Origin of the sequence: Photorhabdus sp. RM96S (genome assembly GCF_042879335.1) — a bacterium.
Classification (GTDB): Bacteria; Pseudomonadota; Gammaproteobacteria; order Enterobacterales; family Enterobacteriaceae; genus Photorhabdus; species Photorhabdus kayaii.
Genome location: NZ_JBHFKT010000026.1, coordinates 1 through 57,671, shown reverse-complemented (window position 1 = coordinate 57,671; position 57,671 = coordinate 1). Strand labels below are relative to the sequence as shown.

Sequence of the window (57,671 nt, the reverse complement as noted above, 5' to 3'; positions counted from 1 at the left end):
CGATGTTATATTCAGATGAGTTTTATTTATCCGAGTTCGATAGGAAACATAGCTCCACTTTTGCCAATAACGTTCTAGCCGCAACGATGGGGATTGCTGTTATCGAGCATCTGACTAAAGATGATGGTAAGGCGTTAACCCATATTCAAGAAGTCAGCCGTTATGTTGATGAATGCCTTGAACAATTGTCTGCTAAATATCCAGAACAATTTTACTGGCACGGGGCTGGGTTGATGCGTGGTCTTGAAATACAGGACAGCAAAGCGGCTTCCAACATATTTATCAATTTCAGTCAAAGAAGCGGTGGCCTGGCTTATATCATTTGTAGTTTCTTATTGAAACATTATGGTCTTTTCACCATGCCGTTAATGTCTCGCCCTTGTTCTGTACGTTTTGAGCCACCGCTTAACGTTTCCAAAGAGGATATTAAGACGTTTTTCACCGCTTTTGATGAGGTATGCCAACTCGTTGAGAATGGACGATATGACATTCTTTTTTCACACTTGATAGATATACCTATTGCGGATCTCCCACCCGCTTCGGTGAGTTATCCGATTTCAAAAAATAACAACTTGGCCCAGATTAAAGCGCCTATTCCTGGATTGATTGAGGGTAAGAAATTTGCTTTCTTGATTCATACCACTTCGGTTAATGAGCTCGCTCATTCTTATTGCTTGTCAATAAAGGAGAATTACACGCTGGAGCAGCAGAAACAGCTCGGTAATTGGATCACACAGGTTTCCTCGATCGATTTTAATCCTGATGTCGCTATTGAGTTTGGTGTCGAAAGTTCAACGGCCTATGCTAATGGTATGCTCATTTTTTCACCCATTAGTCCCGAAGATATGATGGCATTGTCAGCGAAAGAACGGGCGGTATTGATGAGGGAATATCTTGATGTGGCAGAGAAAAATGGCGCTGAAATCGTTGGCTTAGGTGCTTATACCTCGGTTATTACTAATGGTGGTAATAGCCTGGTGAATAATCGGCAGGGTCGGATATTGACTAATGGCAACTCTCTGACAGCGGTGGCGGTGATTGAGGGGATACGCTCAATGTTGATTGAGAATGCATCCCGGCAAACATTGGCGGTAGTGGGTGCCAGAGGCTCCGTAGGCAGGCTTTCAGTCATCGGCTTAGCTCATAATTTTGGCCGGATTATCTTGGTTAGCCGCCCCAATAAAGCACGCATATTGCTCTCTGAACTGACCAAGGCGCTTCTTTCCGCAGTGTTAAGGACTCATGATGTTATCCAGCCAGATTCGGTCATGGATAAGATGAGAAAATGGCTTTTTAAACAAAATCCGGGGGTGACAGATGCACAAATATTACATCAGCAAGTTCTTGAAGTCGTTGGTACCTTTGGTTTGGAAGCGATAGATAGTTATGAACATTCTTTGAGTCAGGCTGATTTTATTGTTTCGGCAACAAGTGAAGGTAAGCCTTTCTTGAATACACATTATTTGAAAGATTCTGCCATCGTTTTTGATGCGGCCAGACCTTTCGATTTCATTCGTGATGGCAACCATCAAATTTACGAGGGGGGATTGGTCTATCAGCCTGAGAAAGTGGTTTATAGCGATTGTAACGTGATCGATGTACCTGCGGGGGTCAATCTCGCCTGTTTATCAGAAACTATCGCTGTGGCGCTTGAAGGGGTGAGTGTTCATCAAAGCATCGGTAAATCTATTGATTATAATGATGCATTGGCGATTCGGGATATTGCCAGGAAGCATGGGTTCATCCCTGTCCAGTATTCCCGAAATAATCAAGGTGAGCGTTATGAGCATGTTGCTTGATGCTCCCCAGATTATTGCCACTGGGAACGCTCAAGATGTTCTTGGCAACAGCCATCTCAGAAAAGTGCTTTGCTATGCAAAGCACCCGTTGAGTAGCCTGTTGTTCAATAGTGAAACATATTGGTTTACTAATCAAAAGGGGGCTATTGGTTTCTTTCAGGACAAAAATCTGCATATGTGTGTAGGCGGTATTTTGGCTCCTGGCGAAGAACGAGCTGCACTTTTACACTCTTTTCTCAACTTCACCAGAGAAAAGCGGGCTTTCCCGGTTTTTCTGCACGGTGATGAGAGTGATTTTGTGTTGTTGAAAAATAATGGCTTTTCTGTGAACCAGCTTGGAGCGAGTTATTCATTGAGCCTTGATGGATATGATATGAAAGGCAAACGGTTTCAGCAGCTTAGAAATAAAATCAGTAAATCCAGAAGAGCGGGGATTTCCGTTCGAGAGATCTGCTCGCAAGAGGAATATTATCGATTTAAACCACAACTAGAACATATTAATCAGCTTTGGCTGAAAGAAAAACACGCTAAGGCCCTGAAAAAATTGGTGATTGATTTCAATACGGTGGAAGTGAGTTCAGGCCAGCACAGAGTCTATATTGCAACTCAGGGAGAACAAATTCAGGCATATATTGTTTATAGCTACACTTGGGGGGAGACATCGGGATGGTTTCATAATCTATCTCGAAAAAAACCGGATATACCCGACGGCACGATGCAATTTATTAATGAAACGGCGATTAATGACTTCCTGAAAGAGGGTGTAGTTTCCTACCTTCATTTGGGCTTCACCCCCTTGGTGGAGTTCGGCGAGGAGGAATATTTCAATGACTCGGCAATCTTTTATAAAGTTGCTAAATGGTTGTCATCAAAAGGCGGTATTGTTTATCCTGCTGCTTCGCAACGTCAATATAAAATGAGCTGGCGGCCGTCGTTAATTGAACCAGAATATATTGCTTTCCCCAGAGGAAAGGCCATGAAGGCATTATGGTCAACATTGCGAACGACCAACAGTATTTAATGTTATAAAAAGCCTTTTTTTAATATTAGGTAACAGGTGATCAGTCTGGGGTGAAAATACTGGGCTGATCACCTGTCATAGGGTATGTTTTCTATGGTGAACCTATTTTCACTGAGCATATACCTTATGGATTTCAAGATGCATCGCGACGGCAAGGGAACGAATCCCCGGGAGCATAGATAACTATGTGACCGGGGTGAGTGAGCGCAGCCAACAAAGAGGCAACTTGAAAGATGACGGGTATATATATTTAAAATTATTTCTTTCTTTATAGGTTGTTTATACCTTATTTTCCTTCCTGTTTTCGGATTTTTGTTAATTATTTTATAATTTCACATTCATTATTGTTATATCTTGACAGTAAAGATTTTGTATCGACTTTACTGTTATTGGTGACTGGAAAGTTATCAATATTGATAAATTCACTGGGTATCATATAGGAGGGTAAATTCTTTTTAAGAAGGTTAACTAAATTTTCCTTATCAATAATGGTTTTGAATTTACAGAAAGCAACCAGGCGAACAATAGAACCATCTTCTTTTTTTAATGGCAAAACAACAGCACTATCAACAATGGGAAGATTCATCAGCCTTTCTTCAATTTCATGTAGCTCAATGCGATAGCCATTTAGTTTTATTTGGTTATCTTTCCTGCCAAAGCAATACCAGATATTGTCAATTAATTTGCCGATATCTCCGGTTCGAAAATTTCTTATTCCATGTTGATTAATGGTCAATCTATTATTATCTTCCGTTTTAGCGCCAATATATTTTCTCATAACATGAGCGCCAGAGATGACAATCTCGTCATTTTCTAATGTTAGAGTCGAGCCTGATCTTGACTCTCCAATTGGCAATAATTCCATATCCGAATGGAGATGTTGATCGCTAATTTCAATTATTGTTGTTGCCACGGTAGCTTCTGTGGGACCGTAAGTATTATAGATAATGGCAGATGGAAATCTTTTCCTTAAATACTTAACGAGATTTTTACTTAGAATTTCGCCACAAAATAGGAAATGTTTTAGATTTTTTAAAAAGGAATAATTAAAATTTTGCGATAGCAATTGCTTATAAGAAAAAGAAGGTGTGGAAACCCATACTGTTGGTTGATAATGATTTAAAACTTGATAGAATTTTTCAGAATCAGTCGTTGTTTCTTGAGAAATGCAAATACATGTGCCACCGTATACCAATGTGCCAAATGTTTCATACATGGATAAATCAAAATTAAATAGCGCTTGATTCATGAAAACAGGTTTTTCACCAAGTTTGAAATCATTGTACATCCATCGCATAAGATCATAAACGCTTTCACGTCCAATGACTACGCCTTTAGGTTTTCCTGTGCTACCGGATGTGAACATGATATAGGCAACATGATCTTCATCAAATTCAATATAATCAACGTTTGTTGTTTTGAATTGATTGTTAATCACATCGTAGTAATAAGGCGTGTTGGATAGTGATGCAATTTCTAACAAGCGTTGTGTTGGATAAATTATATCGATTGGAATAAATGGGATTTTATAGGTTATACATGCATAAATTGAAACTAAAAAATTAGCTTCTTTGTGTCCGTATAAGATCAAAGGCGTGTTGCGGTTTAAATTTAATTCTAAATATTTAGAATGCCACTTTTTAATTTCATCATATAAATCACGCCAATAAATGACTTGATCTGAACCCACGATGACGGGGGTGTCTGGATGAGAAGGCGCTATGATTCTATCGTTAATGAATAAATCAAAGTTTGATTCACTATATTCGTTGAGATATTTCATTTTATAAAACTGTATCCACTAAATATATATAAAGAAAAACAAATTAAAGTTAACGTTATCAGTCTGCCAAAGAAAGAGACGATCTTTTTATTTAGGATATTAGCGATATTTTCTTTATCTCTGGTGTAATTAATTAAACAGTTATGCATTACTGAGTAAGAACCAAATAAAGCACCACTTATAATGTAATTAAGTTCTAGTCCATTCCAAATACCCATACAAAATAATGTGATGAAAATACTGATATTCTGGGCAAAAAGTCTATGATTTTTGAAAAATTCTTTCTCCATTAGCATCTTATATAATGGCATAAAGATGACGTCTCTTAACCATTCAGATAAACTAATATGAAATCTACGCCAAAAGTCCTGTGGATTTTTGGCTAAAATTGGATAATGAAAATTAATAGGTAAGTTTATTCCAAATAGCTTGCCGGCGCCACAAGCCATATTAGTATAACCTGCAAAGTCAAAATATAAGTAAAAACTATAACTTATAGCAACTACTAAGTATGATTCAATCGTGTCTTTATTAATATAGTCAGATAAAAATACGTTATAGATAATGGCGGCGAATAAAAATTTCTGAACTACACCATATAATATTTGTCCAGCACCGGCAAACCATTTTTCTAAAGAGACTGGCACTGGTAATTCAAGTAAATCACGTTTGAAGCTGTTCCATCTATACATAGGGCCAGCCAGCCAAACTAATGGTAGGAATAAATAGGCAAAATATTCATAAATTACTATTTTCTGTTGCTTGCTAGAGAATAAAATGACATCTATAGCTCTGAATGTAAAAAAGGATAAACCGATAACACTAAGTAGATGACTAAATTCCAAATTTAATTTAACTAAAAATAAAGGTGAAATTATTAGCAGAGAAGATACTAATTTATTAATTATGTTCTTTTTGAAAATTAAAGTTATTAAATAGAAATAAACAGATAATGCTATAGGTATATAAATTTTATATCTAAAAATAATACACCAGCAAATAATAGAAAGTACACTTAATGCAATTTTAGAGTTTATTTTTTTATTAAAAAATAGAAAAAATAAAGAAAAAACAAATGAGGCTGAAAATAGATAAATGAAAAAGTTAAAATTTGCAAACATGTTTTTTTATGCCTTTTTTATTCTAAAATTGCTGATATTCATATTTTACTTTAACTTCACTGCTACCATTGACGATAGAATCAGAATGATAAAATAAGGTAAGCATTAGAAAAAGATATAATAAAAAAGCCTTTATAAAATATTTCATTTCGCAAAATGTTCCACAATAGCTTTATCAGTTAATAACCAACCATATTCCCCCATATGCATAATATCAGTTAATACTCCTGGCTGATATTGCTCTTCAATAAGATTTAAATATCCCATGCCGTGAGATTTTATTTTCTCTGATATAATATTTTCAACGGGATTAAAGTTATTTGTATCTGTGTATACATAAGGGTTTAATGGCTGCATAATAAATAGAGCATCTACATTATATTTCGATAATAAATCTAATAAGTTGTCAAGAGCATGCATTTCTTTGCTGTAATTGATGCCATTAGGAAAAGCTTTTTTACTTTTTTTATCCTTTACATACTTTTCATAGTATTTTTTATTTACCCATTGCGTCTCTTTGCTCATATTGTTAAGTTCAATATTTTTAGCATCATTAGCTAAATCTAGCCATTGAACTTCGGTATTGACAATTTTAAATTGTTTTTTCATTAAAGGATCTTTATGAAGGACATAAATATTGTCAGCTTTAATTGCATGATTGTCGGTTATTATGTTTTTGATATTTATTCTTGCCTCTGCTATATAATCTAAAATGTTTGCAACTGACGACGCTATTATATTGTCTTTATGAATTAACTTTAATTGGGTAGAATTTAGATTTTCAAAGTTATCTTTGTTTTCATTGAGATAGTTTGAAAATATATTTTTTGCATTTTCATCATTTGCGAGTTTATTTGCGATATAGGATGGAAAATGAGAATTGTATGCTTGTGGTAGTAGATCTGTTTTTTCAAACCATCCCGGAGATAGAATAATAACAATTCTACTATCCTTATTTAAATATTCTTGATAAGCTGATAAATAACCATAAATTGCTAATAATTCAAAATGCGCTTTACCAATGCCTATTGTGGGAATGTTTAAATTTTTTGTTAAAAAATGGTATGGAATGAATTTATGTGTTCTACTTGTTAATTCAGAAGATCCAAATAAAATAACATGATTATTTTTAAATCCGTATTCAAGTAATTTTTCTTTTGAGAAATCAATGGCATTGTGTTGATCTGTAATAGTAGGTATATAGTTGATCGATTTACTATCGTCTTCAATATATTTGTATTCTACTATTTTCGAGTTGAAATTGTTTATAAATATAATAATAGATGAAAAAATAATTGCTGCGAATAATAACGCTGCAATATTAATAGATATCTTTTTTAACATCATTTTAAGTTGTTTAAATAATTGATAATTGATTTAGGGGTTTCGAGAATAGATTCAGCATCAGTTGCTGATATGTAGCAATCGAATTCCTCTTGTAATGCCAGAATGAGATCGACTGTAGTGATTGAATCTATTAAATTTTGCTTCAAAAGTTCATCATCTAACTCAACATTTTTTCTGGCAATCTTGTTGACTATCGATAATACTTGCTGCTCAAGTTCCATATATGATCCTTTTATACCAAGATTATATTTGTATGATTTATTGATATTCGTAATAGCTACCGCACAAGCTAAAGTACATTTGCTTGCTAATATCACTGTTGTTTCTCATTTCATTTGATTGATTTTTCATATTGTTATTAGGCAGTATGGAATATCAATACTTCAGTTTTAATCTTCATGCATACTAATTGATAGCCCTTTTTTTATCAAGATCATATAATTGTTCTACGTATAATTTCCCTAATAAATGAGAAAATAATGTTTTTTTAAAATCTCCCTGTGATTTTCCATCCCTCAATATAATTAAATGTGTAAGTGAAAATGCTAACTAATTCACACAGGGATTTACAACAGAAACTATTTAAAAAGAGATAGAAAAATTAAAATAAATTTTTCATGATCCTGCCGGTGAATCTGCATTTCCGTACTAAAGAAAATGAAGAAAGAGGGAGTATTACTATTATGAGGTTGCTGTAGCAGTGTAGTATAAGATTCCGCTCAGTCTTTTGGCTGAGCGAAATATCAAATACCTGAAAAATTATACTTATTCAAACAAACGCTGATGAAGTGTTTGAACAATTTGCTCTGCATCTTTACCTTGAACAAGCAAGCATAGGTTATGGTTACTGGCGCCATGACTGATCATACGAAGATTGAATCTTTCCAGCACACTAAAAACCTTTTTTCCTAATCCGTTGGTTTGAGAAAGCTGATTACCAATAATTGCCACCAGCGCCAGATCTTCTTCCACTTCAACCCGACACAGTGTCGAAAGCTCCGTCATCAATGCATTGGTCAGCAGGCTGCCATTTGTGCTAGCGGAGCCAGTGGTGTCGAGTGTTAATGCCACATTGACTTCGGAGGTGGTGATCAAATCCACTGAGATATTATGGCGTGACAAAATGGTAAATATTTCAGCCAAAAACCCCTGTGCGTGTAGCATTTTCAGGCTGTGTAGTGTCAATAACGTCTGTTTCTGGCGCAGGGTAATAGCGCGGAACTGTGGTGGGGCTTCTGTGGTATCACAAACCAGCGTACCGCCGGCCTGTGGGTTTTTGCTAGAGCCGACAAATACTGGAATGCCACAGCGAATAGCAGGAAACAGGGTTGCCGGATGTAGGATTTTGGCGCCAAAGGTTGCCATCTCCGCCGCTTCATCAAAGGCAATCTTATCAATTCGTTGGGCAGTTGGAACGACTCGCGGGTCAGTGGTATAAATGCCCGGAACATCTGTCCAGATATCAACGCGTTTCAGGCCAAGGGCTTCTCCCAAGAGTGCCGCAGTATAATCGCTGCCACCGCGCCCCAGTGTAGTGGTACGGCCGTTCTCTTCACGACCAATAAAACCTTGGGTGACAACCAGGCTATTTTTCAGATGTGGTAAGAGATGTTCCGTTGCCAACGATTGAAGTTGTTCATGGTTTGGTTCTGCACGGCCAAAACTATCGTCGGTATACATCACTTTGCGTATATCAAACCATTCGGCATTTTTCCCTCGCTGGCGGAGCAATTCGGTAAACAATCGTGTGGACATCAGTTCACCGTGGCTGACTAATTCATCTGTCAGAGCCGCAGAGGTTGCCAGAGATGCGGCTTTAGCAAGGGTTTTAAGATTTTCCAGTAGACGATCAATCTCTTGACGAATCGTATCGGATTCATGCAAACGATCAATAATTGCGTATTGAATGGAGTGGATCTGTTTCAAGTAGTCAGCCCGCTTATCTGCATCGCAGCCTTCCGCTAATGTAACTAATAAGTTTGTTATACCGGCAGAAGCAGACAGCACAACCACACGCACTGCTTTATTTGCCAGTACGATATCTGCACTGTTATTCATGGCATCGAAATTTGCCACGCTGGTACCACCAAATTTTGCGACTACATGCCCGCCAATTTCTGGGCATTGGGATGAAACAGCACTCATTGCGATAACCTTCTGTTAACTGGATAGTCTTTTAGAAATATCGGGTTAACGGGTTTGAGTCAATGGAGTGAAGAGTGACATCAATATCTTTCATGACGCGATGAAAATCATAAAATAAATTGAGGATAGTAGAGAGGGCCGATTGTTTTTTGTACGCTTCGGCAAATGGAACTAGAAAAACTTAATCGTTTTGACCAATATCAGCGATTAAAGGAAAAGAGGCTCGAATCACAGAATTACAGGTTACAATCTTTCTTTAACTCCCAATTAATTACAGTCAGTTGATAGAGAGCATAGCTATGAAAAACATCAATCCTAGTCAAACCTCAGCTTGGAAAGCGTTAGAACAACATTTTGCGCAGATAAAGGATATTCACCTACGTGAATTGTTTGAACAGGAACCAAATCGTTTTGCTAAGTTCTCAGCAACATTCGATGACCAGATCCTGGTAGATTTTTCAAAAAATCGCATCACAACGGAGACATTAGAAAAATTACAGGCACTTGCTAAAGAGACGGATGTTGCCGGGGCGATTCGCGGTATGTTTTCGGGTGAGAAAATTAACCGTACGGAAGATCGCGCTGTATTGCATATTGCGCTACGTAATCGTAGCAACACCCCGATTGTGGTTGATGGGGAAGATGTTATGCAGCAAGTCAACGCGGTGTTGGCAAAAATGAAAGATTTCAGTGAACGCGTAATTAATGGCGAGTGGAAAGGTTATACCGGTAGGGTGATTACTGATGTGGTGAATATCGGTATCGGTGGTTCAGATCTTGGCCCTTATATGGTGACGGAAGCGCTGAAACCTTATAAGAATCACTTGAATATGCATTTTGTTTCTAATGTTGATGGAACCCATATTGCAGAAACCTTGAAAGCACTTAACCCGGAAACGACGCTGTTTCTCATTGCTTCCAAGACGTTCACTACTCAGGAAACGATGACCAATGCTCATTCTGCCCGTGACTGGTTCCTAAAAAGTGCGGGTGATGAAGGGCATATTGCAAAGCATTTTGCGGCGCTTTCCACAAATGGACAGGAAGTTAAGCAATTTGGTATTGATACCAAAAATATGTTTGAGTTTTGGGATTGGGTTGGCGGCCGTTATTCGTTGTGGTCAGCGATTGGTTTGTCTATCGCACTCTCTGTTGGGTTTGAAAATTTTGAACAATTGCTTAGTGGCGCGCATGCAATGGATCAGCATGTTGCCAATACTCCATTTGAGCAGAATATTCCTGTATTGCTGGCGTTAATTGGTATTTGGTACAACAATTTCTTTGGCGCAGAAACTGAAGCGATTCTGCCATATGATCAGTACATGCATCGCTTTGCTGCCTATTTTCAGCAAGGCAATATGGAATCCAATGGTAAATATGTCGATCGCAATGGTCATCCAGTGGATTACCAAACCGGCCCAATCATCTGGGGAGAGCCTGGAACAAATGGTCAGCACGCGTTTTATCAGCTTATCCATCAGGGAACTAAACTGATCCCTTGCGATTTTATTGCGCCAGCCATCAGCCATAACCCATTGAGTGATCATCACAGCAAATTGTTATCTAACTTTTTTGCTCAGACAGAAGCATTAGCCTTTGGTAAATCTCGTGAGCAGGTGGATGCTGAATTTGTCGCCAATGGTAAAACGGCGGTTGAAGTTGAACATGTTGCGCCATTTAAAGTGTTTGAAGGAAATCGCCCGACTAATTCTATTCTGTTACGTGAAATTACCCCATTTAGCTTGGGGGTGTTGATTGCCATGTATGAACACAAAATATTTGTGCAAGGGGCGATTCTTAACATCTTTACTTTTGACCAGTGGGGAGTTGAATTGGGTAAGCAATTGGCTAACCGTATTTTGCCAGAACTTAAGGATGATAATAGGGTTGTCAGCCACGATAGCTCGACAAATGGGTTGATTAACCGTTTTAAAGCATGGCGTTAATCACTTATTCTGAGTCAGAAACTTAATTGATATGAGCGAATTATATTCATCATAATTCGCTTATTTTGGGTCAACAATATTTATACCCGTCATCTTTCAAGTTACCTCTTTGTTGGCTGCACTCGCTCACCCCGGTCACATCGTTATCTATGCTCCCGGGGATTCACTCCCTTGCCGTCGCGATGCATCTTGAAATCCATAGGGTATATAGAATTTGTTATAACTTTTTATTCTGTATACCTGCAACGTGGTATTCTCTGCGGTTATCAATTGTACTGTCGGATGAAAGAAATTTGTCCTAATGGAAAAGCGTATGTCAACTGACTCAATATTAACAATGGTGCCTATTCAGTGGCTTTCGGTAGATTCGCCCGTTTTGCCTGATGAGGTTTTAGACTGGTTGATGGAGTTGGGCTCAATGACCCGCCGTTTTGAGCAATACTGCAACTGTGTTCGTATCATACCATTCAGAGAATGTTTTATTACCGAGGAACAACTTTCTGATGAAAGTGAGCGTTTGCTAACGGGTCAACGATATTGGCTGCGTGAGATCGTACTGTGTGGTGATAATATCCCTTGGCTATTGGGGCGGACGTTAATCCCTGAAGCAACATTAACCGGTCCTGATGAAAGTTTGGTTGATTTAGGAACAGTCCCACTGGGGCGATATCTTTTTAGTGGTAATAAATTGACGCGGGACTATATTCATGTAGGGCAGCAGGGCAACCGTTGGGCAAGACGATCATTGCTGAGGTTATCAGGCAAGCCATTATTATTAACCGAAGTCTTTTTACCTGAATCACCTGTGTATAAAAGGTAAAATTTAAAAGGGGGAAACAGAAGTGGCGGGAAGTATGGCGCAAAGTAAATGGCAGGCCTATTGCCGTTTAGTGCGCATTGATAAACCTATAGGTGCATTATTGTTGTTGTGGCCGACTTTCTGGGCTTTATGGATAGCTGGGAAAGGGATTCCAGATATGCACATATTATTGATCTTTACTGTCGGTGTGTTTCTGATGCGTGCGGCAGGGTGTGCAATCAATGATTTTGCTGACAGAAAATTTGATGGTTATGTTGAACGCACAAAAACACGTCCTCTGCCGAGTGGTGCTATCAGCGAGAAAGAGAGCAAGATCCTATTTGTCGTACTGGCGCTGGTTTCTTTCGGGTTGGTGCTGACCCTGAATAAAATGGCTATCTGGTTGTCAGTCGTTGGCTTGGCTCTGGCTTGGCTTTACCCCTTTGTTAAACGGTTTAGTCATCTTCCTCAGTTTGTACTGGGAGCCGCTTACGGTTGGGCTGTTCCTATGGGATTTGCGGCAGTTAGTGAGTCCTTACCACTAGAGTGTTGGTTGTTATTTCTGGTTAATATCTTCTGGTCAGTTATTTATGATACACAGTATGCGATGATCGATCGAAATGATGATCTAAAAATTGGCGTGAAGTCCACCGCCATTCTGTTTGGTCGTTTCGACAAGTTGATTATTGGATTATTGCAACTCGCTATGTTACTGGTGCTGGTGCTGGTGGGTTATATGATGAATCTGGGCGGTATCTACTATTGGTCACTGTTGCTTGCGGGCACTTTATTTATTTATCAGCAGAAACTGCTCGCTGGTCGGGAAAGAGAGCTTTGTTTCCAGGCATTCCTCAATAATAACTACGTTGGTCTGGTACTATTCCTTGGCATCTTCTTCAGCTATGTCTGAAACATCTGGTGATAATGTGAATAACAACCATTATCACCAGTATTTAAGAAGATTATCCTTCCTTAGTACTCTCGTCGGTATCGTTATGCTCTGGTGGCAAACTGACGCTCTCGATAGTAAGACGAATCTCAGGTGACATCAGTTCACCTAATACCTGATACAGCTCCTGGGTATTTGCCGTAATCGCATTACCACTGTCACTGATATAACCTTCTTCACGCAGTGTATGGACCGACGTAGTAAATACCGCCTTATCAAAGAATTCAGGTGCGTTGATGCCATGTAATACCGACAAACGTTGCGCTAACATCCGACTCTCTTTTTCCAGCACTCCCCGGCTGATTACTGGGTTGGCGTTCAGTAAAGAGAGTGTGATGGCATAACGTTGCAGTGTTTCACGGATGCCAGCTGCCAGCAATTGCAGGGGGCGGATACGTGCTGGATTAAGCACCAGCATGCCATGCTCCTTGTTACAGATAAGGCACTGGCGGGTCAGTTCGTTGATCAGCGTATTAACCACTTCTGGCAGCTCTGTTTTGCTATAACGCATAAACAGCTCGGCTTTAAGGAGTGGATAAATGATCGCGACCTGGCTTAACAGCGCTTCGCGGCTGATACGGCGATGATGAATAACGATGCAGGCAATCAGTGATGGCAGTACTAATAGATGTTGAATATTGTTGCGGTAGTAGGTCATCAAAACTGCACGATCACGTGGCAGAATGATAATGTCACCCATGCTGTCTTTGTCTACCTCGAACTTATCCATTTGCAGAGCGTGTTCTAGCAACTCCTCCGCGGTTTTCTTTGGTACGGTGACATCAGCAGCGTAAGGCGCATTGTGCATGAGCTGTATATAACAATCCAGTTGCTCAAGCAGTTGCTCACGAGTGAGTGCTCGCTGACGTGACGAAAGCAGGGCAGTGGAACACAAGTTAATTGCGTTAGCCGCCGCTGTGTTGTTGATGTTTACCATAATCTTCTCAGACAGTTGACTGACTGTCGGATTGAACCATTCGGGGCGATGGAATTCTATTGGATCAATAGAATCGCGCCAGCTAGGAACATGGTTGTTAAGGTATTGGATCAACGGGATGGGTTCGCCAAAGTTGACGTAGCCTTGCCCCAGATTACGAAGTTTGCGCAAACCGCGTATCATCTGGAAAAAGCCCTCTTTCTCTTTGGTTGCACCACGCAGCTCTTTGGCATAGGTGGCAACTTCCATCACATGCTCGTAGCCGATATAAATCGGAATAATGGTAATTGGGCGTGATTCGCCTCTCAACAGCGCCTGTAACGTCATGGACAGCGTACCCGTTTTGGGATCGAGTAAGCGACCTGTCCTGGAGCGACCGCCTTCCATAAAGTATTCAACAGAATAACCTCGGGCAAATAATTCACCTAGATATTCCCGGAATATCGTGGCGTAGAGCTTATTACCCTTAAATGTGCGGCGGATGAAAAATGCACCAAGGCGGCGGAATATTGGCCCTGCCGGCCAAAAATTTAGGTTGATGCCAGCGGCAATATGGGGCGGTACCAAGCCCTGATGGTAGAGCACGTAGGAGAGCAGCAAATAATCCATGTGGCTACGGTGGCAGGGCGCATAAACCAGTTCGTGACCATCCTGTGCCAGACGGCGGATGCGTTCAGCATTGTGAACATTGATCCCTTGATACAGACGGTTCCAGGTCCAACCTAGTACACGGCCTGACAGCCGTAACGTTTCATAAGAGAAATTCGCAGCAATCTCTTCCATCATGTTAATGGCATTCTGTCGGGCTTTCTCATGTGAGATTTTCTTGGTACGGGCCTCATCAGAGACTGACTTTTCTATTGCTTTTGAAGCCAGCAATTTGTTAAACAGCTCTTGCCGAACCGGCAGGCGTGGGCCAACGGCTGCCAGGCGTTGACGTGAATAGTGCATTCGTGCCACACGAGCCAGCTTATGGGCAATAGTCTTGTCAGTACCATGCTCAGTTGCCATATAGCGTAGAGATACTGTGTTTGAAAAGCGCACAAAACTATCTCGGCCTAGCCAGAGAATAGCAAAGAATTTTTGGATACCATTGAGTAGCCGCAAATGTGGTGTGCTCTGCCCTTCGCGCCCGGGGGAACGGCCGAACATGACAGAAACTGGCAGCATTTGAATATCCAGATTGGGATTATTGCGATGCAGATCCAGATAATCATGGAAAATTTTTACGGATTCCTGCTTTGGTGCACAATAGCGGAATACACGTGGACCATTATCGATAAAGACATAGCTGGGAAGTTCAGTGTCACCAATCTCCAGTAAATTTAATGGGTCCGGCAGATCCTGCTCAAGACATTGCTGACGTAATGCCAGTAAGTCTGCTTTGGAGTGATACGGTAGTACGTACAGAATTGGGCGTGTCGTATCGAGCCGCAATTCAGTAATCGGATCTGTAGGGATAAGTTTGCTTTTTACCAGTATTTTTAGTGGTAAATTCAATAATTTATAATATATTTTACGCCAACTTGACATAAATATCTTGAAGCCTCTTGTTAGCAACACGTTGCCAGCATACCAGAAACGGGTGTTGAGATCTGTTGTGTTAAGACAATAATAAGAGTGGAAAGTGTCAAATAACCTTATTTTTGGTGTGAATAATTTATGGCGAATCAATCCAAGGGCTTGGCCCGTATCATTAAAGCAATCGTATATTCGGTGAAGGGTATTAGGGCAACATGGCAAAATGAAGCGGCTTTCCGTCAGGAAATAATTTTAGCGATATTGGCTATGATGGTTGCATTTTATCTGGATATCGGCGCTATTGAACGCATTTTACTGATTGGTTCAGTGATGCTGGTGTTGATTATGGAAATCCTGAATAGTGCTATTGAAGCCGTTGTTGACCGTATTGGCAGTGAGTTCCATGAATTGTCCGGTCGTGCGAAAGATATGGGATCGGCGGCTGTCTTTCTGACGATGATGCTGTCATTAATTGTCTGGGGAACCATCCTTTGGCGCTATTTTATGGTCTGATTTGGTTTAATAATTAGGTATTATATTATAATTGGCTGATTTTCTGCCTTAGTAGGTTCCCAATCGTTATTTAGCTGTATATACTTACATATTGACTGTATAAACAAACAGGGGACGAAATGAAAGCACTTACCGCAAGGCAGCAGCAAGTTTATGACTTGGTGCGTGACCATATTTCGCAAACAGGTATGCCGCCAACGCGTGCTGAAATTGCAGCACGTCTTGGCTTTCGTTCACCTAATGCGGCTGAAGAGCATTTAAAAGCATTGGCTCGTAAAGGGGTGATAGAGATTGTTGCAGGGGCATCTAGGGGAATCCGTTTGCTGTTGGAAGAATCTGGTTTACCGTTAATTGGCCGTGTAGCCGCAGGTGAACCACTGTTGGCACAGGAGCATATTGAAAGTCATTATCAGGTTGATCCTGCATTGTTTAAGCCAAGTGCAGATTTCCTGTTGCGGGTCAGCGGAATGTCTATGAAAGATGTTGGGATTATGGATGGTGATCTGCTGGCTGTGCATAAAACACAAGATGTTCGTAATGGGCAGATTATTGTTGCCCGCATTGAAGATGAAGTAACGGTAAAACGTTTTAAACAGACTGGAAATAAAGTTGAATTGTTGGCAGAAAACCCCGAATTTAAGCCAATTGTGGTGGATTTGCGTGAGCAGAGCCTGACAATTGAAGGATTGGCGGTTGGGGTGATTCGTAACGCTAACTGGTCCTGATAGTAAAATATCAAGTTGTTGTTTTTGGAATTGTTAAAGAATTGCAATATTCCGACAGAATCATGTTGTTGAATTTATCGTTGTAATTATCTTAAACGTGATTCTGCGGTTGTTTATTTCAGTCTGACTCTGTACCAAAAGTAAGTATCTACTTACTATACCTCATGAATTTCAAGATGCTTCGCGATGGCAAGGGAGCGAATCCCCGGGAGCATAGCGAACGATGTGACCGGGGTGAGTGAGTGCAGCCAACAAAGAGGCAACTTGAAAGATGACGGGTATATCTATTTCTTTTTACTTCCTTCAATTCTGTGGTCATGCTGGCACTCATCTCGTTTAATACAGGATTCGATCTCTTCACAAGGTGAACATAAGCCATGCGCTTCGATGATGGTATGGCGTAAACTGAACCCGGCTGTTTTTGCTAACTGTTGGATGGCGGATTCAACGGTTCCACCATCTCGCTCTGTAACAGAACCACAACGGTCACAAATAAACATTGCTGAAGTGTGGCTTGGCTGTTCAATATGGTGACATAGGACATAACTGTTGGTGGATTCTATTTTATGAATAAACCCCTGTTCCAACAGAAATTCCAGTGCCCGATATATGGTAGGTGGTTTGGCCTGTGGTTCTGCTTCCCGTAGCAAATCCAGTAAATCATAAGCACTGATTGCCCCGGGTTGCTCTGAAATGAGACGCAGAACCTCAAGCCGCTGCGGAGTAAAGCGGACTCCACGAGCCTGGCAAATAACTTCGGCCTGTTCCAGTAACTTTTTTTGATTAATCAATTTCATTACGCCTCTTACAACCAGTACGATGATAATATTGTAATGTTATCATGTTTCTTCAATAGAAAATATTATCCAGAAAAGTTCATTGTGATTGTCCCCTGATGGAGTTAATTTGGCTAAATTGGTACTCAGTAGCAAAAATAATGTTTTCTTGAAGTTTATGATAATACAGACAAGAATTATCGTATATGACAGATAATTTTCGGAAAGGAAGCATTTGTGATGAAAGAGCTTTTACAAAATCAGCCTCATTATAGACAGTTCCCCGTTAAAGGCTATCAGGTAATGAAGCATATTATCTCTGAAAAAAGAAAGTTGCCTTTTCTAAGTGCATTATATACGTTGATTAATATTTTATTTGTAATTGCAGTATGTTTGGGTATTGTATTATCTGTAGCAATTGTTTTATTTATAATAGGTAATGTATCTGTCCCTGATACGGACTATTTACTTCTGGCACAAGTAGGCGGTATAGCATTATTTGGCGTAATGTTACTCTCGGTTATTATTTATCGTATTGTTAAGCGCCCAGAATGGGAACAACGGCGTTATTATCAACAAGCAGGTTTATCTCTTTTACCAGAAGATAAGCGTCAGGTATTACGACTAAATATTGTTAGTGACTATTGGCTAGGTTTTTGGAGTGAAACTCTAGAGCATTATCCTCTACAGTCACGGGTTGCCCATGATAGCTATCGTTACTGTCTGCTTCCATTATCTCCGACTCAGGAACATCAATCCCAATTATACAGCGACTGGGGAATTCTTGATGAAGAAGGGTATATGAAAATGCTAACAGGTTTGTGGGAGGGGGTACATTCAAAACATTTTGCTATTGATGCTGCTCTTAGTGATGGGAAAATGTTTAAAGTGCTTGCCAAATTAGTTGAAGTAACACCTGACTATATTCATAAATGTGCCAAACCTATTAATGAACGCCCTCCGGCATTAGTGTGGGGATTTGATTTGTGGCTTGCAATTGTTTTAAGTCGTAACTGTTTTTGTGCCGGTTATATCAGTGAAGAAGTCGCATGGAAAAATATGCTGAAAACCGCTGATTATATTTATGAAATCTTCGGTAGTTTTGATGAGTTTTATACAAACTTTCGGCTAGGCAATGCTTACTGGAGTAATGATTTTGATCGGTCTAAAGAGCGGCTGGAACAATTTAATTATTATAAGTCACATTGTGACTGGCCAATTGCTAGTTTGCCGTGGCCTGAACCAAAAGGCGTTATTATGGAAAGGCAGATGATGACAGGTTTTTCTGCATTAGTAGAAGATGTTTTACGCAGTAACATGGAAGAACAACAAAGTTATGAATTTGATATTACTGAGCTGCCAGCGTCTCGTGTACTCCATTAATATTTACATGAAACATTTCCCCTTGAAGAACATTTCAAGGGGAAGCCGATAATTAATAATAGGAAATAATGGTGTAAAGTGAGAGAACGGATTTTTTCATTATGGTATCTATTATTTCTAAAGGTAACATAATTTACCCCGTTTCCTGAAATCACCTGTTTCAAATGAAACGGGGCCAATATTTGCTTTATTAGTTAATGGGTTAAATCAAACTAATAAATTTTCTCTCTATATCCTTAATGGCTGCACATCCTGCCAGCTTCATGCTAAGTTTCAGCTCATCCTTCAGCAGGTTTAAAATGGAAGTTACGCCTGGCGCTCCACCCAATGCCAGCGCATACAAAATGGGCCTACCGATAGCGACAGCTTTGGCACCCAATGCGAGCGCTTTAAACACATGGGTACCACGGCGGATGCCTCCGTCTAGATAGACTGGAATTTTAGATCCAACAGCTTCAATAATGTGCGGTAATGAAGCAATTGCTGCCGGGACAGTATCCAACTGCCGGCCACCGTGATTAGAAACTTGAATCGCTGCGGCACCGTGATTAATACACTCTTTAGCATTTTCGGCAGATTGAATGCCTTTCACGATGATTGGAAGACCTGATTCTTTGGCGAGGAATTCGAGGTCATTAAAATCAAGATCCCGTTTAAATAGCGTTGTAATCTCTGATAAGGTTGCTCCTGCGGGAACGCCTGGAATATTAGGAAATGGTAATGAATGTGGGAAGACAAATTTATTACGTTTATCGGTTTCTCTATTACCACTCCACTCTAAATCGACCGTAAAGACGATTGCGGTTGCCCCCATCGCTTTGGCTCGGCGTATCATTTCGCGGGTAATGCCCATATCTTTGGTAAAATAAATTTGGAACCATTTGGGGCCATTACTCACTTTCGCTATCTCTTCAAGAGGTGAATTAGATAGAGTTTGTGCAGTAAACAGGGTACCGGCAGCGGCAGCGCCTCTCGCTGTTCCCAATTCAGCGGTAGTATGAGATAGCCCATGTGCTGCCATTGGGGGAATGAAAATAGGCATATCCACTTTACTGCCGAGCAATTCGGTTGTTGTGTCAGGCTCTTTTACTCCTGCGAGATAGCGGGGAATAATTTGGAAATCGTCAAAGGCTCTGGTGTTTTCACGTAGAGTCCATTCATCACCTGAACCGCTGCTGATATAGCCAAATTGGGGGGCTGGAATCAATTTACGCGCTTCTTCTTCCAAGTCATAAAGATTAATAATATCAAGGGATTTTTCTGCACTATTTGTTTTATAGGCTCTTGTCGGTTTTATGTTAGCAGTTGCGGCGTTGGCTGAGGATGCAGCGGATAGTGTACTGGCAGCAGCAAGACTTAATCCTCCAACTATGACGTCTCTTCTTGATGGCATATAATTTTCCCTTACTTAGTAGGTTTAATAAGTATTGACAATAGAGTTTGTCCACATATTAAGAATAGACCTATTCTGAATAATTCAAGCTAATAAATCCTCAATAATGTTTTTATAAGCTGATCGATCCTATTGGAACTGTCGGTTTTTTGTTGTGAGAGGAGCATCACAAAACTCAGATTAAAACATGGTGGCTTATTTTCTCTGCTTACCTGAATTTTTGGGGAATGGTTCAAATAGAGGGACTTTCGGATGCTGAATGTAAATGAATAGTTTAGGTATAAATTTGGCTTCAGGTATTGATCTATTAACGGCATCAACTATAAGAAAATAATTAATTTCTCTAAGTTATAAAAATATTTCATCATTCTTTATCAGAAAAAGGCTATTATTGAAATGCGATCTAAAAATTATATACGATGATCAAGTAGATATTTTGATTTTCATTAATTCAAAGTTTTATTTAATGAAAAAATAAGTTTTTTCCTTAAGGAGAACTCATGAGTAATAAAAATGACTTTAAAGCTTTTTCTATTAGTCAGGATGCTAATGTTGTTTCTCAAGGAGAATATGAAGAAAGTCAGGAATTGAATACGGGAATTCCCCCTAATATTATTTCCATTGGTTTATTAAATAAGGTTTTGCGTCAGTCGTCAACGATATCATCGGTGGTGGCTAATTTTATCTCTACACAATGTAGTGATGATGTTTTGGATGATGGCGATATAGACAAGCTCACCACCCAATTAAATATCGCTTTAGAGCAAAAAGCTTTAACCGAGATTCCAAGTGCTTCATTAACACAAAAAGGTGTTATTCAACTTACAGATGTACTTGGTGATAGTAATACTCTGGCAGTCACACAAAAGCTTGTCCAGGACATGATAACTTCGTTAAGTGAAAGTATTAATAGCAGAGTGCCTAATATCCGGCAGGTGAATGGTAAGGAGTTGTCTGCGGATATTGATCTGGATGCCGTGGATATCGGGGTATACACAAAAGAAGAAGTAGACAATGAAGTTAATGCCAAAGGTAATAGGAATAGTGCCAGTAAAGCGATTAATGGTTGGTGGAGATGTGGAGATACAGGCGTTATCTATCAATGGGGGCGTACTAAGGTCATTGATGCTGGCTATATAGAACGTATTCAATTACCAATTAGTTTTTCCAATACGCATTACGCCGTCAATATTAATGCTATTCAAAGTAAAATGGGTTTTATGGGGGCATCTGTTGGCTATGTAAATGTAATTGATAATTCATCTTTCGATTTATTAAATTCTTGGGTAAATGCCAAATGGGATAGCCCATTCTTTTGGATAGCGATAGGATATTAATTATGTATTATTACAGTGCAAAAACAAATGCTTTCTATCCGGTAGAATTGAAACAAAATTATATTGCTGCTGGTTCACTGCCGGATGATATTATAGAAGTCAGTAATGATATTTATCAGGAATATGCTGCTAATAATGCGCCAGAAGGAAAACACCGTGTAGCAAATAAAAACGGTTTGCCGGAATGGGCAGATATTCCTCCGCCAACGAAAGATGAATTACGGCAATATGCTGAACTCCAAAAACAACAACTCATCGCTGAGGCAACAAATCAAATTGCACCATTGCAAGATGCTGTTGATTTAGGTATTGCGACTGAGGAAGAGGAAATAGCTTTATTGGCATGGAAAGAATATAGGGTAATACTGAATCGGATAGATGTTTCACAGGCAATGGATATTGATTGGCCGGAAAAACCAGAGGGATAAATAAACGCAATTTTTCAATCTACTCTCCCCAAAAAATTGACTTGTTTGATTTTTTGGGGATATCCGATTTTAAACTTAATTCTTAATTGTTGATTATCTTTTGTAAACAGAGTTGTTGACAGGAGCCGGGTTTAAGTATTTCTACGGCAGGTAAAAAATAGCACAGAAGATTGGGCTATTGTGAAAGTTGTATCAAGAAAAAGTGCTTTGACTTGCATTTCTTCGGCATCTGCCGTACCAAGATCGGCATAAATGTTACCGCTGCTGACTTCGATATTGTGGTTCATATTATGTTCCTCTGGCATGGTTTTCTGCGATTTTCAATCGTTCACGAATTTTATCCGTATCTGGCTTAGGTGTTGCTATCCCTGTCGATGATTTCTTCTGAAATACATGCAGAACATAGATAGCAGTTATACCGCCCGGTAGGTGTCACCAATGTATACCCGTTATCTTTCAAGTTGCCTCTTTGTTGGCTGCACTCGTTCACCCCGGTCACATAGTTACCTATGCTCCCGGGGATTCACTCCCTTGCCGTCGCGATGCATCTTGAAATCCATAGGGTATAGTCTTCTACGACTTCTAATACACCGGCACCACCAAATCCTTTCAATGGCTTGGCCTGCGAATGTTTTCCTCCAGTCTGTGCAACATGTAGGGCATAACCAAAAATGTCTTGAACATCATCGGGAAGCGACTGGAGGGCTTTTTTACTACTACCAACCCAATAAAGAGGTTTCATTACGCGAGATTCTGTGCATTGATTTATACCTATATGGATATGAACTAACATAGATAGAAGGACAATGTGTAGTCAAATTGAGGGAGAAAATAGGAATAATCAGGTAACCTCGGAAGTCTTGGCGCAAGTATGAAGACTTTGGAACGTTATGCAGTAGCGTGTGGCGCGGTTATTAACTTACGTTCAATATCAGTAAAAGGAATGGGACTTTGGTCCCGTTTATCCCTTAAAGCCGAAATAATTATACTAAAGTAGTAAACGTACTCTGGGTGGGCTTTCCCCAAAAGATTCTTGATAGCAAATTGTACGGTTCTATCTTAAATCACCTGCGATACTTCTTACGTCAATTGTCAACGATACCTAATAGTGTCATCAGTACGGGGACGTTTCTCTATGTTATAGTAGGCCATAATTTAATATCATTCTCTGCTTTATATCCCTCTATTTATGGGGTATTGAGAATGTCAAAATAATCTAAAAGTATAGCAATGCATCAAAGTAAAGAAATTGAAAAAACGTTTAAATTCAGCGAGAAAGATAAAGAAACGGTCAAATATAGTCCTAACCGTTTCTCTGTAGCTCCCATGTTAGACTGGACAGATCGTCACTGCCGTTATTTCCATCGTTTATTAAGTCAGCAAACGCTGTTATATACCGAAATGGTGACGACCGGGGCGATTATTCATGGTAAAGGCGATTATCTGGCATACAGCGAACAAGAACATCCGATAGCATTACAACTGGGTGGCAGTGATCCGCAGGCGTTGGCGCATTGTGCGAAGATTGCTCAGGAACGTGGCTATGATGAAATTAATCTAAACGTCGGTTGTCCCTCTGATCGGGTGCAAAATGGTCGTTTTGGTGCTTGTCTGATGGGGGAAGCTGAACTGGTCGCTGATTGCGTTAAAGCCATGCAGGATGTGGTAAATGTGCCAGTGACAGTTAAAACCCGTATCGGTATTGATGAACAGGACAGTTACCAATTCCTATGTGATTTTATTGATGTTGTTGTGCAACGCAGTGGCTGCAATATATTTACCATTCATGCCCGTAAAGCTTGGCTTTCTGGCTTGAGCCCAAAAGAGAACCGTGAGATTCCACCGCTGGATTACCCACGAGTTTATCAATTGAAAAAGGATTTCCCTCAATTAACGATTGCTATTAATGGCGGTATTAAATCGCTGGAAGAAGCGAAACAGCATTTACAACATGTAGATGGCATTATGATTGGGCGTGAGGCTTATCAGAACCCGTCTATTCTGGCACAGGTTGATCATGAATTATTTGATGCTTCAATGCCGGTAGTTGATATCGTTGCGGTGGTCAAAGCACTTTATCCTTATATAGAGCAGGAACTATCAAAAGGAACATATTTAGGGCATATTACCCGTCATATTTTAGGTATTTTTCAAGGGATTCCGGGAGCACGCCAGTGGCGTCGTCATCTTAGTGAGAATGCACATAAACCGGGCGCAGATATTTCTGTTGTGGAGCAGGCGTTAGCTATGGTGACTGAGCGGATGTAATATCCGCTCATTTTACGGTTACAGGTATATACCCTATGGATTTCAAGATGGATCGCGGCGGCAAGGGAGCGAATCTCCGGGAGCATAGATAACTATGTGACCGGGGTGAGTGAGTGCAGCCAACAAAGAGGCAACTTGAAAGATGACGGGTATAGTTATATATGAGAATTGAGCACTAAAATATTTATGGATACTGCGTGATTTTTTGCCGTGCTTTAATCTATTTTTAGGTTAGCTAAGATACCAATTATTTTTTTCGTTGTATTATTATGTGAATCTACCACACATTAGCTATTTATGGAGCAAGAAAAGCAAATGCCAGACCATTGATATATTTTTATCAAGACGAAATCCCACATACGGCTAATGAATCCACCTTCTTCAATCGTTTCCATTACAATAAGTGGTCTTTCCTCGATGGTCTTACTGCCAATCTTAAAAATTATGGTGCCGACTACTTGGTCTTTCTTTATTGGGGCAGTAATCTGAGGAACATTAAGAATATAGCTGGTTTTTAATTTTTTAAGTTGGTCACGAGGTATGGTAATCGAATTTTGTTTACCTGCATTGAGTTTGACTTCTTTTTTATTTCCAAACCATATACGTTGAGTGATAAAAGTATCTTCAGATTTAATAGGTGTCACTGTTTCAAAGAAGCGAAATCCCCATGTCAGAAGTTTTTCTGATTCCTGGAAACGAGCAAAATCCGTCTTTGCTCCTAGAATAACAGAAATTAAGCGCATATCACCTAAGGTTGCTGATGCAACTAAGTTATAACCGGCGCCAGAGGTAGTTCCGGTTTTCATGCCATCTATATTGAGGTTGCTGTTCCATAACAACCGGTTACGATTGTATTGACGAATCTTATTAAATGTGAACTCTTTCTCTTTATGAATTGCATATTCATCCGGGACATCATGAATGAGGGAACGAGCTAACAATGCCATGTCTCGTGCTGTACTAAATTGCCCAGGAGCATCTAAACCATGCACTGTTTTAAATGTTGTATTGTTGAGCTCCATTTTTTGTCCATAGCTGTTCATAAGACTTATGAACGCGCCCTGACTGCCAGCTATATAATCAGCTAATGCAACACAGGCGTCATTACCGGATTGAATAACAATCCCTTTGTTAAGGTCTTCCACTGAAACCCTATCTCCAGGTTTAAGAAACATGACAGAAGACCCGCGTAGAACAGGATTGCCTGTAGCCCAAGCATTTTTATCAATGGTTACAGTATCGGTCAGATGAATCGTACCTAACTTAATCGCTTGTCCTACAATATAACTGGTCATGAGTTTAGTTAGGCTCGCCGGATCTATCTTTTCATCCGCATTACCTTCTGCCAAAACTTTTCCACTGTTGTAGTCCATTAAGATCCAAGCTTGTGAGTCCACTTGTGGAGTAGCTAGAGCTTCTTCAGCTTGAATTAATGGAGCATGGAGAAACAGTAAAAATGTAGCCGCAAACTGGACTTTCCATGTAAAAAAGGTGATATCTTTCATAAAAAAACCAAATGTCTATTATAAAATTATTAAGTCAATTTATTTTATTTGAACTTTAGAAAACGTTTAGTTCTGAAACTCTCGAAATTCAAACACGGCACGTCTATTCCATTTCCTGGTTTATTCCTCATAGCCAAAAACTGCCGGATATGACTTATAAAAATAAATTGTTTTCACTTGTTCTTCCTTTACGCCAAAAATGATCAAATAATCATAAATTCTATTTATCTAAGTGGCTTTATTTTATCGAACTGCTATTTAGATTAAAGTATATGATATTATCGTCATAAAGCACCAGTAACTTATTTTCGAAATCATCACTGTATTCTTCCTGCATTCGCCTTGTAAGGAATATGATTTTCCGTTAATTATGTTGTTGTGATTGTTACAGTTGGTGAGTAATAATGATAGCATCGTTATAAATGCTAATCTGGATAATTTAAACATATTCCCATCCTGAATATATACGTTTTAGTAAAAACTAATGTGTTATACCCGTCATCTTTCAAGTTGCCTCTTTGTTGGCTGCACTCGCTCACCCCGGTCACATCGTTATCTATGCTCCCGGGGATTCACTTCCTTGCCGTCGCGATCCATCTTGAAATCCATAGGGTATATACCTAAAATAACAGGGAAAACGTTTTTATCTGGCCCTTTGTGACATTCAACCGCTTTTTTTTATTGTAAATAAAATAATGTTTTTCACTTTCATAATCTACAATCATCATATCTCCATTCATAAACTGATATACAAGTTTCTTTCTGTTCTTGTTAAATAGTTTGGTGGGGGATGGTGATACAATAAAATCATCATCCCACTTCAAAGTCGTTATCCTATAGTTTGTATGCATGATAGTCATTTCACTACGGCCTTGACAGTTTAAAGTATACTGCTTCATCGCGTTAACTGGACATGATCTGAATATAAATAGAATAACGATATATTTCATAATGTTTTTGTCCATATGACTTGTTTTTCAAGAAAATATAGGGATTTTGCTATCGTGTGATGCTTTTGTTCGTCTGGATAACGCGGCTAGCGCCTTTTGACGTTTTGCTCATAGGTGTTTCTTTCTTCTCAAGATGTTTCTGATTGTGTAATAGTATAGATACGTCTAATATCAATCAATATTTGAAAATGGCTATCTGTTATGAATTGTATTGATATTGAGAGTATTGACCTCAATTTGCTCAGGGTATTTGAGGCTTTGATCGAGGAAGGTGGGGCGAGTCGTGCTGCTATTCGGCTCGGATTAACGCAACCAGCCGTAAGCGCAGCCCTTGGGCGTTTAAGACGCATATACTCTGACCCGCTGTTCGAACGGACGGGACGCGGGCTACGTCCTACAGTTCGAGCTAATGAGTTAGCTCCTCTCGTTGAAGAGGCACTGACGCAATGCCGACAGGCACTAGCTTTAACCACTGCTGGAAAAGAGATAAAGGGCCGTACGGTGACTGTAGGTTTATCAGATGACAGTGAAATTGCTTTAGGACAAAAAATACTGAAAGAAGTTGACGAGTATCTTCCTGGTTTGCATATTATTTTTCGACAAACTCATAGTGGCTTGGCTCAGGATATGTTGATGCGTCATCAAATTGACCTTGCTATCACCGCTGGTGGTTTATCATCTCACTTAATTAAAAGTCACCGTTTAGGAGAGGGGAATTACTTGTGCATAGCCGACAAAAATACTTTGGTGCCGGTGACGGTGGCTGATTACGCACAACGCCCTCATTTATTAGTTTCCTCAGGTGGGTTCGTAGGTGTTGTAGATGAAGCATTAAATGCTGTTGGCTATAAACGTAGTGTCAAGGTTTCTACCACACATTTTGCGGCAGTGCCATTTTTGCTGATTGAGACTGATTTAATCACTACGGTGCCATCACATGCAGCACGAGCAATGGAGAAGAACACATCGCTGCAAATATTCCCATGCCCCGTTAGCATGCCACCCTATGAACTCGAAATAGGCACAAGAGTAGGGAGCAAACATGATAAAGTTCTGCATGAGTTAAAATCTATTATAGTGAAGATATGTCAAACACCTGGTTTTTTGTCATGAGCATTTTGGTGTGAATGCTACAGGCTTTATATAGTCATTTCGTTGTTGAAAATATTTTTTTCGTGGAGAGGCAGCTTGAAAGATGACGGGTATAAATACGATTTATTTTAGTTATATTAATAACAAGATTGATTAATAGTGATTGTATTAGGTAACCTGTTCCATCTTATTCGTTGAATGCTGAAACCTGCGCATTATGAAAATTTTTAACATTGAGTTTTATCTTATTAGAGTGTAATTGGTTATTATCTTTAAAATAATATTAAAGCTATGCTTTAGCGATTAATGATTTCCTCAAGTGGATTGATATGCAGTAACCGAGAGTATTAAGACGTAACATTGAAGTTGCCTTTGAGTATACATTACGAGTTGGTTTATATGAAAGAAATTAATGTAACTGAACCTTTAGGAAGAAGAAAGAAGAAAAAAAATAAAAAGAGAAAAGTAAGTTTCCTTTTTAAGATTATATTAGCCGTTTTATTTGTAGTGTTTTGTTTTGCATCTCTCTACATATATAACTTGGCAGAAAGAATCGATACCATGATAAATGAGAGAATGAATAATGGATTCTGGGATATGCCAGCTCAGGTTTATGGCAAGACTTACACGTTAAAGCTAGGGGAGTATAAAAACAAAGAAAATGTAATAAAGATATTAAATGGAGCCAGATACCATCAGGTTGACTCGATAAAAAGTCCTGGTGATTTTCATGAAGATGGAGATAAGGTTTTTATTTACTTACGGGAGTTCTCCTATCCAGACCATTTATCTAAGTCAGTTAAAGTGGAAGTTGAGTTTGACAAAAATGGAATTAAAAAGATAATGAATTTAGATCTAGGATTGGCTGTTAATAACATCCTCGTTGAACCTAGGTTAGTGGAAGTTATATATTCACCCGGTGATGAGCAACGGATATTTATGCCATTGAAAAACTTCCCTAATGATATGATTAATATGTTGATTTCCACAGAGGATCGAGAGTTTTATAATCACCATGGTCTTAATCCTTATTCTATAGCCAGAGCCTTGTACAAAAACATCAAAGCTGGAAAGAGAATTCAGGGCGGCAGTACGATAACACAGCAAGTTGTGAAAAATATGTTCTTGTCCCGGGATAGGACAATTAGCCGTAAGTTGAGTGAGGCTATTATGTCTTTGGTCTTGGAGTTTAAGTTTAACAAGAATAAAATTCTTGAGCTTTATCTGAATGAAATTTATCTGGGACAGAACGGTTCGTTCGGGATTTATGGGTTTCCACTTGCTAGCGTTTATTACTTTGGTAGGCCAATCAATGAAATATCTTTAGAGCAGCAAGCATTATTAATAGGGATGGCCAAAGGAGCTTCATTGTATAACCCGTGGACTAAACCGACAGTAGCTATGGAAAGGCGTAATCTCGTTTTAAAGTTGTCAGCAGAAAGTGGAGTGATTAACAAAGATGATTACTTATCTTCAATGAAAGAAGGTCTCAATGTTCAGGAAAAAGGTTCCGTTTTCACTAAACATCCTTCTTTCATTAGCATGTTAAAAAAAGAGATTAGGAATAATAAAAATATTGCCCTCAATGATTTATCCGGAGCAAGAGTGTTTTCCACTTTTGAGCCTGTGTCACAAGAAGATGCAGAAAATGCAGTAAAAAAAACCATGCCAATGTTAGATAAGAAAACAGGTTTAAAAGATTTGCAATCTGCAATTTTAGTTGTTGATAGAAAGTCGGGGGAATTATTGGCTGTTGTGGGAGATAGAAATGTAGACTATAACGGGTTCAACAGAGCTTTAGATACTAAAAGACAAGTCGGTTCACTGATTAAGCCGGCAGTCTACCTTTCTGCGCTAATTTCTCCTTACCGTTTTAATTTAAATACTTGGATTGAGGATGAACCTCTCAGTATAGATATTGGTGAAAAAAACTCGTGGTCACCAAAAAATCCTACAAGAACGTACAGAGGGAGAGTAATGCTTTTGGATGCTCTTGCTCATTCTATTAATGTAGCTACAGTAAATTTGGGGATGTCTGTAGGAATTGATAATGTCGCAGAAACACTAAAATCAATAGGAATTCCTTCTGATAGGATAGTAATGGTTCCATCTATGCTGTTAGGCACACTTGATATGGCGCCAGTAGAACTTGTTGAAGGAATTCAGACGATATCTAATCTTGGAAAGCATACGGGTGTTTACACATTAATTTCAATTCAAGACAGATATGGGAAAGAAATTTACCATAGAACCGAGACTCCAGAACAAGTCGTTCCAGAAGAAGCTGCCTGGCTCACGCTTTATGCTATGCAGGAGTCTGTTCGCTCAGGCACATCAAAAAGATTAGGGGTTGGATTTAGAAAATATGCTCTTGCAGGGAAAACGGGATCTTCCAGTGGCTTGCGCGATAGTTGGTTTACTGGTATTGACGGAGAAAAAGTAGTGCTTTCTTGGATTGGAAGGGATAATAATGAGCCGACTAAATTATGGGGAGCTAGCGGTTCTTTATTTCTTACTAAAGCATTTTTTGAAATTAATGGAGTGGGTAAGCTAGAGCCTGTTAAACCAAACGATATATATATGGTTGGGGTTGATGCTCAAGGTGATATTTATTGTAAAGAAAACCTTTCAGGGGATAGCATGGTTGGCGGGGAAGCACGCGAAATGCCTATCTGGGGCAATGAGCTCAATACGATTTGTAATACACCACCACAATTTCTTCCTGTTTCATTAAAAAAACCTTACTCTGATGAAAGTTTAGATGCTCTTTTTTAGTTTGATTTTTATTTCAAATATGTTGTTGGTGGATTGTCTGAGATGTGATACCCCTACCAAGAGGGGTATTGTTTTATCTTTCATATATTCAGCCAGCATTGCCCCCCGGTCTAAGGTTATTCGTGCAGGCAATAGCGGCATAATGAGGTATTAGACTTGTTGGTTTGGTTAATAACCCGCTCATCTTACCGTTAAGGGATCAGTAAACTTGATCCTTGCGTTGCCCGACTTTCCAGAATCTGATGTGCCCTTGTCGCTTCACTTAGCGGGAACCTTTGATTTTCTGGTACATCCACATTAATTTTGCCGCTGGCAATCAGATCAAATAATTCTTTGCTCGCCTCATCCAACTCTTCGCGTGTTGAAATATAGCCAGCGATAGAAGGGCGGGTAACGAACAGTGAGCCTTTCTGATTTAAAATCCCCAAATCGACACCGGTAACTGGCCCGGATGCATTGCCAAAGCTAACCATTAACCCGTGGCGTTTCAGACAATCCAGCGAGTTCAGCCAGGTCGATTTACCAACAGAATCATAAACTACACCGACTTTTTCACCGTTGGTGATTTCATAAATTCGTTCGACAATATTTTCACGGTTATAGTTAATAACCTGCCATGCACCGGCATCTTTAGCGCGTTGTGCTTTCTCATCAGAGCCGACTGTTCCAATCAGTTTTGCACCCAAAGCTTTTGCCCATTGGCAGGCAATTAGCCCAACGCCACCCGCGGCGGCATGAAATAAAAAGGGTTCGCCTGACTGGATTTTGTAGGTACGGCGTAGAAGATAGTAGACTGTCAGCCCTTTTAGGAAAGAAGCAGCAGCTTGTTCGAAGGAGATGGTATCCGGCAGAACAGCGACTTTGTTTTCCGCGACATTGTGCACTTCACTGTAAGCGCCTAAAGTTGATTGCGCATAAACTACACGGTCACCCACTTTTATGGTAGTCACAGCGGAACCTACTTTGGTCACTACGCCCGAGGCCTCAGTGCCTAGGCCGCTTGGTAATTGTGCCGGTGGGTATAGCCCGCTACGAATATAAGTGTCGATGTAATTGATTCCAATCGCTCTATTTTCTACTTGTACTTCATCGTCAGCAGGAGCTCTGGGGGTGAATTCACAATATTGCAGGACCTCGGGGCCGCCAATAGAGGAAAATTTGATATGTTTTGCCATGACTCAACCTCATCAATGTAAGGGAAATGTGTGCACGTAGTAGTTGAACTCATTGTGAACAGGCTTTAGTGTGCTAGAAATAATTACAAACTATATGTAATTACTCAAGGCACTTCATAGCGTATACTCATGTGCTGTTGCAGATTTATCAGTAGATTATTGCGGGATTCATGGCGGGAAAAAAATCAACTCACAACAAAATGGCTGAACCAAAAGATCGCCAAATGGAAGGGCTGAAACTTCCGCCACACTCTTTGGAAGCAGAGCAGTCTGTGTTAGGTGGTTTAATGTTAGATAACGAACGTTGGGATAATGTTTCCGAACGTGTTACTAGCAATGATTTTTTCAGCCGTCCACATCGGCGCATTTTTGCTGAAATGCAGCGGTTGCTGGAGATGGGCAACCCAATCGACCTGATTACATTATCGGAATCCCTTGAGCAGAGTGGGGAGCTGAATAATGTAGGGGGTTTTGCTTATCTGGCCGAATTATCTAAAAATACGCCAAGCGCGGCTAACATTAATGCTTATGCGGATATTGTCCGTGAACGTGCTGTTGTCCGCGAGATGATCGCCGTTGCAAACGAAATTGCCGATGCGGGTTATGATCCTCAAGGCAGGAGCAGTGAAGAATTATTGGATCTAGCCGAATCGCGGGTGTTCCAGATCGCTGAAAATCGTGCCAGTAAAGATGAAGGGCCGAAAGGAATAGAACAGATCCTTGAAGAAACCGTCGAGCGGATTGAGCAACTCTATCAACGCCCTCATGATGGTGTAACCGGTGTTTCAACCGGTTATCAGGATCTGGATAAGAAAACCGCAGGCTTACAAAAATCAGACTTGATCATTGTGGCTGCGCGTCCTTCGATGGGTAAAACCACTTTTGCCATGAACTTGTGTGAAAACGCAGCCATGATGCAGGACAAGCCGGTTTTGATTTTTAGTCTTGAGATGCCCGGCAACCAGATCATGATGCGTATGCTGGCATCCCTTTCACGGGTGGATCAAACCCGTATCCGAACTGGTCAGCTTGATGATGAAGATTGGGCGCGGATCTCCAGTACGATGGGGATATTGCTGGAAAAACGCAATATGTATATTGATGATTCGTCTGGCCTGACACCTACCGAAGTCCGTTCCCGGGCTCGGCGCGTCTTCCGCGAAAATGGTGGATTGAGCCTGATCATGATCGACTACCTGCAATTAATGCGGGTTCCGGCCTTATCCGATAATCGTACTTTGGAAATTGCGGAGATTTCCCGTTCATTAAAAGCCTTGGCTAAAGAGCTTCAAGTGCCGGTGGTTGCACTTTCTCAGCTCAACCGTAGCCTTGAACAGCGGGCAGATAAGCGCCCGGTTAACTCTGACTTACGTGAATCCGGCTCTATTGAGCAGGATGCCGACCTCATTATGTTTATCTATCGTGACGAGGTTTACCATGAGAATAGCGACATGAAAGGTGTGGCTGAAATCATTCTTGGTAAGCAGCGTAACGGCCCAATCGGTACAGTTCGCCTCACGTTTAATGGTCAGTGGTCGCGGTTTGATAACTATGCCGGGCCAAGTTATGACGACGAATAAGTATTAACTACCAAAGAATAATAAATTTAAGGAATAGAATGAAAGCGGCAACCGCAGTTATTGACCGCCGCGCTCTGCGACATAACTTGCAACGGGTAAGGGAGCTTGCTCCTAAAAGCAATTTGATTGCAGTTGTGAAAGCAAACGCTTATGGCCACGGTTTACTGGAGACAGCACATACGCTGGACGACGCCGATTGTTTCGGTGTAGCGCGAATTGGTGAAGCATTGACGTTGCGTCATGGTGGTATCGTCAAACCGATCTTGTTACTGGAAGGATGCTTTGATGCGGCTGACCTGCTAGTACTGGTTGCTAACCATATTGAAACTGTGGTTCACAGTGTTGAACAGTTGGAAGCACTGGAACAGGCTAAGTTATCTCATCCGGTAAAAGTATGGATGAAACTGGATAGCGGGATGCATCGCTTAGGTGTCAGGCCGGAAGATGCGGAAGAATTTTATCAACGGCTAAGTCGTTGTAAAAATGTACAGCAGCCCGTCAATATTGTCAGCCATTTTGGCCGGGCTGATGAGCCAACAGTAAACACAACTCGCCAGCAGATAGCTTGTTTTCAGGCTTTTTGTGCTGACAAGCCGGGAGAAAAATCTATTGATGCATCAGGAGGTATCCTGTTGTGGCCGGAAGTCCATCAAGATTGGGTGCGTCCTGGGCTGATGATGTATGGTGTATCGCCATTGTCTGATAAAACGGCCACGGATTTTAACTTGATCCCAGCAATGACCTTAAAGTCGAGCTTAATTGCTGTTCGTAAGCATAAAGCTGGCGAGTCGGTTGGCTATGGTGGGACCTGGGTCAGTGAACGTGATACTTGTCTTGGCGTTGTGGCTATCGGTTATGGTGATGGTTATCCGCGCAGTGCGCCTTCAGGAACGCCAATACATATTAATGGCCGTGAAGTGCCGATTGCTGGCCGTGTTTCCATGGATATGATCTCTGTTGATTTGGGGCCAGATGCGACAGATAAAGTGGGTGATGAAGCGGTCCTCTGGGGAGATGTGCTGCCGGTGGAGCGGGTTGCTGAATGTACCGGTATCATTACTTATGAGCTGGTGACTAAACTTACCTCCAGAGTGGTAATGGAATACTTGGACGAATGATGTTGTAGGTTATATACCCAATGGATTTCAAGATGGATCGCGACGGCAAGGGAGCGAATCCCCGGAAGCATAGATAACGATGTGACCGGGGTGAGTGAGTGCAGCCAACAAAGAGGCAACTTGAAAGATGACGGGTATATTGTTTATTAAATAACTGACTGATAAGGAGTAGAGCCTGATGTTCCAGAATGTTGATGCTTATGCTGGTGATCCGATTCTTTCGCTGGCTGAAGAATTTAAAAAAGATCCTCGTGCGGAAAAAATTAATCTGAGCATCGGGCTTTATTACGATGAGCAGGGAGTGACTCCGCAATTGCAGGCGGTGGCTACCGCGGAAGAACAACTTAGGGCGTTATCACAAACGGCCTCTCTTTATCTGCCAATGGAAGGATTGGAATCCTATCGTCTTGCGGTTCAGGAACTGCTATTTGGTAAAGATCATCCGGTGTTGAAACAGAGGATGGTGGCAACGATTCAATCATTAGGCGGTTCTGGCGCCCTTAAAATTGGTGCTGATTTTTTGCATCGCTATTTCCCTGATTCAGAAGTGTGGTGCAGTGATCCAACTTGGGAAAACCACGCGGCTATTTTCGCGGGGGCGGGTATTAAGGTGAACTATTACCCTTATTTTGATACGAAGACCAAAGGGGTAAAATTCAATGAAATGCTGGAAACATTCAGGAAATTGCCGGCAAAAAGCATTATTGTAATGCACCCTTGTTGCCATAACCCAACCGGATCGGATCTAACCTATGAGCAATGGGATCAAGTTGTTCAGATTGTTAAAGAGAGAGAATTATTGCCATTCCTTGATATTGCTTATCAGGGGCTTGGGGATGGTATGGAAAAAGATGCTTATGCTATTCGTGCAATGGCGAACGCTGGTTTGCCTTGTCTGGTGAGTAACTCTTTCTCCAAGATATTTTCTATGTATGGTGAGCGCGTGGGTGGCTTGTCTGTCATTTGTGATGATGAACAGACCAAAGAGCGGGTATTGGGGCAGTTGAAAGCGGGTGTGCGTCGCGTCTATTCTAGCCCACCGAGTTTTGGGGCGCAGGTTGTGGCTAAAGTACTGACTGATCCTGCTTTGAAGGCACAATGGTTGACAGAAGTTGAACATATGCGCTTGCGTATTTTGGAAATGCGTACGGTGCTGGTGGATGCTTTGAAAACCGCATTACCAGAGAAAAACTTTGAGTATTTTCTGAAGCAACGCGGGATGTTCAGCTATACCGGTTTTAGCGAGAAACAGGTGGATCGCTTGCGCCAAGAATTTGCTGTTTATCTGGTCGGTAATGGTCGAGTCTGTATGGCGGGCGTCAACCATCATAATGTTGCACGTATTGCTGAAACATTTGCGGCGGTAAATAAGTCATAAATTTTAATATAAATGATTTACTATCGATGATAATGATCGACAATTTTGTAAAATAGCAGTAAACACCTCCTTGAAGCGCGCTATTTATGGTGCGCTTATTTTTCTTCTTAATATTAATTTAATGTGGTGCGTAATTAGCAGCGGCTGATCAGAACGTAGCATTAAAAAATTCTTATGAGGTGAATTATGGGAAATGTATAGTTTGATAGAAAAACGGAAGAATTTATCGGCGAGGGTATTCTGGAGACCTAGGTAAAAATGGTTCAGTAATATAAAAATTAGATTTCCTATTGAAGATAATATTAATAATAGTAGGTTCGATGTAAAAAAATAGTGTGTGCCAATCATTGAGTTATGTTTTAATAATAAAGTTGAAATAGATAAATATTGGTATCAAACAATCACTTGGTTATCTAAATAAATGGTAATGAAGCTGTAATTTAAATTTAGTTATTTACTTAAACCTTGCTGTAGCAAGGTTTAAGATTATTTGATGTTGATGTTTAGATGGCAACAAGTTCCAGATGTTTGCCCAAGGCATTTAACGCATTCGCGATGGTGTCAATTTTAGTGCTATGGCCTAATGACACTATACGTTGAATTTCTTGCGGTCGGGTTCCCAATAACCGCGCAAGTTCTGCGTTGCTTGTTCTTGTTTGAAGCATCGTATTCAGCAGTAAAACCTTAGCCGCTATACTGGCTGGTACTTCGACAAAAGCTTCACCTTCAGTCGACGGTGTTGGTATTTCGCGTCGGTCTTCAAAGTAGAAATCGAACGCAGTAACCAGAGCATCCCGCGCCATAGCTAATGCTTCTTCTCTGGTATCTCCGCCTGTTAAGGCTTCTGGGATATCTGGGAACATCACAGCCCAACCTGTTTCGTCATGTTCGAATTTTACTGGGTATCGCATATTTTTACTCAGTGAATTTATGCGAGTAACCAGCCCCTTGGGGCCGGTCTGTCATTTGATGCCTAGCTGTTTTAATATTAACTTCCTCAGCGGTTCTGGGATTTCTTTACTAGGGTGCCTTGGCATCGTGGTTTGCTTACCGTTCAAGAAAACTTTCAAGTGGTTAGTCCCATCTTTAAATTCTGCTCCTTGAGCTTTAAGCCACCGGCGAAACTCGCTTTGCTTCACTGCCTCCTCCTGTTTGTTTAACTTGAAAATAAATATAAACATTTTTGTTTATATGAGCAAGATGTTTATAAGCATTTTTGTTTATAAGAATAATAGAGTGATAAATATTTATATTTATTCTTTATAAGATGGAGTCTAACGTGAGAATTATTCTAATTGCAGCGTATACCCGTTATCTTTCAAGCTGCCTCTTTGTTGGCTGCACTCGCTCACCCCGGTCACATAGTTTTCTATGCTCCCGGGGACTCACTGCCTTGCCGTCGCGATGCATCTTGAAATCCATAGGGTATATACCCGTCATCTTTCAAGTTGCCTCTTTGTTGGCTGCACTCACTCACCCCGGTCTCATAGTTATCTATGCTCCCGGGGATTCGCTCCCTTGCCGCCGCGATGCATCTTGAAATCCATAGGGTATATATAATTTGTTCGTGGATATTTTCGGCTATGAAGTATGTTTTTTAATGTGAAACAGATCAATTTTTCATGAAACATGTTTCAGATGGTGAAAAATAATTTTCACCATTTCAAGGTATATCCAAACATTTGTTAGCTTTCGATAAGGGTTTACTTAGTGCTTTGTTTTGTTGAATTTATTTCTAGCATAAAACATCGGTTGATTATTAATATGAAAGAAAAAAGATTTTTCAACAGGATTTAATTTGATGGTTATCACATAAAATAGGGCTGATAATCCAGTCATAGACTCTTACGATCACTCTCCCAACTTAGTTGTAAAATAAAAAATCCCGCTTTACTATTTTTCTTTTAACACATAAAACAAACGTGTGTTTAAGAGCAAACAAGTGTCCAAAAATGACGAATCGGGAAAAACAAATATTGCAACTTCTGAGACGAGATCCGTTAATTCCACAGCAGGAAATTGCTGATGTTTTAGGTATAAGTCGCTCCGGTGTTGCTGGTCATATTATGAATTTAATGAATAAGGGATATATAAAAGGTAAAGGTTATATTTTATCTGATCATAATTATGTGGTGACAGTTGGTTCTATTAATATGGATGTTTACGGTTATGCATCGGGTAAACTTATTTATCAAGATTCTAACCCAGGAAAAATAAAATGTACCCCAGGTGGTGTAGGAAGAAATATTGCTCAAAATATCGCGTTATTAGGTAAAGAATGTCATCTTATTTCTGTAGTTGGCGATGATTTCTATGGTAGCACTTTACTGGATCAGGCCAAATGCGCAGGTGTTAATGTCAACTATTGCTATAAGTTTTATGGTGAAAATACCTCGACATATGTCTCCTTATTAGATGACGGTGGTGAGATGTTGGTTGCCATCAATGACATGCATATTTTGGAAAAACTGACGCCATCGTTGTTAGCGAATCATTGTGATCTTATTCAGCACGCTGGCGTACTGGTTATTGATTGCAATTTATCTGAAGAAGCTTTGGTTTGGCTGTTGACTAATGCCGGAACGGTACCGGTATTTGTGGATACAGTATCCGCATTTAAAGCACCTAAGATTAAAAACTGGCTTTCCTATATCCACACCTTAAAACCTAATTGTCTGGAGGCGGAAGCACTGAGTGGAATGAAAATCACCCAACCTACCGATGTTCCGGCAGTGGCGCGGTGGTTTCACGATCAAGGTGTACAGCGGTTGGTACTCAGCATGGGCGTAGAAGGTGTCTACTTTAGTGAAAGTAATGGTGTGGCAGGCTGGTCACTTCCCATCAGTATCAAGATTGTCAATGTAACAGGTGCCGGAGATGCCATGATGGCTGGGCTGGTGAACTGCTGGCTAGAAAATATGACGCTGGCAGAAAGTGTTCGCTTTGCTCAAGGATGCTCCGCACTCACGCTCTCTTGCGAATTGACCAATAATCCAAATCTGTCAAATGGCAGTGTCCAAAAACTGTTGGAATTACAATTATGAAAAATCATGCTATTAGCAATGAATATTTGGATATTTCCCCGGAAGTTACAGAGGCATTAGAGAATAACCGACCGGTTGTGGCGTTGGAATCTACCATTATTGCTCATGGAATGCCTTACCCGCAAAATATAAAGACTGCGCTACAAGTTGAGCAGAAAATCAGGGAAAATGGCGCTGTTCCTGCAACAATTGCTGTTATCAATGGGATGATGAAAGCAGGTCTGTCGCATGAAGAAATAGCGTTTTTGGGTAGAGAAGGTGACAAGATAACTAAAGTCAGTCGTCGTGATTTACCCTTTGTTATCGCGGCCGGAAAAAATGGCGCGACGACGGTAGCTTCTACCATGATTATTGCGGCAATGGCCGGGATTAGAATCTTCGCTACCGGTGGTATTGGTGGTGTGCACCGGGGAGCGGAACAGACTTTTGATATTTCGGCCGATTTACAGGAATTGTCGAAAACCAGTGTCGCGGTAGTCTGTGCTGGTGCTAAATCCATTTTGGATCTTGGCCTGACAACAGAATATCTTGAAACTCATGGCGTACCACTAATTGGCTATCAAACTCACGCTTTACCGGCGTTTTTCTGTCGTACCAGCCCATTCCCCGTCAATATTCGTCTGGATTCTCCAGAACAGATAGCTCAGGCGATGGCAGTAAAATGGGATACTGGATTACAGGGCGGTTTGGTCGTTGCTAATCCGATCCCTGAGCCATACGCCATGCCGGAAGCGGAGATCAATGCTGCTATCGAACAGGCAGTACGCGAATCCATAGAACAGAGAGTAAATGGAAAAGCGTGTACGCCGTTTTTGTTAGCTAGAGTTTCTGAGTTAACCGGGGGCAATAGCCTATCTTCCAATATTCAGTTAGTGCTTAATAACGCTGAACTGGCAGCGAAAATTGCTTGTTGTTATTGGGAACGCGGCATGTGAAATCTGTTTCAAAAAGTTGCGGCTAGAAAATAAGGGGCTAACTGAGCCCCTATCTATGAATTATGCCTCTTTCTTCAATATAGGTTTTAGGAAACGTGCAGTATGTGATTTTTCACATTTGGCGACCTCTTCTGGTGTACCAGAAATCAGAACTTCACCGCCGCCGCTACCTCCTTCTGGGCCAAGATCCACGATCCAGTCAGCGGTTTTTATCACATCAAGGTTATGTTCAATAACCACAATGGTATTCCCTTGATCGCGTAACTGATGCAGAACCGCTAATAGTTGCTGAATATCAGCAAAATGCAAACCTGTTGTTGGCTCATCAAGAATATATAACGTCTGCCCAGTTCCGCGTTTGGATAGTTCACGCGCCAGTTTTACTCGCTGCGCTTCACCGCCTGATAACGTTGTTGCTGATTGTCCCAGACGGATGTAAGAAAGGCCAACGTCCATGAGGGTTTGCAGTTTACGGGCCAGAGCAGGAACTGCATCAAAGAATTCGCGAGCTTCTTCGATCGTCATATTCAAGACTTCATTGATATTCTTGCCCTTATATTTGACTTCCAGTGTTTCACGGTTATAACGTTTACCTTTGCACTGATCACAAGGGACATAAATATCAGGCAAGAAGTGCATTTCTACCTTAATAACGCCATCACCTTGGCAAGCTTCACAGCGTCCACCTTTAACGTTAAAACTGAATCGTCCAGGTGTATAACCACGGGTGCGTGATTCAGGTACGCCAGCGAATAATTCCCGGACTGGTGTAAAGATGCCGGTATAAGTTGCCGGGTTAGAGCGGGGAGTTCGGCCAATCGGGCTCTGGTCAATATCAATCACTTTATCGAAATGCTCTAGCCCTTGAATATCGATATAAGGCGCAGGGGTGATATTGGTTGCGCCATTTAACTGGCGTTGTGCAATCGGAAACAGCGTATCATTGATTAACGTCGATTTACCGGAACCAGAAACCCCGGTAATACAAGTAAATAACCCAACTGGCAGATTGAACGTCACATTTTTCAGGTTATTACCTTTCGCTCCGATCAGTTTCAGCACCTTTTTCGGATCTGCCGGGATACGCTTCTCTGGGATGGCAATTTCACGTTCTCCACTCAGGAATTGACCTGTTAGTGAATCTTTGCTCACCATAATGTCTTTAACTGTGCCTTCCGCGACGATTTCACCGCCATGAACACCTGCACCGGGGCCGATATCAATGATATGGTCGGCAGCCCGGATGGCATCCTCATCATGCTCAACCACAATCACGGTATTTCCCAGATTGCGCAAATGGATTAGTGTTTCCAGCAGGCGTTCATTATCCCGCTGGTGCAACCCGATAGAAGGTTCATCAAGTACATACATCACTCCCACTAAACCTGCACCAATCTGGCTGGCAAGGCGGATACGTTGAGCTTCGCCACCGGACAGAGTTTCGGCAGAACGGGAGAGCGTCAGATAATTCAGACCAACATTAACCAGGAATTTCAGACGGTCATGGATCTCTTTCAGTACTTTTTCAGCAATTTGTGCACGTTGACCGCTGAGTTTAATGTTTTGGAAAAAATCCATCGCATGGCCGATACTGAAATCAGAGATCTCCGGCAGAGTGGTATTCTCAATAAATACGTAACGGGCTTCTTTACGTAAGCGAGTTCCGTGGCAGGAAATACATGAACGATTACTAATATATTTCGCCAATTCCTCCCGAACGGCAGTGGATTCCGTCTCTTTATAACGGCGTTCCATATTATGCAGTACACCTTCGAACGGATGGTTACGCACTGTGGTATCGCCACGGTCATTGGTGTATTTAAATTCGATGGATTGTTTACCGGAACCGTACAACACCACTTTCTGAATATTGGTGCTGAGGGAATTGAAGGGTGCTTCGATATCGAATTTATAATGTTCTGCCAATGAACATAGCATCTGGAAATAGTAGAAATTACGGCGATCCCAGCCACGAATTGCACCACCGGCCAGGGAGATATCACCATTCTGAATGACTCTATCAGGATCAAAAAATTGCTGAATACCTAAACCATCACAAGTAGGGCAAGCCCCGGCAGGGTTGTTAAAAGAGAATAGGCGTGGTTCCAGCTCACTCATGCTGTAGCCACATGCAGGACACGCAAAGTTAGCGGAGAAAATCAGCTCTTCGGCTGTATTATCATCTATATTGGCGACAATAGCGGTGCCGCCTGAAAGTTCCAGCGCTGTTTCAAAAGATTCAGCGAGGCGTTGTGCCAGATCGGCACGAACTTTAAAGCGATCAATGACCACATCAATGGTGTGTTTCTTCTGTAATTCTAATTTCGGCGGATCGGATAGATCACATACTTCACCATCAATACGGGCGCGGATATAACCTTGTGCTGCCAGATTATCCAACAATTTAGTATGCTCGCCTTTTCGCTCTTTGACGATAGGCGCCAGCAACATCAGGCGATGACCTTCTGGCAGTGTTAGCACATTATCTACCATCTGACTAACAGTTTGTGCCGTCAATGGAATATCGTGATCTGGGCAACGAGGTTCACCTACGCGGGCAAACAGCAAACGCAGATAATCATGAATTTCGGTAATAGTCCCTACGGTTGAGCGTGGGTTATGGGAAGTGGATTTCTGCTCAATAGAAATGGCCGGGGATAATCCTTCAATATGGTCAACATCGGGTTTCTCCATCAGTGACAGAAACTGGCGCGCATAAGCTGAAAGCGATTCCACATAGCGACGTTGCCCCTCGGCATAAAGCGTATCAAATGCCAGAGAAGACTTACCTGAGCCGGACAAACCGGTGATAACGATCAGCTTGTCTCGGGGAATTATCAGATTGATATTTTTGAGATTGTGGGTACGTGCGCCCCGAACTTCGATGTTGTCCATGAACCATTTCCCGGATTATTCATACGTGCATATACCCGTTATCTTTCAAGTTGCCTCTTTGTTGGCTGCACTCGCTCACCCCGGTCACATAGTTTGCTATGCTCCCGGGGATTCACTCCCTTGCCGCCGCGATGCATCTTGAAATCCATAGGGTATATAATAATAAGTGAGTTATTATTACACAGAGTTGACTGATTAGATATACAGTGTTTAAGTGAAATAATGTAATAAGTACGGAATTAAATTACGGTGAGCTTCGCAAAGTCTGCTTTAAAGCGGCTGCGTTTCATTTTTAGCGTCGCATGTTAAACTGTGTTGCTTAATAATTGTAGAAATTCATTTCATCAGGAGTATTCCCAATGGCCAGCAGAGGCATAAACAAAGTTATTTTAATCGGTAACCTGGGGCAAGACCCGGAAGTCCGCTATATGCCAAACGGCGGTGCAGTGACTAACATTACTTTGGCGACTTCTGAAAGCTGGCGAGATAAACAGACCGGCGAGATGAAAGAGAAGACTGAATGGCACCGGGTTGTTTTATTTGGCAAACTGGCGGAAGTCGCGGGTGAATACCTGCGTAAAGGTTCACAGGTTTATATTGAAGGTTCTCTGCAAACCCGCAAATGGCAGGATCAGAACGGTCAGGAGCGTTACACCACGGAGGTGGTGGTAAACATGGGCGGTACCATGCAAATGTTGGGCAGCCGTGCTGGTGGTGGTAGTTTCCAGGATAGCCAACCACAAGGCAGCGGTTGGGGACAGCCACAGCAGCCACAACCACAGCAACAATCTCAGCAGTTCAGCGGCGGCGGCGCTCCTTCGCGTCCTGCTCAATCCTCTGCTCCACAAAGCAATGAGCCACCAATGGATTTTGATGATGATATTCCGTTCTAGGATTTTAATTTTTCATTGTTTTTCATTATAAAACAATTGGTTATATTGTGTCATCGTGATAATCATAGGCGGTTGGAGTGCCTATTGCGAGCCTGACTAATCCTTACCCAGTAATGGGTTTGCACTTCGAAAGAGGGAGGGGAGTGTAGCATGTCAGGAAAAGGCTGGTTGCGGGGAAATAACCTACTTTGCGCCAGCCACTCTTGTTTTACCTAAACATATGCTCTTCTGCAACAGGTTGACGTCTACGCTATCGACAAGAGTTTAGACATGGGAGACGGTTGCTTGCTAGACACTTACATTCAAAATGTGGAAGGCCCATTTTTAACCCATTATTGACATTCATAGTTAACATCTCTGTTTAGGTGACGAAATGCAGGGTACTACACAACAAAGGGAGTTAATTTTTAATGAGGCCGCTGCCACAATTTGGGATCGCGTGGCGTTATGATTGCCACCCGAGACATCAGCGCCTGCATTGCACCGGCCATTAATAAGGTAACCTTCTCTCCACGATTAGTTTTTTGTCTGCACTTCCAGGCTTGTGCTTCTGCTTGCTGTACTTTAATGCCGATTTCACGATAGATACCATGAGCAGAAGCGATGACCCAGGCTGAACGCAAAGGTAAACCAACAAGCCCTGTCAGAGCGGAGGTATAATAAGATTCCGCTTCTACAATCAATCGGGATGCCACCCGAGCTAGCGCAGGACGGTTTTCGGTATAAATAAGTGTGTCTGGCATTAGCCCTTCTTGGTGAAGCCATTCTAGCGGAAGATAGCAACGCCCGGCCTTCGCATCCTCAATAATATCCCGAGCAATGTTAGTTAACTGAAAAGCAATTCCTAGATCGCAGGCCCGATCCAGCACACTCGCCTCGCGAACCCCCATCACCTTTGCCATCATCAGCCCAACCACTCCCGCGACATGGTAACAATATCTCAGAGTATCATCTAACGTTCTGCAAGGGTCACCGCGTACATCCATCGCGAATCCCTCCAGATGTTCGAAGGCCTGTTGCTGAGGGATTTCATTACTCAGAGCAACTATCTGAAAGGCTGCAAAAGCAGGTTCGGTCATCGGCAAGCCGTCATAAGCCTGCTTCGTCAAGTATTGCAGCATTTGAAGTTTCTCGTGGGCGTCATACTTATCAACATTGCTTATTTGTCTCCCCAGCTCTTGCCCGTCTATTATATCATCACAATAACGGCACCAGGCGTACAGCATCATTGTGTTGTGCCGTGTTGCCGTATCGAAAAGTCGGGTGACACTGGCAAAACTTTTTGAGCCTTGCTCCATTATCTGAGTAACGTGTTTAAGTAGCGCGGGATTCATCTGGCTATATCCTCTAACATCAATGTGGCTGTGGCTTTTGCTGATCCAATTACGCCGGGAATACCCGCTCCAGGATGTGTTCCTGCGCCGACAAGGTACAGATTATCAAAACGGATGTCCCGATTGTGTGGTCGGAACCAGGCGCTTTGTGTCAGCAATGGTTCAAAGGAGAAGGCCGAACCTAGATGGGCATTTAGCTGGTCACGAAAATCAAATGGGGTAAAAATACGATGAACGACTAACTGCTTGAGCAGACCGGGCATATAGTACTTTTCCAGATACGCGAAAATACGGTCGCGTAAGCGTGGCCCCTCTATATCCCAGTTGAGATTAGCTGTCCCTAGGTGTGGTACAGGGGCCAGAACGTAGTAACTTGCGCACCCCGGGGGAGCAAGGGATGGGTCAGTAACACAGGGGGCATGGAGATAGAGCGAAAAATCCTCCGCCAGTCGGTCATGATAAAAAATATCTTCGATGAGTTCCTTATAGCGTGGACCAAAGCAAACGGTATGATGGGCTAATTGGGCATGGTGGTGGTTCAGACCGAAATAAAGCACGAACAGTGAGTTGCTCATTCGTTTACGCACCAGTGTTCGGGCGCGGGCCATTCCGACCGGATGCTGACTCAACAGATGTTTATAGGTATGAATAACATCGGCATTTGAGGCCACAACGTCACATGTCATATTTCGTCCATCAGTCAATTGTACGCCTGTGACCCGATTACCATGAGTGGTGAGGCGTTTTACTTTTGCATTAAGCTCAATTTTTCCACCAATATCAGTAAACAATTTCACCATTGCTTCGACCAAGGCGCTGGTTCCTCCACGCGGAAACCAGACTCCCCATTCTCGTTCCAGTGCGTGGATCAAAGTATAGATAGAAGATACAGCAAAGGGGTTACCTCCTATCAGTAGCGAGTGAAATGAAAATGCCTGGCGCAGACTCTCATCCTTGATATAGTGTGACACTTGGCGATAAACACTACGCCATGCGTGTAAACGTATCAACTGTGGAGCCGCACTCAGCATGTCGCGAAAAGAGAGGAAGGGCACTGTTCCAAGTTTCAGGTAGCCTTCATCAAAGGTCTTCCGAGAATAGTCCAGAAAGCGTCGATACCCGTTAACATCACCTGGATTGAACGTATGGATTTGTGTTTCCAGATGTTGCTGATCATTGTCATAATCAAACATCTTGCCCGACTCCCAGCAGAGCCGATAAAAAGGGCGTACGGGAAGTAAATCGACGTAATCAGCCATACGTTTACCAGCCTGTGTGAACAATTCTTCAATGACATTGGGAGCGGTGATTACGGTGGGGCCAGCATCAAAGGTGAACCCCTGTTCCTTATAAACATAAGCGCGTCCACCTGGTTTATCCCGTTGTTCCAAAATACATGTCGGAATTCCCGCAGACTGGAGCCTTATTGCCAGCGCCAGCCCACCAAAACCAGCACCAATTACCAGCGCTTTAATCATGATAAAAACCCTGAAGCTTCTTGTGTTGTTTAAACATTGCCTTTAGGGCACCTTTTATCGGCACCGGCGGTTTACCTATGAGAATCCGGGCCTTATCGATGGAATTAAGTTGCTCTGCATAAAAACGTGCAATCAGATCTGGGGAAAGTTGATAAAAACGTTGCATCACTTTCCAACGTTGTTGTGGAGCCCCAGCGAGGAAGAGCATGCGATTTAGAAGACGGAAAAAGCGTTGGTGTTGCCACTGCTGCCGTGCGTAATTCCTGAGGGTAATGAATAAGGAGGTATCGGTAAGCTCTGGCAGAGCAACAATACGATCTGCCAACCGAACAGCGTGTGGCAGAGAGTAGCCTGTTGTGGGGTGAAATAAAGCTGCACGTAACCCACTGGTGGGCTGGCCTGCTAGTTGTGCCCAGAAAGAGGTAAAATCCCCCGTAAGTGTAATCGGGAGACAACTGCTCTCTTCTCGAACTAGTTTACCCAGTTTCCAACCATGCCTCTTCGCGTACTCTGCGATAGTTGCCTGTGACAAGGTCTTATCCGGTGCTCCCCGATCAACGTAATGAGTATCCTCTATCAGCAGACGAGTTGAGGAAAACGGTAGGACATAGATAAATCGATAACCTGTATTCTGTCCCACACTGGTATCCATTAAAATCGGGCGGGTTAAAGAGTGCGATTCTTCCAGTTCCCATTCCTGACCAAAAAATGCCTGGGTACCACTCCCAATAAATGGTCCTGGTCGCCAGCCTCTCCCATCAATGACTGCGCCTGCATTTAGAGCCGAACCGTCCTGTAAGTAAACCTTCTGTGGGGTTAGCTCCTTTACTAATAAACGAGTCTGTATACGCTCGCCCAAATATGCCTGGAGTATGTTTGCAAAGTGTTGGGACGTAACACTGAAATATGAATGTGGCAATGTGCGCTGAAATGCTGGAAAAATTACGTCATAACCTGACCAGCGATAGGTGATCAGCGGTGCTATCCACCCATGTTCCGCCTCAGTAAGATCATGTTGATGAAATGACCACGTGTGATTGCCTCCTATTGTTTCTGTGTTTTCAATCATCAACACTCGGAGATGTGGTTTACACTGCTGGAGACGCATCGCGATCAGTCCGTTAGCCAATCCTCCCCCCACCAAAATCAGATCCCAGTCGTACATCATTTTGTTGATCCTCCGGCAATCACAAAGTTACTCACCTCATCAAGAGTCATATACATCACGGAAATTCGTGTTTGTTGAAAGAGATTAAAGACATGCAATCATAGCGGAAAAACTCACGTTGGGAGCAGAACAGCTGTACGCAGAGCAGCAATATCAGGAGCTATTTGACGTAGTGAGCGACTAAGCCCATCGTTTGCTTCATTTTCAAGAGCAACACGTTGCGACCCGACCCCCATTGAAATTCCTAATATTTGAGCTGCCTCTGCAAGATGGTGATTAATCGCATGAGCACGATGAACCCCTCCAGTCATCGAGCTTATGAGCAATGGTGCCTGCAAAATTTTTCCAAAGAGGGAACACTTAAGATCTATTCTGTCCAGATCCAATTCTGGCAGAGCACAATGCTGAAATCGCCACTCAGCAAACCCTGTTTTTACCTGGGTCTCAGTTTGAGGAGAATGGAATATAATATCCAGATGCTCATTTTTACGTTGAGTGTGATCGATCTTTTTCATTTTTTTGGGCCAAGGTTGAAATTAATTAAACATCGCAATATTTTTATCAAACCAATATCGTATAAAATATCGTGAGGCTAAATTTCTGCGACACGCTACCGCCAAATATTTATCAATGTATCTGATGTGCCTGCGTAAATGTTCATGCACTTTAGATTCTCCGAGCAGTGTAACCATTGTTAACTTTTCCTTATCCTGAGACATATCTTTCCCTGTATTATTTAGATCATCGCTCAAGTCATCCAGTAATTGAAATGCCTGCCCCAAATGTTGTGATACATGGCGTAATGCCTGACGAGTTATATCAGGTGCATTCACAGCAATGGCCGCTAACTGAAATGTTGCGTCGAAAAGCAAACCGGTTTTTAAATCGTTGGTGGCCGCAATGGTGTGATAATTACCAGTACATAATGTATTGTTCAGATCGCGAAACTGTCCCTGGACAAGACCGTTTAAATCAACTGCATGAGAAAGTATGGCGACAGAAGCAGATTTATCGTATTCAGAAAGATTTGTTTCTACAATGAGACCAAAAGCCCGGCTTAGCAAGGCTACAGCCGCCAGGATCGCTACACTTTCACCATACTGCCGATGAATAGCTGGGCGTCCGCGCCGATGCTCAGCATTATCCATACAGGGAAGATCGTCTAAAATTAATGAGGCTGCATGTACTATTTCAATTGCAGATGCCAGCTGTAGAAAGTCGGTCTTCCAGGGGTTTTCTCCAAGATCCAGGACTATGAGCAACAATAAGAGGGGGCGGATACGTTTTCCAGACACTAGTGTACTTTCTCGCATGGCTGCGCAGACTTTGTCATCCGGGGCTCCTGAGGGAAGTACCAATTCTAGGTGCTGTTGTAGTGCACTCTGTAACTCCAGTAATGTTTCTTCATAATTCATAACTTGTGCAGTACTAACGTTCATAAATATTTCCCGAATCACGTAAATAATTTCACTAAGCTATTTGAAAAACAATGATAAGTTTATATTACTACTACAGGCTTTAGGCTTTAGGCTTCCAGCATAACTTCATTTATCCAGCAGTGATGCATTCCCATTGGAATATGGTGCGGCAAACGCAATCTGCACACCATTGAGAGATCATCAGCATTTAAAACCACGACATCTGTACAGTGCAATTTTTCGACATAAACCTTAAAAATAAGCCAACCATCATCTTCTTTAACAGAACCCTTTTTGGCTACAAAAACAGGTTCTTCAGGCAAATCATTATCAAAACTGTGGCTTATTACACTCTTGTCAAAAAAATCAAATTTAGTTATTGATCTCTCTTCACTTTCAGAATCCCCCCAGCAAACGAACCAGGCATATCTGTACTTTCTACCACAGACTGTAGGGTTTATGGCTGGGAAATCAGTATTCCCCCTGAATAAAATTTCTTTATCGACATTCCCGGATGCAGTGCATAAAGTAAAACGACAAAGTTCTGAACTATTATTTTTAAATATATTCTGTGTAAATACTGGGAATGACCGCCAAAATGGGGCATCAAAAATCACATTTCCATCGGCATCTTCATAGCCATTTGTGAAATGAAAAATAAATCCAGGAGCTGCATCATAGAATTTCGCATCATGGCATTCTCTTGAAACTAAAAGAACCCTGCCATCTTCATTTTCACATGAATTCATAGATGCAAGTATGCTTTCATTGCCAATTACGTTCCTCAACTTAAGATTTATATGCGGCCCACCTAAAAAAAATAAAAAGTAATTTTTTGTCACTATGAAGTCGTGAATTAAGTACCTTTTCTTAAGCGGAATGTTGCATATAACAGTCATGTCACCGGTATTGTCTATTTTGTATAGCGTCAACTTAGAACCAATACCATATGTCACACCAAATCCATATAAATTATCATCATCTGGTATTTTTTTAGGATGTGCTGTAAATGGTACTTCACGAAGGTTAAGTTTGGGAAGGAAAGAGAATCGTGCTCTTAGCTTTCCAGAAAAATCATATTTTGAAATTGTCTCAAGAGTTACCGGATTAATTAAATGTGGCATTCCTCCTTCCCACAACGCCAGAAGTTTATGAGAATGATACACAATATTTGTATTTGCCGGATTTTTAATAATAAAAAATCTCATCCTGAATTTTAGTTTTTTGGGGACGGTTCCAACTGAGCGATACAGTAACCTTTGAGCTTCTTCTTCTCTTAAGTATTCTTTTGTTAACACATGTCTGTTTCTATAGAATACCCCATTATCACTGAACGTTACTTTAAATATCATCCCATCCCCATCAAATGGATGATTATAATATTCGTCTCCCCTGTGCAGGCGACCGGGACCAATTCTAAAGAAAGAACCTTTTAACTTTGAAGGAACCTCTCCTTTAATAGGAACTAATTTTGAATCAAGTTCCTCTAACTGGGATTGAAAGGGATTTAGATGGTTTTTCGAGAATACAAAATCGCTCAAGCCTTCACCTCTATATTTCCAACTGAATAATAGGTAATGATTTAATACAGGAGCTCTACAAGAAGATGCAATAATACTAAAATAACAGTACTGTGCTGAATATGAACAGAACTATTTTTTTTCAAATGGATTTTTATAACCGAAATCACAAAAAAGAACCCTGCCACTAACTAACACACTTTTGGTGTGATGGTGTACATGTAGAAGGGTGACTGAAATATTAGGAGCAATGCCTGATAAACGTGTTCTCAGGCTCGGAACGTGAGAGAGTGCAAGCATGAACTGTTCCCCAAATGTTGGACACCAATCCGTAAATAGGGGAACAGTTTAAAAATGTAAGGCTTATACCCATCATCTTTCAAGTTGCCTCTTTGTTGGCTGCACTCACTCACCCCGGTCACATAGTTTGCTATGCTCCCGGGGATTCGCTCCCTTGCCGTCGCGATGCATCTTGAAATCTATAAGGTATATATGTATTACGAAACATCAATCAAGCCAAGATCACTGCTTAATGTCGTACCACTGATATCGTAGCTGGCAAGCACTTGGCTTCCTTTTTTGTATAAAAAAGCTTTACGGGCTTCATTATCATTTCCCCATACTACAAATACATGCATAAAAACTGTTGATCCATCAGGAACCCCAAGATCGCCTGGGTCAACAGTATCGGTTAATCCAAGAGTAATATTATTACCTTGCTTACTTAAATGCTTTTCACCATCGCCATCCATATAACTGAATTGGATTCTGGCAATGAATCCACCTGAATTTTTAAGGCTCATTTTGCCGATTTCTTGCAATGTCATCACAGTCTCCTTTTGAGAAAAAACTAATAACATTTAGCTATTCAAATACATAAGTCGTCTAAGATGTGTTAAATAAAAAATAAATCTTAACGAGTGGAATAAATAACACATTAAAACCACTATAACAAATAATTATTATATTTATTCTATGAAAAAATAAAGATTATCTTGATAAGTACCAAGCATAAATGATTTCCTTTCGTTAGATGTTTAATGTGGTTGATATTTTTCTTTACAATACAATGAGATGTTTTTTATATAACAACATCTTTATTGTTTTAATTGGTAATAATTTAAATTTATAACGTTTGGTGGTTTATCATGTTAATTGCGACATAATTACACTGTGAGTAAATCATTTCGTGTTTCCTTAATAAATCATTGGATGTTTTTCCATCCTGATTTTTTCTCAGTCGATTATTTAATTGGTTTATGATAATAATTTATCTCTTGGATCAATATTTAATTAAAGTCTGTATATTAGTATAATAAATAAAAATGACCTTATCTAATACTATAAGATAATTTTTTGATTTAAAAATAATTCATTAGGTGTTTTGTATCTCAATGTCTGATGTGAGCGATTATTTAGTTTATTAATAACAAATCTTATTTTCCATTTTGTCACCGGTGAAAAGTCTGTTTCCTAATATCTTCTGTCCTTTTAGGCTGTTCAAGTGACTTTGTTGTAGGGGGAGCCGCTGGAAAGATTAATTCAAACCAGCGGTCCACTCTGCAATTTGCCCAAGATAAATAGGGTAAAAAATTTCTTTAATACCTTGTTAACGTAGGGCTTTTTGTCTGAATTTGTATTGATCTGATCAAATAACCGCCAATATATTGGTTTGGTCATACTTTATTGTAAAAATATTAATGGATTCGTATGTAATTTATTGATTATCACAACAAATTCCCTTCAATACCTTGGCATGATATGCGATATGCTCGCCGATAAAACTGGCGACAAAATAGTAACTATGATCATAACCAGTGCGTAGGTTCAATGTGTAAGGATGCTCAGTGCTTTCGCATACATCCTTCAACAGCTCAGGACGTAATTGCTCTTCAAGAAACGGATCATCGGTACCGATGTCAATTAACATATGCAATGGCTCGGCGTTATTAGCCAGCAGCTCGACTGTATCATAGGCTTTCCATATGTCACGATCTTCACCCAGATAAGCGCGAAAAGCTTTTTCTCCCCAAGGAACTTGAGAAGGAGCAATAATCGGTGAAAAGGCCGACACGCTGTGGTAACGATCTGGATTGCGTAGCGCGATCATCAGTGCACCGTGGCCTCCCATCGAATGACCACTGATGGCCCGAGCGGCTGTTACCGGGAAGTGTGCTTCGATCAGTACTGGTAGCTCTGACACCACATAATCATACATGCGATAGTGCCGTGCCCAGGGTTCCTGTGTTGCGTTGAGGTAAAAACCGGCTCCCTGACCCAAATCATAGGCGCCATCATCTGCAACTTTCTCACCACGAGGGCTGGTATCTGGGGCGACGAGGATAATACCCTGTTCGGCAGCGTAGCGTTGAGCTCCTGCTTTTGTAATGAAATTTTGCTCATTACATGTTAAGCCTGAGAGCCAATACAGCACCGGTAATTTCTGGTGTTCAGCCTGAGGAGGAAGGTAAACAGCAAAATTCATGGCACAGCCAAGCACGGCCGATTCATGCTGATAAACATCCTGCCATCCCCCAAAACAAGCGTGGCGTTCAATCCTCTCCATTCTTTTTCCCTCTGTAAATCTGTAAAACATACAGGTTCACTCATGTAACGGTGAACTTGAGGCTATCGTTTCCTGTTTTGTTAAAAACCGCCTATTACAGCATGGTTTTTAACTCCTTCAGAACGACTTAGTAATGGATGACTGTGCGAATCGATTTTCCCTCATGCATCAGATCGAATGCTTCATTAATGCGTTCGAGCGGCAAGGTGTGAGTAACAAAAGGTTTTAACTCAATTTCACCTTTCATTGCCTCTTCCACCATTTTAGGCAACTGACTGCGGCCTTTGACACCGCCAAAGGCAGTGCCTCGCCACGAACGACCAGTAACCAGTTGGAATGGACGGGTTGATATTTCCTGTCCCGCACCGGCTACACCAATAATCACTGATTGCCCCCAACCACGATGTGCGCTTTCGAGCGCGGCACGCATCACATTGACATTACCAATACATTCGAAGGTATGATCCACTCCCCATTCCGTCATCTCGATAATGACTTGCTGAATAGGTTTGTCGTAATCATTTGGGTTCAGGCAGTCGGTTGCACCGAACTGTTTTGCCAGCGCAAATTTTGCTGGATTTGTATCGATGGCAATAATCTTGCCAGCTTTTGCCTGACGAGCGCCTTGGATCACGGCAAGGCCAATGCCGCCGAGCCCAAAGACGGCAACGGAATCACCAGACTGTACTTTAGCGGTATTATGCACTGCGCCGATGCCGGTAGTGACACCGCAGCCCAGCAGGCACACTTCTTCATGGTTTGCTTCCGGGTTGATTTTTGCCAGTGATACTTCGGCTACGACTGTGTATTCGCTGAATGTGGAGCATCCCATATAATGATAAATAGGCTGCCCTTTATAGGAAAAACGGGTTGTGCTGTCCGGCATGACGCCTTTCCCTTGAGTTGCCCGCACGGACACACACAGGTTGGTTTTTCCTGATTTGCAGAACAGGCACTCTCTGCATTCTGCGGTATAAAGAGGGATAACGTGGTCACCGGGTTTGACGCTGGTGACGCCTTCACCAACCTCAACGACTATGCCGGCGCCTTCATGCCCGAGTATGACAGGAAAAATGCCCTCCGGATCATCCCCTGATAGGGTGAAGGCATCCGTATGACACACACCGGTATGGCTGATTTTGACCAGCACTTCACCGGCTTGGGGCGGGGCTACATCGATTTCAACGATTTCAAGGGGGCGGCCCGGTCCGAATGCAACAGCAGCTCTTGATTTCATAAGTTCTCCTTCTGAATAGACAGTGCGACGCGTTTGCGAATACAGATTAATAAAGTCAATCGGCTTGTCAGCGAAGATATCTTTGTAATAGTTTATTAAGAATATGATTTCGCATCTGTAGAAATGGTACAAAAATTTTAACATTAATACGTATTTTTAAAATAGCTGACTCGCGATAATTGGAAAACTATGATTTGTCATGGTTACAGATGTCCTTTCAGGAAAAGTCGGGTTGCGGAGAAATAACCAAACTTTGCACCAGTCATTGTGAGTTCCATAATATCCAACATAGCTCTATTGGCTGGCAAAGTATCGGTTAAGCAATGAGATTCTTGGGAGTTTTAACTAAATAACGTGAACGTGTTCATGAACTTGTGGATGAATTGCATCAAGCTGGCATTAAAGCCCGATACCTTGAAGGGGAAATGGTACAGGCTAAAAGGACGGAAGCAGTTAAGCACCTGAATGATGGCAGTATCACTGTTCTGGTTGCAACAGATATTGCTACCCGTGGATTGGATATTGATGATATCAGCCATGTTTTCAATTTTGATTTACCGCGCACCGCCGATATTTATCTACACCGTATTGGCCGGACAGCTCGTGCAGGTAAAGGTACTGCAATTACCTTAGTGGAAGCGCATGATCATCCTTTATTAGGCAAAATCAGTCGCTATCTGAATGAACCACTCACGTCGCGGATTGTTGATGAACTTCGCCCAACAACCAAAGCACCAAGTGACAAAGCCCACAATAAGCCATCGAAAAAAGTATTGGCTAAACGCAAAGAGAAAAAGAAAGCGGAAGAATCGAAGAAAAAAGCTAAAATACGTCATCGAGATAGCAAAAATATCGGTAAACGCCGTAAACCTTCCGGTAATCCAAAACCAGAAGCGCCAACCAATAGCAATGCGTAAATCTTTAAACGGGCCGATTGGCCCGTTAATTATAATATGCAGTTTCGCATAGTAAGATTATTCTGTGAGTAAATAATAGGCTCAGAGCAAATGTTTTTTTTAATCCGACATTCCGCACCCAATTCAGGAATGTCGGGTGATACTTTTCAAAATCTACCAACTTTATGTTTTGATTATCGCCCTGTTAAAGTGATAATCAAAGTATAAGGTAAAAAAACAGACGGCTGGGAGTGATTGATGATTACTTTTACCGTTCTACTATATTCAAAAAGTTGGAAAATATCTTCTTACAATCTCTCGTCCAATTTCTATTGATGCCGTTGCAGCTGGTGAAGGTGCATTGCAAACATGTAATGAACGATGACCAACTACAAAATGAAAATCATCTACCAATTTTCCATCAATTGTCAATGCTTGGGCACGAACTCCAGCTGCCCCCAAAGAGATGTCCTCTGATTGCAAATCAGGAATAAGCTGACGGGCATTTTCGGTAAAAAATTGGAGCGAAAACGAACGTCGAATTTCTGCTATACCTTCACTGAAATAACGTGTAGCAATCTTCCAAAAACCTTTATAAGTGAGTATCTCCATCATATCTTGCAGACAAAAATCAGTTTTGCAATATCCCTCTCGTTTAAAAGCTAATACCGCGTTCGGACCAACATCCCGTTTGCCATTGAACATTCGTGTGAAATGCACACCAAGGAATGGAAAATCAGGATTAGGAACAGGATATATCAGATGGTTGACCAAATAATTTTTACTACTATCCAGAACGTAATACTCACCACGAAATGGCACAATTTTCATTCTTGTTTCATACCCCGCTAACTTAGCAATTCTATCGCTATGCAATCCAGCACAGTTCACAATCTGTTTGGCCTTATAACTCGCATGTAAGGTTTGTATTTCAACGTAGTCGGTATATTCATGAATTGAACACACCTGCTGTTGATAATAAATATTCCCATCCCTATTTTGAATAATCTCAGCTAATTTTCCGGCAATTTCTGGGTAATTCACAATTCCTGCATCCGGAACCAGAATAGCTTCCAACCCATTGACATAAGGCTCGCGCTTTTTTAAATCAGATCGTGATAATCGATTAATTTCAATCCCGTTTTGTAATCCCCTCTGATAGATATTATCCAGAAAAGGAAGCTCTTTTTGATGTGTTGCCACTATTACTTTACCGCAGCGGTCATAATATAACCCGTACTCCTGACAAAAGTGATATATAGTTTGGTTTCCTTTTTTTGCTAAACGTGCTTTTAAACTTCCGGGAGAGTAATAAATACCGGAGTGGACAACATTGCTATTATGTCCACTTTGATGGGCGGCTACTCTATTTTCTTTATCTAATATTAATAAATGTAATCGTGGATTATGTTCTTGCAAAGCATTTGCAACACCAAGACCAACCAATCCCGCTCCAATAATAATAACGTCGTACATTTTTAATTTTTCCTTATTTATTCCTAAATAATATATGGACACCGACAAAAATTAAAGTTGGTATCCATATATGTTATTTAAAATGATTCATATCAAGATTAAATAAATATTTAAGTATACATAACCTTTCATTTTTAAAGATATTAAACTCCATCAAACACTATTTAAATACACGAAAAAGGCACACAGTAATAATAAGCGGATAAAAGATACACACCTCATGGAGTTTTCTGTTTATTATAATTTTATGTAAATTCGTGCGACTCTATTAAACCTTAATTAAATCGAATTGCTTTATCAACATTACTATCTTCTCAATATCGTTGTCAGAAAGATGGTGATGACAGGGAATAGTGAGAATTTCTTGCGCTAAACGTTCAGTAGTGGGAAGAGCTATTTGAGGCTGGCTACGCAGCCATGCTTGTTGTCGATGAATCGGTATTGGATAATGGATAGCGGCTTCAATACCATGTTTAGCTAGGTGCTGCTGCAATTTGTCTCGGTTTTTTGATTTTACCACATAATGATAATAAGCGTTTCCCGGTTTTCCTGCCCCTAAATCTGTTCCAGTTCTTGTATTGAACAATTCTTTGTCATAAAAAGCTGAAATTTCCTTGCGACGTTGTAACCACTGGTTTAAATACTGAGTTTTGATATTTAATGCAGCTGCTTGTAAAGTATCAAGGCGTGAATTTATACCAAATAAAATAGATTCATTACGTGTCTGCAATCCATGATTGCGAGCAAATTTTGCATACTCAGCTATTTTCGAGTTAGTAGTGATGAGAATCCCACCATCACCAAAACCTCCGAGTGTTTTCAGTGGATGTAGCGAAAAAGCCGCAGCATCGCCTAATGTACCGACTTGCTGGTCATTGATAGTAGTTCCAATGGCTTGAGCACAATCTTCGATAACATATACTCCCCTCATATGGCCTGTCTTTCCTACACAAATATTTTAACCTGCCCCCTCGTTATTGAACTTTTTCCTCATAGATTGATCTCAATAACAAACACGACTTGAGGTAATCTTTATGTTTTCAACCT

46 protein-coding genes and 2 pseudogenes (1 of these 48 running past the window's edge) are annotated in these 57,671 nt (G+C 41.2%); 20 read left to right on the top strand and 28 right to left on the bottom strand.

Annotation, left to right across the window (positions count from 1 at the left end; translation table 11 throughout):
* Both ACGF49_RS16135 and ACGF49_RS16130 read left to right on the top strand, forming a co-directional pair.
* On the top strand, positions 1-1,799 hold the 3' portion of the coding sequence (locus ACGF49_RS16135; protein ID WP_113043532.1) for an aminotransferase class III-fold pyridoxal phosphate-dependent enzyme. It extends 769 nt beyond the left edge of the window; only the last 1,799 of its 2,568 coding nucleotides appear in the window; the start codon falls outside the window, past its left edge; its stop codon occupies positions 1,797-1,799.
* A complete protein-coding gene (locus ACGF49_RS16130) occupies positions 1,783-2,820 on the top strand; it encodes a DUF2156 domain-containing protein (RefSeq protein ID WP_113043533.1) in 1,038 nt (345 codons plus the stop codon). The genes ACGF49_RS16135 and ACGF49_RS16130 overlap by 17 nt, the downstream gene beginning before the upstream one ends.
* Before the next feature lie 319 nt (positions 2,821-3,139).
* Here the strand turns inward: ACGF49_RS16130 and ACGF49_RS16125 are convergent, their stop codons facing one another.
* From ACGF49_RS16125 to lysC, 5 genes are all read right to left on the bottom strand, one after another.
* Positions 3,140-4,603 carry an AMP-binding protein gene (locus ACGF49_RS16125; protein WP_113043534.1) on the bottom strand — a complete coding sequence of 488 codons (1,464 nt, stop codon included), beginning with the start codon at positions 4,601-4,603 and terminating at the stop codon, positions 3,140-3,142.
* Entirely contained in the window at positions 4,600-5,724 is a 1,125-nt protein-coding gene (locus tag ACGF49_RS16120) for an MBOAT family O-acyltransferase (protein WP_113043535.1), read from the bottom strand. Before ACGF49_RS16120 ends, ACGF49_RS16125 begins: the two co-directional genes overlap by 4 nt.
* Positions 5,725-5,868: 144 nt before the next feature.
* Complete coding sequence (locus ACGF49_RS16115) at positions 5,869-7,071, bottom strand: D-alanyl-lipoteichoic acid biosynthesis protein DltD (protein WP_113043536.1); 1,203 nt, start codon at positions 7,069-7,071, stop codon at positions 5,869-5,871.
* Positions 7,068-7,388 (bottom strand): acyl carrier protein, encoded by a 321-nt coding sequence (locus tag ACGF49_RS16110; protein WP_158536598.1) that lies wholly within the window; start codon positions 7,386-7,388, stop codon positions 7,068-7,070. Before ACGF49_RS16110 ends, ACGF49_RS16115 begins: the two co-directional genes overlap by 4 nt.
* 448 nt (positions 7,389-7,836) lie before the next feature.
* Entirely contained in the window at positions 7,837-9,216 is a 1,380-nt protein-coding gene (gene lysC / locus ACGF49_RS16105; RefSeq protein ID WP_113043538.1) for a lysine-sensitive aspartokinase 3, read from the bottom strand.
* A 299-nt stretch (positions 9,217-9,515) separates the two neighbouring features.
* Between lysC and pgi the strand changes: the two genes are divergently transcribed.
* From pgi to ubiA, 3 genes are all read left to right on the top strand, one after another.
* Complete coding sequence (pgi, locus tag ACGF49_RS16100) at positions 9,516-11,162, top strand: glucose-6-phosphate isomerase (RefSeq protein WP_113043539.1); 1,647 nt, start codon at positions 9,516-9,518, stop codon at positions 11,160-11,162.
* A 313-nt stretch (positions 11,163-11,475) separates the two neighbouring features.
* Positions 11,476-11,982 carry a chorismate lyase gene (ubiC, locus tag ACGF49_RS16095; RefSeq protein ID WP_113043540.1) on the top strand — a complete coding sequence of 169 codons (507 nt, stop codon included), beginning with the start codon at positions 11,476-11,478 and terminating at the stop codon, positions 11,980-11,982.
* Between the two features lie 34 nt (positions 11,983-12,016).
* Positions 12,017-12,871 carry a 4-hydroxybenzoate octaprenyltransferase gene (gene ubiA / locus ACGF49_RS16090; RefSeq protein ID WP_191214907.1) on the top strand — a complete coding sequence of 285 codons (855 nt, stop codon included), beginning with the start codon at positions 12,017-12,019 and terminating at the stop codon, positions 12,869-12,871.
* A 52-nt stretch (positions 12,872-12,923) separates the two neighbouring features.
* Here ubiA and plsB read toward each other — a convergent pair whose 3' ends face one another.
* Positions 12,924-15,380, bottom strand: a complete 2,457-nt coding sequence (gene plsB, locus ACGF49_RS16085) for a glycerol-3-phosphate 1-O-acyltransferase PlsB (RefSeq protein WP_113043542.1) — start codon at positions 15,378-15,380, stop codon at positions 12,924-12,926.
* A gap of 129 nt (positions 15,381-15,509) precedes the next feature.
* Between plsB and ACGF49_RS16080 the strand changes: the two genes are divergently transcribed.
* Both ACGF49_RS16080 and lexA read left to right on the top strand, forming a co-directional pair.
* Positions 15,510-15,881, top strand: coding sequence for a diacylglycerol kinase (locus ACGF49_RS16080; RefSeq protein ID WP_113043543.1), 372 nt, complete (start codon positions 15,510-15,512; stop codon positions 15,879-15,881).
* Positions 15,882-16,000: 119 nt separating this feature from the next.
* Positions 16,001-16,606, top strand: coding sequence for a transcriptional repressor LexA (lexA, locus tag ACGF49_RS16075; protein WP_112877396.1), 606 nt, complete (start codon positions 16,001-16,003; stop codon positions 16,604-16,606).
* Between the two features lie 284 nt (positions 16,607-16,890).
* Here the strand turns inward: lexA and zur are convergent, their stop codons facing one another.
* Positions 16,891-17,403, bottom strand: a complete 513-nt coding sequence (gene zur / locus ACGF49_RS16070; protein WP_113043544.1) for a zinc uptake transcriptional repressor Zur — start codon at positions 17,401-17,403, stop codon at positions 16,891-16,893.
* 219 nt (positions 17,404-17,622) lie between these two features.
* Between zur and ACGF49_RS16065 the strand changes: the two genes are divergently transcribed.
* Entirely contained in the window at positions 17,623-18,765 is a 1,143-nt protein-coding gene (locus ACGF49_RS16065) for a DUF1266 domain-containing protein (RefSeq protein WP_387491846.1), read from the top strand.
* Positions 18,766-18,967: 202 nt separating this feature from the next.
* Here ACGF49_RS16065 and ACGF49_RS16060 read toward each other — a convergent pair whose 3' ends face one another.
* Positions 18,968-20,158 carry a lactate oxidase gene (locus tag ACGF49_RS16060; protein WP_228902088.1) on the bottom strand — a complete coding sequence of 397 codons (1,191 nt, stop codon included), beginning with the start codon at positions 20,156-20,158 and terminating at the stop codon, positions 18,968-18,970.
* 500 nt (positions 20,159-20,658) lie between these two features.
* Here ACGF49_RS16060 and ACGF49_RS16055 point away from each other — a divergent pair, with 500 nt between their 5' ends.
* On the top strand, positions 20,659-21,495 hold the full coding sequence (locus ACGF49_RS16055) for a tail fiber protein (protein ID WP_113043547.1): 837 nt from the start codon (positions 20,659-20,661) through the stop codon (positions 21,493-21,495).
* A gap of 2 nt (positions 21,496-21,497) precedes the next feature.
* A complete protein-coding gene (locus ACGF49_RS16050) occupies positions 21,498-21,923 on the top strand; it encodes a tail fiber assembly protein (RefSeq protein ID WP_113043548.1) in 426 nt (141 codons plus the stop codon).
* A gap of 131 nt (positions 21,924-22,054) precedes the next feature.
* On the opposite strand, the gene ACGF49_RS16045 is transcribed toward ACGF49_RS16050, so the two are convergent.
* The gene (locus tag ACGF49_RS16045; RefSeq protein WP_228902091.1) at positions 22,055-22,210 is read right to left on the bottom strand and encodes a hypothetical protein; all 156 of its coding nucleotides are present in this window, start codon (positions 22,208-22,210) and stop codon (positions 22,055-22,057) included.
* Between the two features lies 1 nt (position 22,211).
* Positions 22,212-22,665, bottom strand: a pseudogene (locus ACGF49_RS16040) (type II toxin-antitoxin system RelE/ParE family toxin).
* A gap of 488 nt (positions 22,666-23,153) precedes the next feature.
* On the opposite strand from ACGF49_RS16040, the gene dusA reads away from it, so the two are divergent.
* A complete protein-coding gene (gene dusA, locus ACGF49_RS16035; RefSeq protein ID WP_191214909.1) occupies positions 23,154-24,191 on the top strand; it encodes a tRNA dihydrouridine(20/20a) synthase DusA in 1,038 nt (345 codons plus the stop codon).
* A 287-nt stretch (positions 24,192-24,478) separates the two neighbouring features.
* On the opposite strand, the gene ACGF49_RS16030 is transcribed toward dusA, so the two are convergent.
* Together ACGF49_RS16030 and ACGF49_RS16025 are read right to left on the bottom strand one after the other, a co-directional pair.
* Positions 24,479-25,696, bottom strand: a complete 1,218-nt coding sequence (locus tag ACGF49_RS16030; protein ID WP_113043549.1) for a serine hydrolase — start codon at positions 25,694-25,696, stop codon at positions 24,479-24,481.
* 425 nt (positions 25,697-26,121) lie between these two features.
* A complete protein-coding gene (locus tag ACGF49_RS16025) occupies positions 26,122-26,244 on the bottom strand; it encodes a hypothetical protein (protein WP_262405168.1) in 123 nt (40 codons plus the stop codon).
* 639 nt (positions 26,245-26,883) lie between these two features.
* Here ACGF49_RS16025 and ACGF49_RS16020 point away from each other — a divergent pair.
* Positions 26,884-27,759, top strand: a complete 876-nt coding sequence (locus tag ACGF49_RS16020; protein WP_387491841.1) for a LysR family transcriptional regulator — start codon at positions 26,884-26,886, stop codon at positions 27,757-27,759.
* A gap of 378 nt (positions 27,760-28,137) precedes the next feature.
* The gene (gene mrcB, locus ACGF49_RS16015) at positions 28,138-30,513 is read left to right on the top strand and encodes a penicillin-binding protein 1B (RefSeq protein ID WP_262978497.1); all 2,376 of its coding nucleotides are present in this window, start codon (positions 28,138-28,140) and stop codon (positions 30,511-30,513) included.
* 191 nt (positions 30,514-30,704) lie between these two features.
* Here the strand turns inward: mrcB and ACGF49_RS16010 are convergent, their stop codons facing one another.
* The gene (locus tag ACGF49_RS16010; RefSeq protein ID WP_113043553.1) at positions 30,705-31,688 is read right to left on the bottom strand and encodes a quinone oxidoreductase; all 984 of its coding nucleotides are present in this window, start codon (positions 31,686-31,688) and stop codon (positions 30,705-30,707) included.
* 170 nt (positions 31,689-31,858) lie between these two features.
* On the opposite strand from ACGF49_RS16010, the gene dnaB reads away from it, so the two are divergent.
* The 3 genes from dnaB to ACGF49_RS15995 all read left to right on the top strand — a co-directional run bounded on the left by dnaB (position 31,859) and on the right by ACGF49_RS15995 (position 35,764).
* Entirely contained in the window at positions 31,859-33,268 is a 1,410-nt protein-coding gene (gene dnaB, locus ACGF49_RS16005; protein ID WP_011148449.1) for a replicative DNA helicase, read from the top strand.
* Between the two features lie 38 nt (positions 33,269-33,306).
* Complete coding sequence (alr, locus tag ACGF49_RS16000) at positions 33,307-34,386, top strand: alanine racemase (RefSeq protein WP_387491836.1); 1,080 nt, start codon at positions 33,307-33,309, stop codon at positions 34,384-34,386.
* A 178-nt stretch (positions 34,387-34,564) separates the two neighbouring features.
* Positions 34,565-35,764: an amino acid aminotransferase gene (locus ACGF49_RS15995; RefSeq protein WP_262978499.1), complete on the top strand. Its 1,200-nt coding sequence runs from the start codon at positions 34,565-34,567 to the stop codon at positions 35,762-35,764.
* A gap of 503 nt (positions 35,765-36,267) precedes the next feature.
* Here ACGF49_RS15995 and ACGF49_RS15990 read toward each other — a convergent pair.
* Both ACGF49_RS15990 and ACGF49_RS15985 read right to left on the bottom strand, forming a co-directional pair.
* Entirely contained in the window at positions 36,268-36,675 is a 408-nt protein-coding gene (locus tag ACGF49_RS15990; RefSeq protein ID WP_113043556.1) for a type II toxin-antitoxin system HicB family antitoxin, read from the bottom strand.
* 51 nt (positions 36,676-36,726) lie between these two features.
* A complete protein-coding gene (locus tag ACGF49_RS15985; protein WP_036778089.1) occupies positions 36,727-36,903 on the bottom strand; it encodes a type II toxin-antitoxin system HicA family toxin in 177 nt (58 codons plus the stop codon).
* An 813-nt stretch (positions 36,904-37,716) separates the two neighbouring features.
* On the opposite strand from ACGF49_RS15985, the gene ACGF49_RS15980 reads away from it, so the two are divergent.
* The gene (locus tag ACGF49_RS15980; protein ID WP_113043557.1) at positions 37,717-38,808 is read left to right on the top strand and encodes a PfkB family carbohydrate kinase; all 1,092 of its coding nucleotides are present in this window, start codon (positions 37,717-37,719) and stop codon (positions 38,806-38,808) included.
* Positions 38,805-39,743, top strand: a complete 939-nt coding sequence (locus tag ACGF49_RS15975) for a pseudouridine-5'-phosphate glycosidase (RefSeq protein ID WP_387491831.1) — start codon at positions 38,805-38,807, stop codon at positions 39,741-39,743. The genes ACGF49_RS15980 and ACGF49_RS15975 overlap by 4 nt, the downstream gene beginning before the upstream one ends.
* A 60-nt stretch (positions 39,744-39,803) precedes the next feature.
* Here ACGF49_RS15975 and uvrA read toward each other — a convergent pair whose 3' ends face one another.
* Positions 39,804-42,638, bottom strand: a complete 2,835-nt coding sequence (gene uvrA / locus ACGF49_RS15970; protein WP_113043559.1) for an excinuclease ABC subunit UvrA — start codon at positions 42,636-42,638, stop codon at positions 39,804-39,806.
* Between the two features lie 359 nt (positions 42,639-42,997).
* On the opposite strand from uvrA, the gene ACGF49_RS15965 reads away from it, so the two are divergent.
* On the top strand, positions 42,998-43,531 hold the full coding sequence (locus tag ACGF49_RS15965; RefSeq protein WP_112895396.1) for a single-stranded DNA-binding protein: 534 nt from the start codon (positions 42,998-43,000) through the stop codon (positions 43,529-43,531).
* Positions 43,532-43,938: 407 nt separating this feature from the next.
* On the opposite strand, the gene crtB is transcribed toward ACGF49_RS15965, so the two are convergent.
* The 10 genes from crtB to ACGF49_RS15915 all read right to left on the bottom strand — a co-directional run bounded on the left by crtB (position 43,939) and on the right by ACGF49_RS15915 (position 54,252).
* Entirely contained in the window at positions 43,939-44,865 is a 927-nt protein-coding gene (gene crtB / locus ACGF49_RS15960) for a 15-cis-phytoene synthase CrtB (RefSeq protein WP_387491828.1), read from the bottom strand.
* The gene (locus ACGF49_RS15955) at positions 44,862-46,343 is read right to left on the bottom strand and encodes a phytoene desaturase (RefSeq protein ID WP_349010826.1); all 1,482 of its coding nucleotides are present in this window, start codon (positions 46,341-46,343) and stop codon (positions 44,862-44,864) included. Before ACGF49_RS15955 ends, crtB begins: the two co-directional genes overlap by 4 nt.
* Positions 46,336-47,511, bottom strand: coding sequence for a lycopene beta-cyclase CrtY (crtY, locus tag ACGF49_RS15950; RefSeq protein WP_228901067.1), 1,176 nt, complete (start codon positions 47,509-47,511; stop codon positions 46,336-46,338). The genes ACGF49_RS15955 and crtY overlap by 8 nt, the downstream gene beginning before the upstream one ends.
* Before the next feature lie 113 nt (positions 47,512-47,624).
* Positions 47,625-48,026 carry an alpha-hydroxy-acid oxidizing protein gene (locus ACGF49_RS15945; protein ID WP_228901065.1) on the bottom strand — a complete coding sequence of 134 codons (402 nt, stop codon included), beginning with the start codon at positions 48,024-48,026 and terminating at the stop codon, positions 47,625-47,627.
* A gap of 21 nt (positions 48,027-48,047) precedes the next feature.
* Positions 48,048-48,950, bottom strand: coding sequence for a polyprenyl synthetase family protein (locus ACGF49_RS15940; RefSeq protein WP_228901057.1), 903 nt, complete (start codon positions 48,948-48,950; stop codon positions 48,048-48,050).
* 86 nt (positions 48,951-49,036) lie between these two features.
* Positions 49,037-50,470 (bottom strand): carotenoid oxygenase family protein, encoded by a 1,434-nt coding sequence (locus ACGF49_RS15935; RefSeq protein WP_387491823.1) that lies wholly within the window; start codon positions 50,468-50,470, stop codon positions 49,037-49,039.
* A gap of 248 nt (positions 50,471-50,718) precedes the next feature.
* Positions 50,719-50,871 (bottom strand): hypothetical protein, encoded by a 153-nt coding sequence (locus ACGF49_RS15930; RefSeq protein ID WP_228901053.1) that lies wholly within the window; start codon positions 50,869-50,871, stop codon positions 50,719-50,721.
* A gap of 75 nt (positions 50,872-50,946) precedes the next feature.
* Positions 50,947-51,276 carry a hypothetical protein gene (locus ACGF49_RS15925; RefSeq protein ID WP_113043566.1) on the bottom strand — a complete coding sequence of 110 codons (330 nt, stop codon included), beginning with the start codon at positions 51,274-51,276 and terminating at the stop codon, positions 50,947-50,949.
* An 890-nt stretch (positions 51,277-52,166) separates the two neighbouring features.
* Complete coding sequence (fghA, locus tag ACGF49_RS15920) at positions 52,167-53,015, bottom strand: S-formylglutathione hydrolase (RefSeq protein ID WP_228902560.1); 849 nt, start codon at positions 53,013-53,015, stop codon at positions 52,167-52,169.
* 127 nt (positions 53,016-53,142) lie between these two features.
* Complete coding sequence (locus ACGF49_RS15915) at positions 53,143-54,252, bottom strand: S-(hydroxymethyl)glutathione dehydrogenase/class III alcohol dehydrogenase (RefSeq protein WP_113043568.1); 1,110 nt, start codon at positions 54,250-54,252, stop codon at positions 53,143-53,145.
* A 353-nt stretch (positions 54,253-54,605) separates the two neighbouring features.
* On the opposite strand from ACGF49_RS15915, the pseudogene ACGF49_RS15910 reads away from it, so the two are divergent.
* Positions 54,606-55,169, top strand: a pseudogene (locus tag ACGF49_RS15910) (helicase-related protein); the annotation flags it as partial.
* Positions 55,170-55,433: 264 nt separating this feature from the next.
* Here ACGF49_RS15910 and lhgO read toward each other — a convergent pair.
* Positions 55,434-56,624 (bottom strand): L-2-hydroxyglutarate oxidase, encoded by a 1,191-nt coding sequence (gene lhgO / locus ACGF49_RS15905; protein ID WP_113044328.1) that lies wholly within the window; start codon positions 56,622-56,624, stop codon positions 55,434-55,436.
* 268 nt (positions 56,625-56,892) lie between these two features.
* The gene (locus tag ACGF49_RS15900; protein WP_387491817.1) at positions 56,893-57,555 is read right to left on the bottom strand and encodes a DegT/DnrJ/EryC1/StrS family aminotransferase; all 663 of its coding nucleotides are present in this window, start codon (positions 57,553-57,555) and stop codon (positions 56,893-56,895) included.
* Between the last annotated feature and the right edge of the window lie 116 nt (positions 57,556-57,671).

What these genes read in the sequence shown, in the direction of transcription:
- ACGF49_RS16130 (WP_113043533.1), top strand. Translation starts at nt 1,783, where the DNA reads ATGAGCATGTTGCTTGATGCTCCCCAGATTATTGCCACTGGGAACGCT.
- ACGF49_RS16125 (WP_113043534.1), bottom strand. Translation starts at nt 4,603, where the DNA reads ATGAAATATCTCAACGAATATAGTGAATCAAACTTTGATTTATTCATT.
- ACGF49_RS16120 (WP_113043535.1), bottom strand. Translation starts at nt 5,724, where the DNA reads ATGTTTGCAAATTTTAACTTTTTCATTTATCTATTTTCAGCCTCATTT.
- ACGF49_RS16115 (WP_113043536.1), bottom strand. Translation starts at nt 7,071, where the DNA reads ATGATGTTAAAAAAGATATCTATTAATATTGCAGCGTTATTATTCGCA.
- lysC (WP_113043538.1), bottom strand. Translation starts at nt 9,216, where the DNA reads ATGAGTGCTGTTTCATCCCAATGCCCAGAAATTGGCGGGCATGTAGTC.
- pgi (WP_113043539.1), top strand. Translation starts at nt 9,516, where the DNA reads ATGAAAAACATCAATCCTAGTCAAACCTCAGCTTGGAAAGCGTTAGAA.
- ubiC (WP_113043540.1), top strand. Translation starts at nt 11,476, where the DNA reads ATGTCAACTGACTCAATATTAACAATGGTGCCTATTCAGTGGCTTTCG.
- ubiA (WP_191214907.1), top strand. Translation starts at nt 12,017, where the DNA reads ATGGCGCAAAGTAAATGGCAGGCCTATTGCCGTTTAGTGCGCATTGAT.
- plsB (WP_113043542.1), bottom strand. Translation starts at nt 15,380, where the DNA reads ATGTCAAGTTGGCGTAAAATATATTATAAATTATTGAATTTACCACTA.
- ACGF49_RS16080 (WP_113043543.1), top strand. Translation starts at nt 15,510, where the DNA reads ATGGCGAATCAATCCAAGGGCTTGGCCCGTATCATTAAAGCAATCGTA.
- lexA (WP_112877396.1), top strand. Translation starts at nt 16,001, where the DNA reads ATGAAAGCACTTACCGCAAGGCAGCAGCAAGTTTATGACTTGGTGCGT.
- zur (WP_113043544.1), bottom strand. Translation starts at nt 17,403, where the DNA reads ATGAAATTGATTAATCAAAAAAAGTTACTGGAACAGGCCGAAGTTATT.
- ACGF49_RS16065 (WP_387491846.1), top strand. Translation starts at nt 17,623, where the DNA reads ATGAAAGAGCTTTTACAAAATCAGCCTCATTATAGACAGTTCCCCGTT.
- ACGF49_RS16060 (WP_228902088.1), bottom strand. Translation starts at nt 20,158, where the DNA reads ATGCCATCAAGAAGAGACGTCATAGTTGGAGGATTAAGTCTTGCTGCT.
- ACGF49_RS16055 (WP_113043547.1), top strand. Translation starts at nt 20,659, where the DNA reads ATGAGTAATAAAAATGACTTTAAAGCTTTTTCTATTAGTCAGGATGCT.
- ACGF49_RS16050 (WP_113043548.1), top strand. Translation starts at nt 21,498, where the DNA reads ATGTATTATTACAGTGCAAAAACAAATGCTTTCTATCCGGTAGAATTG.
- ACGF49_RS16045 (WP_228902091.1), bottom strand. Translation starts at nt 22,210, where the DNA reads ATGAACCACAATATCGAAGTCAGCAGCGGTAACATTTATGCCGATCTT.
- dusA (WP_191214909.1), top strand. Translation starts at nt 23,154, where the DNA reads ATGCATCAAAGTAAAGAAATTGAAAAAACGTTTAAATTCAGCGAGAAA.
- ACGF49_RS16030 (WP_113043549.1), bottom strand. Translation starts at nt 25,696, where the DNA reads ATGAAAGATATCACCTTTTTTACATGGAAAGTCCAGTTTGCGGCTACA.
- mrcB (WP_262978497.1), top strand. Translation starts at nt 28,138, where the DNA reads ATGAAAGAAATTAATGTAACTGAACCTTTAGGAAGAAGAAAGAAGAAA.
- ACGF49_RS16010 (WP_113043553.1), bottom strand. Translation starts at nt 31,688, where the DNA reads ATGGCAAAACATATCAAATTTTCCTCTATTGGCGGCCCCGAGGTCCTG.
- dnaB (WP_011148449.1), top strand. Translation starts at nt 31,859, where the DNA reads ATGGCGGGAAAAAAATCAACTCACAACAAAATGGCTGAACCAAAAGAT.
- alr (WP_387491836.1), top strand. Translation starts at nt 33,307, where the DNA reads ATGAAAGCGGCAACCGCAGTTATTGACCGCCGCGCTCTGCGACATAAC.
- ACGF49_RS15995 (WP_262978499.1), top strand. Translation starts at nt 34,565, where the DNA reads ATGTTCCAGAATGTTGATGCTTATGCTGGTGATCCGATTCTTTCGCTG.
- ACGF49_RS15990 (WP_113043556.1), bottom strand. Translation starts at nt 36,675, where the DNA reads ATGCGATACCCAGTAAAATTCGAACATGACGAAACAGGTTGGGCTGTG.
- ACGF49_RS15980 (WP_113043557.1), top strand. Translation starts at nt 37,717, where the DNA reads ATGACGAATCGGGAAAAACAAATATTGCAACTTCTGAGACGAGATCCG.
- ACGF49_RS15975 (WP_387491831.1), top strand. Translation starts at nt 38,805, where the DNA reads ATGAAAAATCATGCTATTAGCAATGAATATTTGGATATTTCCCCGGAA.
- uvrA (WP_113043559.1), bottom strand. Translation starts at nt 42,638, where the DNA reads ATGGACAACATCGAAGTTCGGGGCGCACGTACCCACAATCTCAAAAAT.
- ACGF49_RS15965 (WP_112895396.1), top strand. Translation starts at nt 42,998, where the DNA reads ATGGCCAGCAGAGGCATAAACAAAGTTATTTTAATCGGTAACCTGGGG.
- crtB (WP_387491828.1), bottom strand. Translation starts at nt 44,865, where the DNA reads ATGAATCCCGCGCTACTTAAACACGTTACTCAGATAATGGAGCAAGGC.
- ACGF49_RS15955 (WP_349010826.1), bottom strand. Translation starts at nt 46,343, where the DNA reads ATGATTAAAGCGCTGGTAATTGGTGCTGGTTTTGGTGGGCTGGCGCTG.
- crtY (WP_228901067.1), bottom strand. Translation starts at nt 47,511, where the DNA reads ATGATGTACGACTGGGATCTGATTTTGGTGGGGGGAGGATTGGCTAAC.
- ACGF49_RS15945 (WP_228901065.1), bottom strand. Translation starts at nt 48,026, where the DNA reads ATGAAAAAGATCGATCACACTCAACGTAAAAATGAGCATCTGGATATT.
- ACGF49_RS15940 (WP_228901057.1), bottom strand. Translation starts at nt 48,950, where the DNA reads ATGAACGTTAGTACTGCACAAGTTATGAATTATGAAGAAACATTACTG.
- ACGF49_RS15925 (WP_113043566.1), bottom strand. Translation starts at nt 51,276, where the DNA reads ATGACATTGCAAGAAATCGGCAAAATGAGCCTTAAAAATTCAGGTGGA.
- fghA (WP_228902560.1), bottom strand. Translation starts at nt 53,015, where the DNA reads ATGGAGAGGATTGAACGCCACGCTTGTTTTGGGGGATGGCAGGATGTT.
- ACGF49_RS15915 (WP_113043568.1), bottom strand. Translation starts at nt 54,252, where the DNA reads ATGAAATCAAGAGCTGCTGTTGCATTCGGACCGGGCCGCCCCCTTGAA.
- lhgO (WP_113044328.1), bottom strand. Translation starts at nt 56,624, where the DNA reads ATGTACGACGTTATTATTATTGGAGCGGGATTGGTTGGTCTTGGTGTT.
- ACGF49_RS15900 (WP_387491817.1), bottom strand. Translation starts at nt 57,555, where the DNA reads ATGAGGGGAGTATATGTTATCGAAGATTGTGCTCAAGCCATTGGAACT.